The sequence below is a fragment of the Sphingobacterium bambusae genome (genome assembly GCF_033955345.1).
Lineage (GTDB): Bacteria > Bacteroidota > Bacteroidia > Sphingobacteriales > Sphingobacteriaceae > Sphingobacterium > Sphingobacterium bambusae.
In genome coordinates, this window is sequence record NZ_CP138332.1 from 2,940,200 (window position 1) to 2,997,870 (window position 57,671).

The 57,671-nt window shown below is 43.4% G+C and carries 51 protein-coding genes and 2 rRNA genes (2 of these 53 running past the window's edge); 24 read left to right on the forward strand and 29 right to left on the reverse strand.

What is annotated here, in order from left to right; all coding sequences use genetic code 11:
• Both SCB77_RS12290 and rrf read left to right on the forward strand, forming a co-directional pair.
• Positions 1 to 235: ribosomal RNA gene (locus SCB77_RS12290) — 23S ribosomal RNA — on the forward strand (it extends 2,649 nt beyond the left edge of the window).
• Positions 236 to 374: 139 nt separating this feature from the next.
• Positions 375 to 486 (forward strand): 5S ribosomal RNA (gene rrf, locus SCB77_RS12295).
• Between the two features lie 377 nt (positions 487 to 863).
• Here rrf and SCB77_RS12300 read toward each other — a convergent pair.
• Complete coding sequence (locus SCB77_RS12300) at positions 864 to 1,097, reverse strand: hypothetical protein (protein ID WP_320182301.1); 234 nt, start codon at positions 1,095 to 1,097, stop codon at positions 864 to 866.
• Between the two features lie 265 nt (positions 1,098 to 1,362).
• Between SCB77_RS12300 and SCB77_RS12305 the strand changes: the two genes are divergently transcribed.
• On the forward strand, positions 1,363 to 1,548 hold the full coding sequence (locus tag SCB77_RS12305; protein WP_320182302.1) for a hypothetical protein: 186 nt from the start codon (positions 1,363 to 1,365) through the stop codon (positions 1,546 to 1,548).
• A gap of 88 nt (positions 1,549 to 1,636) precedes the next feature.
• Here SCB77_RS12305 and SCB77_RS12310 read toward each other — a convergent pair whose 3' ends face one another.
• Positions 1,637 to 2,020 (reverse strand): SRPBCC domain-containing protein, encoded by a 384-nt coding sequence (locus SCB77_RS12310; protein WP_320182303.1) that lies wholly within the window; start codon positions 2,018 to 2,020, stop codon positions 1,637 to 1,639.
• A gap of 64 nt (positions 2,021 to 2,084) precedes the next feature.
• Between SCB77_RS12310 and SCB77_RS12315 the strand changes: the two genes are divergently transcribed.
• Positions 2,085 to 3,452 (forward strand): methyltransferase RsmF C-terminal domain-like protein, encoded by a 1,368-nt coding sequence (locus SCB77_RS12315; protein WP_320182304.1) that lies wholly within the window; start codon positions 2,085 to 2,087, stop codon positions 3,450 to 3,452.
• On the opposite strand, the gene coaBC is transcribed toward SCB77_RS12315, so the two are convergent.
• From coaBC to SCB77_RS12330, 3 genes are read right to left on the reverse strand one after another with little or no spacing between them, the layout of a single operon-like run.
• Entirely contained in the window at positions 3,424 to 4,650 is a 1,227-nt protein-coding gene (coaBC, locus tag SCB77_RS12320) for a bifunctional phosphopantothenoylcysteine decarboxylase/phosphopantothenate--cysteine ligase CoaBC (RefSeq protein ID WP_320182305.1), read from the reverse strand. The two genes, SCB77_RS12315 and coaBC, sit on opposite strands and share 29 nt — an antisense overlap.
• Positions 4,651 to 4,655: 5 nt before the next feature.
• Complete coding sequence (locus SCB77_RS12325) at positions 4,656 to 4,985, reverse strand: DNA-directed RNA polymerase subunit omega (protein ID WP_320182306.1); 330 nt, start codon at positions 4,983 to 4,985, stop codon at positions 4,656 to 4,658.
• Between the two features lie 26 nt (positions 4,986 to 5,011).
• On the reverse strand, positions 5,012 to 5,959 hold the full coding sequence (locus SCB77_RS12330) for an outer membrane protein assembly factor BamD (protein WP_380935562.1): 948 nt from the start codon (positions 5,957 to 5,959) through the stop codon (positions 5,012 to 5,014).
• Positions 5,960 to 6,169: 210 nt separating this feature from the next.
• Here SCB77_RS12330 and SCB77_RS12335 point away from each other — a divergent pair, with 210 nt between their 5' ends.
• Positions 6,170 to 6,445 (forward strand): NifU family protein, encoded by a 276-nt coding sequence (locus SCB77_RS12335; protein WP_320182308.1) that lies wholly within the window; start codon positions 6,170 to 6,172, stop codon positions 6,443 to 6,445.
• A 52-nt stretch (positions 6,446 to 6,497) separates the two neighbouring features.
• Positions 6,498 to 7,145: a hypothetical protein gene (locus SCB77_RS12340; protein ID WP_320182309.1), complete on the forward strand. Its 648-nt coding sequence runs from the start codon at positions 6,498 to 6,500 to the stop codon at positions 7,143 to 7,145.
• Positions 7,146 to 7,147: 2 nt separating this feature from the next.
• Here the strand turns inward: SCB77_RS12340 and SCB77_RS12345 are convergent, their stop codons facing one another.
• From SCB77_RS12345 to polA, 12 genes are all read right to left on the reverse strand, one after another.
• Positions 7,148 to 8,386, reverse strand: a complete 1,239-nt coding sequence (locus SCB77_RS12345) for an FtsX-like permease family protein (protein ID WP_320182310.1) — start codon at positions 8,384 to 8,386, stop codon at positions 7,148 to 7,150.
• A gap of 2 nt (positions 8,387 to 8,388) precedes the next feature.
• Positions 8,389 to 9,030: an MBL fold metallo-hydrolase gene (locus SCB77_RS12350; protein ID WP_320182311.1), complete on the reverse strand. Its 642-nt coding sequence runs from the start codon at positions 9,028 to 9,030 to the stop codon at positions 8,389 to 8,391.
• Between the two features lie 16 nt (positions 9,031 to 9,046).
• Positions 9,047 to 9,625, reverse strand: a complete 579-nt coding sequence (gldD, locus tag SCB77_RS12355) for a gliding motility lipoprotein GldD (protein ID WP_320182312.1) — start codon at positions 9,623 to 9,625, stop codon at positions 9,047 to 9,049.
• Positions 9,612 to 10,361, reverse strand: a complete 750-nt coding sequence (locus tag SCB77_RS12360) for a shikimate dehydrogenase family protein (protein ID WP_320182313.1) — start codon at positions 10,359 to 10,361, stop codon at positions 9,612 to 9,614. The genes gldD and SCB77_RS12360 overlap by 14 nt, the downstream gene beginning before the upstream one ends.
• Entirely contained in the window at positions 10,358 to 11,767 is a 1,410-nt protein-coding gene (locus tag SCB77_RS12365) for a tetratricopeptide repeat protein (protein WP_320182314.1), read from the reverse strand. Before SCB77_RS12365 ends, SCB77_RS12360 begins: the two co-directional genes overlap by 4 nt.
• Positions 11,768 to 11,969: 202 nt before the next feature.
• Entirely contained in the window at positions 11,970 to 13,361 is a 1,392-nt protein-coding gene (locus SCB77_RS12370; RefSeq protein WP_320186621.1) for an OmpA family protein, read from the reverse strand.
• A gap of 243 nt (positions 13,362 to 13,604) precedes the next feature.
• A complete protein-coding gene (locus SCB77_RS12375; RefSeq protein WP_320182315.1) occupies positions 13,605 to 14,618 on the reverse strand; it encodes an inorganic phosphate transporter in 1,014 nt (337 codons plus the stop codon).
• Positions 14,619 to 14,645: 27 nt separating this feature from the next.
• The gene (locus tag SCB77_RS12380) at positions 14,646 to 15,293 is read right to left on the reverse strand and encodes a DUF47 domain-containing protein (RefSeq protein ID WP_320182316.1); all 648 of its coding nucleotides are present in this window, start codon (positions 15,291 to 15,293) and stop codon (positions 14,646 to 14,648) included.
• An 83-nt stretch (positions 15,294 to 15,376) separates the two neighbouring features.
• Positions 15,377 to 16,411 (reverse strand): sensor histidine kinase, encoded by a 1,035-nt coding sequence (locus SCB77_RS12385; protein ID WP_320182317.1) that lies wholly within the window; start codon positions 16,409 to 16,411, stop codon positions 15,377 to 15,379.
• 54 nt (positions 16,412 to 16,465) lie between these two features.
• The gene (locus tag SCB77_RS12390; protein ID WP_320182318.1) at positions 16,466 to 17,119 is read right to left on the reverse strand and encodes a phosphatidylserine decarboxylase family protein; all 654 of its coding nucleotides are present in this window, start codon (positions 17,117 to 17,119) and stop codon (positions 16,466 to 16,468) included.
• 42 nt (positions 17,120 to 17,161) lie between these two features.
• On the reverse strand, positions 17,162 to 18,277 hold the full coding sequence (locus tag SCB77_RS12395; RefSeq protein ID WP_320182319.1) for a toxin-antitoxin system YwqK family antitoxin: 1,116 nt from the start codon (positions 18,275 to 18,277) through the stop codon (positions 17,162 to 17,164).
• A gap of 8 nt (positions 18,278 to 18,285) precedes the next feature.
• Positions 18,286 to 21,081, reverse strand: coding sequence for a DNA polymerase I (gene polA / locus SCB77_RS12400; RefSeq protein ID WP_320182320.1), 2,796 nt, complete (start codon positions 21,079 to 21,081; stop codon positions 18,286 to 18,288).
• Between the two features lie 185 nt (positions 21,082 to 21,266).
• Here polA and rsgA point away from each other — a divergent pair, with 185 nt between their 5' ends.
• The 5 genes from rsgA to SCB77_RS12425 all read left to right on the forward strand — a co-directional run bounded on the left by rsgA (position 21,267) and on the right by SCB77_RS12425 (position 29,342).
• Positions 21,267 to 22,187 (forward strand): ribosome small subunit-dependent GTPase A, encoded by a 921-nt coding sequence (rsgA, locus tag SCB77_RS12405; RefSeq protein ID WP_320182321.1) that lies wholly within the window; start codon positions 21,267 to 21,269, stop codon positions 22,185 to 22,187.
• 180 nt (positions 22,188 to 22,367) lie between these two features.
• The gene (locus SCB77_RS12410; RefSeq protein WP_320182322.1) at positions 22,368 to 24,155 is read left to right on the forward strand and encodes an AsmA family protein; all 1,788 of its coding nucleotides are present in this window, start codon (positions 22,368 to 22,370) and stop codon (positions 24,153 to 24,155) included.
• Positions 24,156 to 24,212: 57 nt separating this feature from the next.
• Entirely contained in the window at positions 24,213 to 25,991 is a 1,779-nt protein-coding gene (locus tag SCB77_RS12415) for a TrkH family potassium uptake protein (protein ID WP_320182323.1), read from the forward strand.
• 2 nt (positions 25,992 to 25,993) lie between these two features.
• A complete protein-coding gene (locus tag SCB77_RS12420) occupies positions 25,994 to 26,680 on the forward strand; it encodes a potassium channel family protein (protein WP_320182324.1) in 687 nt (228 codons plus the stop codon).
• Positions 26,681 to 26,867: 187 nt separating this feature from the next.
• Positions 26,868 to 29,342, forward strand: a complete 2,475-nt coding sequence (locus SCB77_RS12425; protein ID WP_320182325.1) for a YfhO family protein — start codon at positions 26,868 to 26,870, stop codon at positions 29,340 to 29,342.
• A 98-nt stretch (positions 29,343 to 29,440) separates the two neighbouring features.
• On the opposite strand, the gene SCB77_RS12430 is transcribed toward SCB77_RS12425, so the two are convergent.
• Positions 29,441 to 30,037 carry a ribonuclease HII gene (locus SCB77_RS12430; protein ID WP_320182326.1) on the reverse strand — a complete coding sequence of 199 codons (597 nt, stop codon included), beginning with the start codon at positions 30,035 to 30,037 and terminating at the stop codon, positions 29,441 to 29,443.
• A 217-nt stretch (positions 30,038 to 30,254) separates the two neighbouring features.
• Between SCB77_RS12430 and SCB77_RS12435 the strand changes: the two genes are divergently transcribed.
• From SCB77_RS12435 to SCB77_RS12455, 5 genes are all read left to right on the forward strand, one after another.
• Positions 30,255 to 30,977 carry a hypothetical protein gene (locus SCB77_RS12435; protein WP_320182327.1) on the forward strand — a complete coding sequence of 241 codons (723 nt, stop codon included), beginning with the start codon at positions 30,255 to 30,257 and terminating at the stop codon, positions 30,975 to 30,977.
• An 11-nt stretch (positions 30,978 to 30,988) separates the two neighbouring features.
• Entirely contained in the window at positions 30,989 to 33,790 is a 2,802-nt protein-coding gene (locus tag SCB77_RS12440) for an outer membrane beta-barrel protein (RefSeq protein WP_320182328.1), read from the forward strand.
• A 213-nt stretch (positions 33,791 to 34,003) separates the two neighbouring features.
• Positions 34,004 to 35,242: a M16 family metallopeptidase gene (locus SCB77_RS12445; RefSeq protein WP_380935771.1), complete on the forward strand. Its 1,239-nt coding sequence runs from the start codon at positions 34,004 to 34,006 to the stop codon at positions 35,240 to 35,242.
• Between the two features lie 91 nt (positions 35,243 to 35,333).
• Positions 35,334 to 36,221 carry an ACP S-malonyltransferase gene (fabD, locus tag SCB77_RS12450; RefSeq protein ID WP_320182330.1) on the forward strand — a complete coding sequence of 296 codons (888 nt, stop codon included), beginning with the start codon at positions 35,334 to 35,336 and terminating at the stop codon, positions 36,219 to 36,221.
• A gap of 51 nt (positions 36,222 to 36,272) precedes the next feature.
• Positions 36,273 to 37,694: a M20/M25/M40 family metallo-hydrolase gene (locus tag SCB77_RS12455; protein WP_320182331.1), complete on the forward strand. Its 1,422-nt coding sequence runs from the start codon at positions 36,273 to 36,275 to the stop codon at positions 37,692 to 37,694.
• Positions 37,695 to 37,743: 49 nt separating this feature from the next.
• On the opposite strand, the gene trhO is transcribed toward SCB77_RS12455, so the two are convergent.
• The 3 genes from trhO to SCB77_RS12470 all read right to left on the reverse strand — a co-directional run bounded on the left by trhO (position 37,744) and on the right by SCB77_RS12470 (position 39,791).
• Positions 37,744 to 38,724: an oxygen-dependent tRNA uridine(34) hydroxylase TrhO gene (gene trhO / locus SCB77_RS12460; protein WP_320182332.1), complete on the reverse strand. Its 981-nt coding sequence runs from the start codon at positions 38,722 to 38,724 to the stop codon at positions 37,744 to 37,746.
• A 91-nt stretch (positions 38,725 to 38,815) separates the two neighbouring features.
• Positions 38,816 to 39,052 (reverse strand): DUF3820 family protein, encoded by a 237-nt coding sequence (locus tag SCB77_RS12465; RefSeq protein ID WP_320182333.1) that lies wholly within the window; start codon positions 39,050 to 39,052, stop codon positions 38,816 to 38,818.
• Positions 39,033 to 39,791: a glycosyltransferase family 2 protein gene (locus tag SCB77_RS12470; protein ID WP_320182334.1), complete on the reverse strand. Its 759-nt coding sequence runs from the start codon at positions 39,789 to 39,791 to the stop codon at positions 39,033 to 39,035. Before SCB77_RS12470 ends, SCB77_RS12465 begins: the two co-directional genes overlap by 20 nt.
• Positions 39,792 to 39,955: 164 nt before the next feature.
• Between SCB77_RS12470 and SCB77_RS12475 the strand changes: the two genes are divergently transcribed.
• Positions 39,956 to 40,648, forward strand: a complete 693-nt coding sequence (locus SCB77_RS12475; protein ID WP_320182335.1) for an FkbM family methyltransferase — start codon at positions 39,956 to 39,958, stop codon at positions 40,646 to 40,648.
• On the opposite strand, the gene SCB77_RS12480 is transcribed toward SCB77_RS12475, so the two are convergent.
• Positions 40,645 to 41,559, reverse strand: coding sequence for a glycosyltransferase (locus tag SCB77_RS12480; protein ID WP_320182336.1), 915 nt, complete (start codon positions 41,557 to 41,559; stop codon positions 40,645 to 40,647). The two genes, SCB77_RS12475 and SCB77_RS12480, sit on opposite strands and share 4 nt — an antisense overlap.
• A 121-nt stretch (positions 41,560 to 41,680) precedes the next feature.
• On the opposite strand from SCB77_RS12480, the gene SCB77_RS12485 reads away from it, so the two are divergent.
• The 3 genes from SCB77_RS12485 to SCB77_RS12495 are packed head-to-tail and all read left to right on the forward strand — an operon-like array spanning position 41,681 to position 45,585.
• Positions 41,681 to 43,132 (forward strand): lipopolysaccharide biosynthesis protein, encoded by a 1,452-nt coding sequence (locus tag SCB77_RS12485; RefSeq protein WP_320182337.1) that lies wholly within the window; start codon positions 41,681 to 41,683, stop codon positions 43,130 to 43,132.
• Position 43,133: 1 nt separating this feature from the next.
• Positions 43,134 to 44,495, forward strand: coding sequence for an asparagine synthase-related protein (locus SCB77_RS12490; protein ID WP_320182338.1), 1,362 nt, complete (start codon positions 43,134 to 43,136; stop codon positions 44,493 to 44,495).
• Complete coding sequence (locus SCB77_RS12495; protein WP_320182339.1) at positions 44,485 to 45,585, forward strand: CapA family protein; 1,101 nt, start codon at positions 44,485 to 44,487, stop codon at positions 45,583 to 45,585. The genes SCB77_RS12490 and SCB77_RS12495 overlap by 11 nt, the downstream gene beginning before the upstream one ends.
• Here SCB77_RS12495 and SCB77_RS12500 read toward each other — a convergent pair whose 3' ends face one another.
• The 5 genes from SCB77_RS12500 to SCB77_RS12520 form a co-directional block, all read right to left on the reverse strand.
• Entirely contained in the window at positions 45,586 to 46,329 is a 744-nt protein-coding gene (locus SCB77_RS12500) for a DeoR/GlpR family DNA-binding transcription regulator (RefSeq protein ID WP_320182340.1), read from the reverse strand.
• A 36-nt stretch (positions 46,330 to 46,365) separates the two neighbouring features.
• Positions 46,366 to 47,388, reverse strand: coding sequence for a hypothetical protein (locus tag SCB77_RS12505; RefSeq protein WP_320182341.1), 1,023 nt, complete (start codon positions 47,386 to 47,388; stop codon positions 46,366 to 46,368).
• 160 nt (positions 47,389 to 47,548) lie between these two features.
• Positions 47,549 to 48,274: a YebC/PmpR family DNA-binding transcriptional regulator gene (locus tag SCB77_RS12510; RefSeq protein ID WP_320182342.1), complete on the reverse strand. Its 726-nt coding sequence runs from the start codon at positions 48,272 to 48,274 to the stop codon at positions 47,549 to 47,551.
• 3 nt (positions 48,275 to 48,277) lie between these two features.
• Positions 48,278 to 49,225 (reverse strand): NAD-dependent epimerase/dehydratase family protein, encoded by a 948-nt coding sequence (locus SCB77_RS12515; RefSeq protein ID WP_320182343.1) that lies wholly within the window; start codon positions 49,223 to 49,225, stop codon positions 48,278 to 48,280.
• A gap of 39 nt (positions 49,226 to 49,264) precedes the next feature.
• Positions 49,265 to 50,926 (reverse strand): lamin tail domain-containing protein, encoded by a 1,662-nt coding sequence (locus SCB77_RS12520; RefSeq protein WP_320182344.1) that lies wholly within the window; start codon positions 50,924 to 50,926, stop codon positions 49,265 to 49,267.
• 152 nt (positions 50,927 to 51,078) lie between these two features.
• On the opposite strand from SCB77_RS12520, the gene SCB77_RS12525 reads away from it, so the two are divergent.
• Positions 51,079 to 52,068, forward strand: coding sequence for an aspartate-semialdehyde dehydrogenase (locus SCB77_RS12525; protein ID WP_320182345.1), 990 nt, complete (start codon positions 51,079 to 51,081; stop codon positions 52,066 to 52,068).
• Positions 52,069 to 52,416: 348 nt separating this feature from the next.
• On the opposite strand, the gene SCB77_RS12530 is transcribed toward SCB77_RS12525, so the two are convergent.
• The gene (locus tag SCB77_RS12530) at positions 52,417 to 53,415 is read right to left on the reverse strand and encodes a Kelch repeat-containing protein (protein WP_320182346.1); all 999 of its coding nucleotides are present in this window, start codon (positions 53,413 to 53,415) and stop codon (positions 52,417 to 52,419) included.
• Between the two features lie 3 nt (positions 53,416 to 53,418).
• Positions 53,419 to 54,801 carry a DUF4270 family protein gene (locus SCB77_RS12535; RefSeq protein ID WP_320182347.1) on the reverse strand — a complete coding sequence of 461 codons (1,383 nt, stop codon included), beginning with the start codon at positions 54,799 to 54,801 and terminating at the stop codon, positions 53,419 to 53,421.
• 223 nt (positions 54,802 to 55,024) lie between these two features.
• Here SCB77_RS12535 and SCB77_RS12540 point away from each other — a divergent pair, with 223 nt between their 5' ends.
• The 3 genes in view from SCB77_RS12540 to pncA are tightly spaced (at most 9 nt apart) and all read left to right on the forward strand, a layout consistent with a single transcriptional unit that may run on beyond the window.
• Complete coding sequence (locus SCB77_RS12540) at positions 55,025 to 56,455, forward strand: sensor histidine kinase (protein ID WP_320182348.1); 1,431 nt, start codon at positions 55,025 to 55,027, stop codon at positions 56,453 to 56,455.
• A complete protein-coding gene (locus SCB77_RS12545) occupies positions 56,455 to 57,129 on the forward strand; it encodes a response regulator transcription factor (RefSeq protein WP_320182349.1) in 675 nt (224 codons plus the stop codon). The genes SCB77_RS12540 and SCB77_RS12545 overlap by 1 nt, the downstream gene beginning before the upstream one ends.
• Before the next feature lie 9 nt (positions 57,130 to 57,138).
• A protein-coding gene (gene pncA, locus SCB77_RS12550; protein WP_320182350.1) for a bifunctional nicotinamidase/pyrazinamidase crosses the window boundary here: on the forward strand, positions 57,139 to 57,671 show its 5' portion. The gene runs 58 nt beyond the window's last position; only the first 533 of its 591 coding nucleotides appear in the window; the start codon lies at positions 57,139 to 57,141; the stop codon falls past the right edge of the window.

Here is a 57,671-nt window from a genome sequence, read left to right on the forward strand (position 1 = left end):
CTTAGTACGAGAGGACCGGGTTGGACGGACCGCTGGTGAACCTGTTATGCCGCCAGGTGTACGGCAGGGTAGCTACGTCCGGAATAGATAAGCGCTGAAAGCATCTAAGTGCGAAACTAGCCACGAGATGAGACTTCCTTATAGGGTCGTTGTAGATGACAACGTTGATAGGTCATAGGTGTAAAGGTTGAGAGACCAAAGCCGAGTGATACTAATAGCCCGAAGCTTTCCACGCCGGTAGAACGTTGTTGTCTTCCTTCTTTTTCTTTCTTTCAATGCATGTCATCATGCAATTAAAAATTAAAAGATAAAAATTAAAAAAGGCTGTAAGGTTTATTAGTTTTGAATTTTGACTTTTTACTTTGCAAAGATATTCAGGTGCCTATATCGGCGGTGTCTACCTCTTCCCATTCCGAACAGAGAAGTCAAGCCCGCCAGAGCCGATGGTATTGCCGTAACAGGTGGGAGAGTAGGTCGGCGCCTAATTTTAAACGAGGCCCCTTCAGGAAACTGGAGGGGCCTTTTGTTTTTGTGTTTTATACGCCACCTAATTCGCATTACTCAATACGCATTACGCACTACCAAGATATTGTCCGCCAGCTGGCGGATGGGAGAGTAGGTCGGCTACTGACGGATAATGTTAAACGAGGCTCCTGTCTAAAAAGATAATTGATCACAACATGCGTCATTGAGAGGAAGTATGACGAACGAGGGAGGCAGCTCCGTAGGAAACCAATCTGCATTTTATTTTCTAAGATTGCTTCGCAGTCGTTCCTCCTCCTCGCAATCACGAAAGGTAGTTACTTTTTGGACAACCTCTTCTCTTTTCTTGCCAGCTCGAAACACGCTGTAAGCACTACCCTCTACGTACTACTTTCGATTAGCAAAACGGCCTTCAGGGAGCCTGCAATCCACTTTTTGGCGTTTTCCAAGCTGCGAATGCTACGTAGCATTCGTTTATCGGCAAGCAGATACTTTCCTTTGATGGGCTTCAGAAACTCTTCTTCACCTGTTTTCTTCCTGTTGTAAGATGTTCGGTTCTCTTCCGCACGTGTTTTTTCCGTATCGGAGAACGACGGAATCTGCTTGCGCAACATCAGGTTTTGTTTGACGGATGTCTCTATTACACCTACATAGGCTTCAGTTATTCATTTGTGCATCAAATAGACAACGACCGGCTTCAAGATCGGGGGAACAGACTGCTGTGTGCCGTTGGCATTCTTCAGCATCTCTTAGGAATGTTACAAAATGTTTGTGACAACCTTTTGTTTAATGAAGATAGGTGTTTTTATAGTTAATTGCATTGTCGGCTAGCGAATGCTACGTAGCATTCGCTAGCTGATCTGTGACGCATCGACCTTGATGTCCAACCACTGTTTGTTGATTTCTGGGGATGCAACAGTGATGTTCTACAAAGGGATACTGATTTCCTACGATGCAACACTGATGTTTGGTAACGAGACCTTGATGCCTGTTGACCACGTATTGATGGATGAGGATAGGCTTTTGACACTCACCGATTGGATGTTGAGATTGTTGAAACCTTAGCTGATGCTACGCTTTGCTTTACCATTGCAGGCAAATCGAACTCCGTAGGCTGAATAGTTTTACAGTATGTTGACGTACCCTTTCGGTATCATTCTTCCTCATAAAACTCGATTAAGGATGCCATGTAGGTATTATTCCATCCATCTACAATATCATCAAAAGCTTCGTCAGGGATATTGCTATGGTTTACCTCAAACGAGCTTCCTTTTTTATGTTCATGTAATTTAATGGTCACTATAGAGTTTTCTTCTTGCTCTCCAAAATACCATTGTTGAACAATCTTTGCGTATGGCTCTAGACTAATGAACTTTCCTGTGATCGCACCATCCCACATGGAAAATTCACCTCCCTCAGTTGGGTCGATCTCAACGATATCGCCTGTCCATAGGCGTATCGTAATCTCTGTTGTTAAGGCTTTGTAGATGTCTTCAGGACTTGCGGCAACGATATAGTATTTTTTGAAATCTTTCATGTTGATGGGTTTTGTTATTCCTTCCTTATTGTGGTAAATTTACACAGAATAAAACGATAAAGTGATGAGTAACTTTCTCCCAAATGAACTTATTGATAGATTACGTAAAGAACAGGATTTTGATCATGAGGCTTTCGTTGATACACATGAAAAAGGAGATCGTATTACTTCTATTCGCTTAAACCCTAGAAAGCATGCGCTGTTGGATATAGCATTGCTAGATCCAGTACCTTGGTGTTCAAAGGCCTACTATCTTGGTGAACGTCCGGTATTTACGTTGGATCCGCTGTATCATGCCGGATGTTATTACGTGCAGGAGGCCTCATCCATGTTTTTGGGTCATATTATTCGCACATTGGGCTTAGAGAACGCTGCTATAAGAGCACTTGACTTGTGTGCCGCTCCAGGGGGAAAATCCACGTTGATAAACGCTTATTTGGGGGATAAAAGCCTTTTGGTAAGCAATGAAGTTATTAAAACCAGAGTAGGGATTCTGGAGGATAACATGAATCGTTGGGGCATGCATAATGTGGTGGTTACCAATAATGATCCCTCGTCTTTCTCGCGTCTTCCCGGATATTTTGATCTGATGGTAGTGGATGCCCCTTGCTCGGGATCCGGTATGTTCAGGAAAGATCCTGATGCTATTGATGAGTGGTCGCTAGCGAATGTTAAGCTCTGTAGCGATCGACAGAAGCGCATATTGGCCGAGTCAATCAGTACGTTGGTTACTGGGGGATACCTAATTTATTCTACTTGTTCCTATTCGACGGAGGAAAATGAGGATATTTTGGACTGGATTGCGCATGAGTATGGCTTTAGTAGTGTAGAACTGCCATTGGATGACAGTTGGGGTATTCAGCCAACCCAGTCTTCGGAAATGAGCGCACATGGATATCGATTTTATCCACATCAGCTGCAGGGAGAAGGATTTTTTGTGGGCGTGATGAAGAAAACGGAGGCACAAGAGACCTTTAGTAGAAAGAAAGCAAAGCCAGAGAAGAGTGCTGTTCCAAAACAGGCATTGGCAGATTGGCTGCTTCCTAATGCTGCGCTTTATGCCTTTATGCACGGAGATGATGTCCATATCTTCCCAAAGCGGTATGAGGAGGATCTGAAGTGGTTGCAGCGTGTGCTATACATTCGTAATGCAGGCACAAACATCGGTAAATGGATAGGTCGTGAATTGCTGCCCTCGCACGAATTGGCATTGAGCGTCTTCGTCAAAAGTGATCTTAAATCGCAGGAAGTGCCGCTATCTGTTGCTCAGGAGTTTCTCCGTAAAGACAACCTTGATCGTGATATATTCGTTGATGTTGGCAACGGATGGTGTTTGGTGCGTTACTATGGAGTTAATTTGGGCTGGGTAAAGGTATTGGCGAATAGAGTTAACAACTATTATCCTAAGGAGTCTCGGATTGTACATCTGTAGGCGATTGATGCGCAACGATAAGATGAACGATATCGTCGGCGACCTCTCGCTTACTCTTTAACGCGAATGCTATTTGCGTACCGTCCTTACTTAATACGGTCACTTTATTCGTGTCGCCGGCGAAACCTGCTCCTTGATCCTGCATGGAGTTTAATACGATAAAGTCCAAGTTTTTACGAGAAAGCTTCCCTTTCGCATTTTCGATTTCGTCGTTCGTTTCCAAAGCGAATCCAACCAAGGTCTGCTGTGCTTTTTTTCGTTTTCCCAATGTTGCTAGGATATCCGTCGTTTTCTGCAAAGCTATCTGAAAAGTATCGTCCTTTTTTTTGATCTTTTGATTGGCTACTGTTACTGGCGTATAGTCAGCTACGGCGGCACTCATAACAATAATGTCTGCTTGATCAAAGTAACCATCAGTGGCATTTAGCATCTCTTTTGCACTGGTTACATCTATCCTCTTGACCGATGCGGGTGTTGGCAGGTGCGTGGGACCGCTAATCAAGGTAACCTCAGCGCCGAGGGACGTCAGCGATTCCGCAATGGCAAAGCCCATCTTTCCACTGGAGTGGTTGCCGATAAAACGAACAGGATCGATTGCTTCGTGCGTTGGTCCAGCAGTAACCAAGGCTTTTTTCCCTTTCAGAGATTGATGTTTTTCAAAAAAAGTATAGATAGCAGCATACATGTCATCCGGCTCTGCGAGACGCCCCTCTCCCACAAGACCACTTGCAAGTTCGCCTGTTCCGGGCGCTATCATGGTATTGCCAAATTGTTCAAGACGTTGAATATTTGTTTGCGTAGCGGGATGCTTCCACATATCCAGATCCATCGCCGGAGCAAACATTACTGGGCATTTCGCAGATAGATAGGTGGCTAAAAGCAAATTGTCGCAGGCAGCATTCGCCATTTTGCTCAGTGTATTGGCCGTTGCAGGTGCTATGAGCAACAGGTCTGCCTTTAATGCAATATCGACATGATTATGCCAGACACCGCTCTTCGGGTCGAAATACTCGGAATAGACTGGATTTTTAGATAGCGTGGCAAATGTCAGTGGGGTGACGAAGTTGTGGGCGTCAGGTGTCATAATAACCTGCACTCGAGCGCCCTCTTTGACAAGCAATCTTACAAGAGATGTAATTTTATATGCGGCTATACCGCCGCATATACCAATTACAATATTTTTGTCTTTCAAAGACATCTAGCTTATTCTTGCTCTTTAGATGGATTTCTAAAGTAAACTTTATCATTCAAAAATTCGTCAACAGCTACAAGGGAAGCCTTTGGTAGACGCTCGTAATGCTTCGAAATCTCGATTTGCTCGCGGTTTTCAAAAACTTCTTCTAAGTTGTCATTGTTGCTAGCAAATTCAGATAGCTTTCCGTTTAACTCTTCTTTGACGTCTACGGCAATCTGATTAGCACGTTTAGCGATAACAACGATAGATTCATAGATGTTTTCCGTTCCTTTGTCCAATTGTCTCAAATCGCGTGTTACTGTTGAACTTGGGATAGAAGTGTTTTTATTTTGACTCATTGTGTAATGTATTATGAATTTCCAATTTATTTTGAAGAAGAATTAGCTTCGCTAACTTCTTTAGCTTCAGCTTCTTCTTTCGTTATTCCTAATTCTTTCTGCTGTTGCTCGCGCATTTTGTTGATCTGATCCATGCGTTTCACAACAAAGGCAATTTCTTTTTCTGCACTGGAACGCAGTTGATCCGCGTCATGTTTGAATTTACTTTCTGGGTAATGTTCAACGAATGCTTGGTAGTAATCAATTGCCTCATTATAGCGGGCTTCTTGCCGATAAGGCATACTATTTTGTGCGAACAGGTATTGTGCTTTAACGATAAGAAACTCGATCTCTTCTGCATACCTTGTGTCAGGATACTCACGAAGCATGCTCTCAAATGCTATCACAGCAGCGCGGTAATCATCGGGCTGCCCCATATCGAAGTATAACTTCGCATTGGCGTACGCTTTTTGCTCGAGTTTATCACGAAGCTTTTGAATATAGTCGCCGGCTTCCTTAGCCTTTTCACCATCGGGATATAAGTTGATGAAAAGCTGAAGTTCGTCGATGGCCTTTCGTGTATTTTCCTGGTCGAGTGAAAATCGGGGAGAGTCTTGATAGAAACAGTAAGCAGACATAAACCTACATTCTTCCGCGCGAGGGCTATTCGGGTAGGTTGTCGCAAAGTTTTTAAAATGGTACCTCGCCGACGTATAGTCGCGGAGACGATAATTGGTGTACGCGGTATAGTAGTACAAATCCTCAGCCTCTGACTGTCCACGATACTTGCTCATTAAATCGTCAAAAAGAACCAATGCCTTGGAATACTTCTTCTTTTCATAGTACTTGACTGCTTCCTGATATTTCATGGCAATGTTGTTACTGGCTCGTAATTTTTCGAACTTGCTTTTACAACCTGCCGCAACCAAAATTAACATGGCGCAAGCAACTAAGGATACTATACGTCTATTTAAAAACATTTTACAAAGATACATCAAAATCAAATAAGATTCAATTAAAATTTAGCGGCGCAATATACCGCTAATTGTAGCTTAAGTCTACTTATTTAAAGCTGTTTAACATTCTTTAACCTGAGCGGTCGGCAGATGTCAACGAAATGTTGAATTCGGGCTTCCTTTGTTTTGATATGCGGAATAATTTTAATAATTTGATTATCTTTACCTCACAAAAATTTTAATACAAAAATGACATTACTAGAGCGAGTAGAACAAGCATTAGACACCATTCGTCCCTACTTGGAAACGGACGGTGGCAACGTGAGCATAGAAGAGATCACGCCTGATAATGTGGTTAAATTGAAATTGTTAGGAACCTGCGCGAGTTGTTCCATGAGTATCATGACATTCAAGGCGGGCTTAGAACAGGCGATTCGTAAATCTGTACCGGAAATAACGGGCGTTGAAGCAATCAATTTGACTGACATGAACGACCCGAATGCAATTACGCCTAATCAGCTGTAGGGTTAACACAATTTAACAGGCTTCTTCTGAGAAGATTGTATAAATTTGGAACATGACAGGAAGGATTTTTTATGTGTTGATCGTTTTTTTCTTTTTTGTGCTGACATCTGTTCATGCACAAGAAAAGAAAATTATTCAATTCAGCGGACTGATTAGTTCGGTTGGGGGAGAGCTTCCTGTGCCTTTTGTAACCGTAACAAATAAAAGCTACGGAAACCAAGCCTTTGCGGCAGATAATGAAGGTTATTTTTCATTTGTCGCGCACGTGGGTGATACCATTGCTTTTACGTCGGTAGGCTTCGATCCTGTTAGCTACGTTATCCCCAACACGCCTACCGATAAATTTACAGCGAGAATAAATATGAAGAGCTTAGTCATTGAACTCCCAGCGGTTATGCCCTTTCCTTGGGCAAGTATCGAGGAGTTTAACATGGCTTTTTTGGCGTTGGATGTAAATAATGATGATGCCTCTCGTATTCGAAGAAGCTTATCTCCGGAGGCTTTGGCAGCCTTGTCTCAGGTGACACCGCGCAGTGCGGAAGAAATTCAGACCTTCAATTCCATGCAGCGACATATCAATATGAATAACAAAGCCATTAATCAGCGCTTTGCGAATCCGCTGTTTAGCCCCTTGGCGTGGGGATCATTGATTAATTCGATCGTCAAGGGAGATTACAGCAGAAAGCGACTGCAATATTAAGCTCATTCGCCACTGCGAATCGCGTCGCTACGGATCTCGCGTACGCTTAGCGATGAAGCTAAGTAGGAAATAAGGACGGCCACCAGCATTACGGTAGCGAAAACAAGTAGGAAGTCCATTGGGCGGATGTCCACGGGGTAGATATCCATAATGGCATTTGCGCCATCGCCAGTACGAATAATTCCATATTCCTGTTGTAATACACAAAAAGCCAATCCTGCTCCAATTCCTATAATTCCTCCGATAAAAGCAATCATAACGCCTTCATAAAAGAAAATTCGCTGTATAAGCCAGTTGTTTGCGCCCAAGCTCTTCAGCACGCTCATATCCTGTTTTTTGTCGATTACCAACATGGTGAGCGACCCAATAATATTGAAAATAGCGATAATTCCAATTACAGTGAGAATGAAAAAGACAATCCATTTTTCTGAACGAACGGTTTTGTAGAGCAATGGATTTTGTTGCTCTCTACTCTTCACAATATATTCGTCGCCCAATAATGCTTGTGTTTCTTCTTGGAGTTTAGCTGTTTGTAAAGGATCTTTGGCGTAGATCTCAATGGCCGAGATTTTATCGTACTCGTTTAGTAGATCTCGTGCAAAGTCTATCGGCGTGATGATTAGATTATCAAACCCTTGCTGATACTGTAGCAGTCCACAAGGTGATATCATGCGGATGTTGATGTCGTCCATGGGGTTGACACTATTTCCAGAGCTTCCCTTTCTTGGTGAAAACAGTTGCATGAAGTTATCGACGCCCTGTAGTGGTATACGTAGATTTGCTTGCACCTGGGCGCCGACAAGGGCAAAATTGGTGCTATCCTGGAAGATGTGCAGATTCCCCGCATAGAGCATTTCCTGATGATCTGCTTCCATCAGGCTTTTCGGTTCGACACCTTTGACCTGTGCAATAAACTGTTGGTTGTTGTATTGTATCAATACCTTATCTTCTAAGACTTCTGAGTAGCTCTTAATAGCTTGATTCTGACGTAACTTTAGAAAGACCTCCTCTTTGGCGTTGAATACCTTTCCTTTTGTCGGTTCGATCCGTAATTCTGGCGCGAAGGTGCTGTACAGCGAGAGGATTAGATTTTCCATGCCGTTGTAGAAAGAGAGCACGATAACCAATGCCGCACTACTGACCAATACGCCCACGACACTAATCGTGGAGATAATATTAATGGCGTTAACCGATTTTTTGGAAAACAGGTAGCGTTTGGCGAAGAACAGCGGTAGTTTCATGTTTATCCTCTTATATAAGGGTTGCTGGTTTTCTCAAAACCTACGGTTGTATGTGGCCCGTGCCCAGGATAGACGACGGTGTCGTCAGGTAAACTATATATTTTCTCTTTGATGTTATCCAGTAACTGCTGATGATTTCCTCCAGGCAAATCCGTGCGGCCGATGCTATTGCGGAAAAGTACGTCTCCACCAATGAGAAATTTCTGATCGGGCTGATAGAAGCAAAGGTGAGCTGGAGAATGGCCGGGCACCAGTAGGATGTGTAGTGGGTGTTTGCCGATTTGAATGATCTGCCCTTCCTGCAAAAAGGTCTCTGGAATAGGAGATAGTTCGTAGCGGACGCCAAACATGGGCGCGCGATGTTCTACATCTACTAAAACAGGAATTTCGCCTTCATGCATTTGAGGCATTAGATTGTACTGTTCATACATCATCCTGTTACCGAGTACATGGTCAATATGGCAATGGGTATTATACAGAGCAATAGGCTTAAGCTTATTTTCTTCGATGAAGGTAACGATCTTTTGTTCTTCTGCTGCATCGGACATCCCCGGATCAAATATCGCGCAATTTCCTAACTCGTCGTAAACGATATAGGTGTTTTCCTGAAAAGGGTTAAATACAAAGGAATGAATGTTTAACATAGCCCAAAAATAGGAATTATTTCCAAGTAAAGGTACGGATCAGTTGCTCAATATCCTGCTGTATAAAGTCCAACACCGGTTGTATCGAGTCTAGATTTGGTTTTTCATTGAAGTAGAGTGCTCCACGGAGGTAGTGCTTGCTGCTGTCCGAAACGAAAAATTGTAGGTTGGAAGCTGTGTTGCCGTGAATCAAGTAAGTGACGCCGTATAGCTTCTGTGAAGGGCGGTGTATTTTGACTTGATCGATGGAAGTTGCTTTCGCGGTATGTTTAAAAGCAAAGGTGCGCGCATCTTCGGTAAGTTGTGCCAAAGGAGCTTTACTATTGATTGCAAAGTAGCTCATATGCAGGCGAGCATTGAACTGCGGAAAATCTAAATTTTTCCAACAGGGGTGCGCATCGTCTGACAGATCCGTGTTTAACGTGGTATAAGTCGGTTGTTCGAAAAGAAATGGACAGCCCGTCGTCGCTTGTTTATAGTCTTTTTCTGGTAAGTCTATGCGATAAAATCCTCTCGGCTTTGGCGTATAATCTGCAGAATGGCACGCAAACAGTAGAAAAACTAAAGAAAAGAAAATAATGTTAACGGACCTCATTCCAGATTTCCCAATTCCTTTCTGCTTGTAATACCAACATCTCGTAGCCATTTTTTATTGTAGCGCCGCTTTCCTTTCCTTTTCTTAAGAATAGCGTTTCCTCGGGGTTGTAGATAAGGTCATATAACAAATGATGCGCTGTGATGGCCTCGTAAGGAATATCTGGACATTCATCCACATTTGGAAAAGTGCCTACTGGAGAGCAATTTATCAATAATTTGTGCTCATTTACAATGTCTGCTGTTAAATCGCTGTAGGTCAAGTCACCGTTTGCTCTGCTACGGCTGACGATTTTATAGGGAATATTCAGCTTTTTCAATGAATAGTATACAGCCTGTGCTGCACCACCATTGCCAAATACTAACGCTTTTTTGTGCTCGGGAGTCAGTAATGGTTTTAAAGACTGCTCAAAACCGAAGGCGTCGGTATTGAATCCTTTTAAAAATGCCTTGCCATCGCGACGTTCAATCCGCACACAATTTACCGCTTTTATCTCTTCAGCCTCCGGCGATAGCTCGTGTAGAAAAGCCATCACATTTCTTTTGTGTGGAATGGTTACATTGAAGCCGTAAAAATCGGAATCATCGCTGTAGATGGCCTGAAAATTTTCTAGCTCCTCTGTCGGATAAAGATCATAGTTGACACCTGTGATCTGTTCATTCTCAAATTTATCTAGATAAAATTTTTTGGAAAAGGAGTGTCCTAACGGATAACCTACGAGACCTAATTTTTTCATGAATTGCCGGTGTATTTACGGATGATGTCGACGATGATTTTGTTGCCTTGTAGCTGTGGAAGATAATCGAACAAAATATAGAATTTCTCGGGGTTGGTCGCCAAACCCAGTTCCAAGAAGTTCAGCGCCTCGTTATACTGACCATTCGCAAAGAGATAGGCCACTACACGATAATACAGTTCCGATGCTTCTGGATTCTGTTTGATAGCATCTGCCATCACATCAATGGCTTCGATATATTTTCCCTGTTCGAAGTAAATCGAAGAAAAATCTAACCAGGCCTCTATATCCGTTGGATTGAGTTCAACGACTTTGGTGTAGGCAAATTCAGATTCCTCGAACTGGTTGAGCTTGTATCGCGCGTCGGCTATCGCGAACCAATAGTCTGGATTGCTATCGTCGAGTTCTAGGGCTTTTTTATAAAAATGTAGGGATTCAAACGGACGATCATCGAAATCTAATGTTACGCCAATGCCAAACCAACCATCCGCAAGTTGAGGATCTAGTTTTACCGCTTTCTTATAGTTTTCACGAGCCTCTTCCATCAACTCTAGTTTTTCGTAACATTCCCCAATAGCACAGTATACATCGGCGGTAGGTGTTTCGTATTCAAAACTTTGTTTGTACACGTCGATAGCTTCGGTGTATTTCTGTGTGCTGACCAGCACGTTTCCTTTGTTGAAATATGCTGGAACAAAAGATTCATTGATCAGCATGGCGTAATCGTAGGAATCGATCGCTTCTTCAAATCGTTCTAGCTTTTCGTAGACCATGCCTAGGTTAAACCATGCGGCGTAGGAATAAGGATCTTTGTCGATATATTGTTTGTAGAAGTCAATGCTCTCTTCAGGCTTCTCTAGTATTTCGTAGCAGAAAGCCAATGCATTTAAGGCATCGTCGTTCTCCATGTTTATCTCTAGCGACTTTTTGAGGTATTCGATTGCTTTTTCATAATCGCCCTTTACCTGAAAGAGCTCTGCGGTCTGCAGATAAGCTTCTGCAGTATCTTCGCCCATTTCTATGGCTTTCAGAAAAAGAACCTCCGCCTGTTCAATATCGCCCTGCAAAAGGCAGATGTTGCCTTTCAAGAGATATACCTCGCCACTGTTGGGCTCTAGCGCTGTAGCCTTGTCAAGTTGGCGTAAAGCATCGTCAAACTGGTTTATCCTTCCATAGATTTGTGCCTTCTTAAGGAGGAACAAGGTTTCGTAGGGATGTTGGCTGGTTGCATATTCGGCGACTTGCAAGGCCTTAATGGGATCGTTTTTCTCGATGTAAAATTCGATTATGCTTTCAAAAGCCTTGGCATCAAAAAAATATTGATCTTGGTTACGAAGCATTTCTTCGTAGCGATCAACAGACAGTTTTTGTTCCTCGGGCGAGCCAAATTCGAAATCTTCTTCCATATCACTCCTTTCATTTTAATTTTAAAATCGCTTGAATCCTCACTGTAGAAGAAATTTATAAAGAAAATGTGGTTTCTTGTCGTTTTTGTTTTCCACATATCCACATACGGCTATACAAAGATAGCTTAAATATTTGATTTTAAACAGAAAAGCCGATCCTCACGGATCGGCTTTCTTATCGTTTTATAATTCTTAGAAAGAATTATTTTTTGATTTCTACACGACGGTTTTGTACGCGGCCTTCTTCAGTTGAGTTAGATGCAACTGGATTAGCTTCGCCATATCCGTTAGCAGAGATGCTTGATGCAGAAACGCCAGCGTTAACCAAGTATTGTTTAACAGCGTTTGCACGGTCTTTAGACAAGTTCATGTTGTAGTCTTCAGAACCTTCTGCAGAAGCATAACCATCTAAAGTAACTGATGAGTTAGCTGAACGTAATTCTTGAGCTAATTTATCCAAAGTAGCGTAAGATTCAGTTTTCAATACAGAGCTATCGAATTCGAATTGAATAGGAGCGAAGTAAGCACCAGCAGTAGCTTCTTTAACTACAGGCTCTGGGAATTTGATAGGACATCCTGAACCATCTACTGCAGTACCTGCAGGTGTTCCTGGACATTTGTCAAATTTATCAGATACACCGTCACCATCAGAATCTTTGCTCAATTGATCAACAGTACCTTCTAAAGTAGATACGCGTTGTTTCAAAGCTTCAACTTCGTTACGCAATGAAGGATCTTTCAACTCATCGTATAATGTTGCAACAGGGTTAGCAAAAGTTAAGTTTTCTTTGTCACGTGAACCTAAAGTGAACTCTAGACCACCGTAAACATTAGAGAATTTACCTTTAACATCTGAACGACCTGGACCGTACAACAAGTTGTCGTCTGTGAAGTTCATCGTGTAACCTAAGTTCAAGGCAACAACTTCAGATAATTTGAATTTCACACCTACACCTACTGGTACGTAAGCTGCTAATTTGTAATCGCGGTCACCAGTATTTTCTCTGTCTCCAAAGATTTCAGATCCCCATCTTTGTCCCTCTGGGTTGCTTTGTACGTTGTAAACTTCGTTACCTGTGAAATCGTTGTTTGCATATTGAACAGGGTTGTTCGCGAATACACCCAAACCTACTTTAGCGTAGAAGTTAACTGCATTTTCTCTTCTTAGGAAGTCGATAGTACCTAATTGGAAAACACCATTTAAGCTAGCTGCCCAGTTTACATCAGTTTCTGCTGATCTTGCACCCAAAGAGTTTTCTGGAGTTGTTACTAGATCGCTGTTGAAAGTTTTGATACGACCACGGTTACCTTCCAATTCCAAACCGAATAGGTGAGAGAATTGTTTGCGTACAGTTAAACCATAGTACTCACCAACTTTGTTTTGGAAGTAACCAACTTTTTGACCGAAGTTGTTGGATCCACCTACCAATACGTTTGGAGTGGTGATACCGCCTTGAATACCGATCGACCAAGTTCTGTATTGTGATCTTCCACCAAATACAGTTGGAGTTTGTGCTTGAGCGCTCTCAGCAAAACCTAAAGCGGCGACTAAAGAAGCTGCAACAGCTGTTTTTTTAATTGTAGAATAGTTCATACTCTTGTTTTTAAGGTTATTAAAATTTTTAATTGTTTTCACGTTTTCAATTTTAACATAACTTAACAATAACGGTGCCAAAAAATATCCCCCTCACAAAAAGTTTTGTTAAAGACCAAATTTACTGACAATCAGCAAAAATGTTCGCGTAAAAGTATGTATATAATTTAAAAGCGCAAAATTTTTTGAGTTTTTTTGCCCGAAAGTCAATAAAAACCGATCTCATGTAGTTAATAAACTACGCTAAAGAATAAAATGTATAACGGCAAGCGATAGTCCGCCAAGTACAGCGCTGACCGGAATAGTGAGGATCCAAGCCCACAATAAACTGATCGTGACACCCCATCGTACCGCCGATACCCGTTTAACGACACCTACACCGATAATCGAACCGGTAATGGTGTGGGTGGTGGACGCCGGAATACCGAAATGTTCTGTAACACCTAGAGTTACCGCACCTGCCGTTTCAGCGGCAACACCTTCCAACGGGGTCACCTTCGTGATTTTTGTTCCCATTGTTTTCACGATCTTCCAACCACCGCTCATTGTTCCAGCGGCGATGGCGATATAACAGGATAAAGGTACCCAAGCCGGCATTGCCTCAAAGTTGGGAATGACCTGTTCTGCGATTAAGGCTGTTGCAATAATACCCATGACCTTCTGCGCATCATTTCCACCATGGGCGAAGCTTAGCGCGGCAGAGGAAATTAATTGACAGATCTTAAACCACTTTTCTGCTACTGCTGGTCTAGCATGTCTTGCGAGATTCATGATGATCAAGGTAATGATAACGGAAATAAACATCCCGAGAATCGGAGCTAAGACAATAAAAGACACTGTTTTTAAAATGGCACTTTGATTTACGGCAGTTAGTGGGTTTGCTCCACTTATCCAAGCGTAGGCCATTCCAGATCCGGCAAAGCCACCAATCAAGGTGTGTGAAGAGCTTGACGGAATACCGTAGTACCAAGTAAAAAGGTTCCAAGAGATTGCCGCCACGAGGCCGGCAAAGATAACCTCCAAAGTGATATATTCTTCCAGTACGGTCTTGGCAATGGTATTGGCTACTTTGTGGTCGGTAAAGTAAAAGTATGCTGCAAAGTTAAAAAGTGCAGCCCAAAGCACGGCCATAAAGGGCGTGAGTACTTTGGTTGAAACCACGGTAGCGATAGAATTGGCCGCATCATGGAATCCATTGATATAGTCGAATGCGATCGCAAGGATCACCACGACGATCAATAATGTTGAAGTTTCCATATATGTTATGATTACTGAATGCTGGGGTTAAGCATTCTTCACTAAAATACTTTCTAATACGTTGGCCACATCCTCACATTTATCTGTAGCATCTTCCATGGCAGAGAGTACTTCTTTTGTCTTGATCAATGTAATAGCGTCTTTTTCGAATTCAAAAAGTTCGCCCACGGCTTTATCGAAAATATAATCAGCTTTGTTTTCCACACTGTTGATGCGTACACATGAATCTGTAATGTTGCGGATGTTTTTAAGATCCCGTAGTTCATTGACAGCAGTTGCCACGTGCTCTGTTGCTTCCACGATAAGATCCGTGATCTCTTTCATGGCTTGGCTTGGGGTGTGCACCTTGTAAAGTTCCATGCGGTTGGATGCTCCATGGATAAAGTCGGCTACGTCATCCAAAGAACTTGCTAAGGCATGGATATCTTCCCTGTCAAAAGGGGTGATAAAATTCTTTCCTAGTTCCAAGTGGATTTGGTGTGTGATATTATCGCCTCTGTGTTCAAGGTCTTCTAATTTTTTATTCAGATCGGCGCGTTTGGCCAAATCTGTGGAATAAACCGTTTCCTGCAGTAGTTTGGCCATTTCGATAAGGTTGGAACCTGCCTGTTCAAACAAAGGAAAGAACTTCTTGTCCTTTGGAACGAAATACTGAAAAATGCTATTTAAAGACATATTGATTGAATTTCTGCAAAATTATGAATGATATGTTAAGTTAATGTTAAGTTTTCCATTAAGGATGTAACACTAATCTCATATTAATTGTTTTTGGCGGGTTCTAATGTGAAGCCAAATGTTGTGCCGATGCCCTCTGTACTTCTGACGTTTACATTCTGTTCATGTGCTTCAACGATATGTTTGACGATGGCCAAACCAAGACCTGATCCTCCAATTTCACGGGAACGGCTCTTATCTGTTCTGTAGAATCGCTCGAAGACTCTTGGTAGATTTTTTTCTTCTATACCAAGTCCGTCGTCGGTAACTTCTACAAGAATCTGCTCAAACAGCGGAAATATGGAGATCGAGGTTCGCCCGTTCTTCTTTCCATATTTGATGGAATTATCGATCAGGTTTATAAGCACCTGTTGGATACGCTTTCTATCGGCCTTCACCAATATCGGATGATTTGGCTTGCCCTTGTAACGAATTTGTATATTGCTTCCGGCAGCCTTAGCCTCCAAGTCTTCCATACACTCCTTGATCAAGGTAACGATATCAAACTTTTCGATCGTCAGCGAGATAGTTCCTGTTTCCAATTTAGAGATCTCGTCCAGATCATGGATAAGATAACTCAGCCGGTCTAGGTTTCTCGCTGCTTTATCGAGGAAATTCTTTGCAATATCCGGATCGTCGTCTATAAGCCCGTCTTGTAGTGTCTCCACGTATCCTTGTGTGGCGAAAAGCGGTGTCTTGAACTCGTGCGAGATATTGGATAAAAATTCTTTTCGAAATTGCGCCTGTTCCTTCAACTTATTTATCTCGGAAGCCTTTTGTTTTGCCCAATCTCTAACTTCCTTCTCTGCGTTTGCGATGGGATCGTCCGCGATATGCTCTCCGAGGGCATCCTTAAGATCTTTGCCTAGCTTCAGGTTGTGGATGAGCTTATAGACATTGCGAATGCGTTTATATACAAAACGCTCGAAAAGATTTAGCAGCACAACGAAGCTTAAAATGCTTATTGCAAGAAAAATGAGGGCAGCTACAGATAGACTTCCTCGATGAAAATAGTCTGTTGCAGCGACAAGCAGAGCAAAACTGCAGGAAATAAGAAGGACAAAGACTCTAAAATTCATAAAAAAAGCTTCGTTAAACGAAGCCTAAATTACAAATACTGTATTAAAATAATGTTAAAATGTAGCAATTACCGTTTTTCCGCCTACTACTTTGTCGCCGATCTGCACATTGACTTTGGTGCCTAGGGGAAGGAAAAGGTCTACTCGAGAACCAAATTTGATGAATCCAAATTCTTCGCCTTGCTTCACCACATCATTTTCACCAACATACCAAACAATTCGTCTGGCCATGGCGCCAGCGATCTGGCGGAATAATACTTCCACGTTGGATTGGTTTTTGACCACAACGGTTGTGCGCTCGTTGTCGGTCGATGATTTTGGATGCCAAGCGACAAGAAACTTGCCGGGATGGTATTTAAAATAAGACACTATTCCGCTGATTGGGTTTCTGTTGACATGCACATTAATGGGCGACATGAAAATAGACACCTGAATGCGGCGATCTTGGAAGTATTCGCTTTCTACCGTTTCTTCAATTACCACCACTTTGCCATCTGCAGGGCATAGCACGATGCCATCGTTTATACTAATTTTTTTGTTTGGGCTTCGAAAAAATTGCAGGATAACGATCAGTAGGAATGCCGAGAGCAGATATAGAAACCATTTTACGTAAGGCGACGCATCATAATAATCTGCCAGCGCATTGCTTACAAATGCAAATAGAACAACGATTGCCAAGCTTGTATATCCTTCTTTGTGGAATTTCATGTCTCAATTTTTTTGCAAATATATGATATTCGTCGCATTCGGCTAAGGTTGTTTTTCTCTTTCGACCGTTAAGCTGTTAAAATTAAATACGCCGGCCTCGCTAATACTAAGTTTGCCTGATATTGTCAACGTGTCCGCGATGGGTTGCCCCTGTTCATCTATAGAGGGGAAATAGTAGGGAATATCCTTGATGACCATTTCCAAATATTTGTTTAGCGCGGTGGTCTTCAAGGGTTGACTAAGGGTTATCATTTCCGGATCACCTTCGTTGCTCAATGACACCCTGTAGGCGAATTCTTCTTCCATATTTTGAAAACTTGGATTTGCAGCAAATGCACCATTCAATTTGTCGGAAAGGTAAGCGTTGAATCCGCTATAATCATCAAAATTACACTGTTTGAACAGCATACGTTCTCCAATGATAAAAGACTGCGAGGGGATGATTGTCAACGGCACACGGTATCCCCGGTCCTGAAACAGATTGAACCCTTCCGTTAGTACGCCATTTTTGTCATACACTTCTTCAGTAAACAGCACTTTTTTGTTCTTATCGTCTACCATGTTTGTTGTCCAGTATCCCGAAGGTAGTCCGTTTTTGATTTTCCCTTTTCTCTCGAAAAAAGGGAAACCATACTCGTTATAGAATTCGAAAGGCATTTTAAATTCATAGTTTCCTTCTCCCGCAACCACACGCTGCCGTCCTAGCCGATCCCAATAGTCTGAAATTGTTCCTCCACCGTTGTCAAAGTTAACGGTGAGCATGGGCTTTCCATCCGGATAGTAATATTTCCAATCGCCAATGGGGCGATTCTCTTTAAATGTAGCTTCCCATTTTAGCGCTCCATTGGGGTGGTAGGCCTTGAAAGCCCCCTCTTTAACGCCTTCATTGTAGTAACCTGTTAAGACTACCGTTCCATTCCTATTGAAATCCTTAAATTCCCCATGGAATGCATTTTTGGCAACAATGAATTGCGAAAGGCGCTCAATAGATTTGAACTGACAATCTTTGTCTACAAGATAGTAATGGTCATCATAATAAAAACGAACGAGCCCTTCGGGAGCTTTCTCAAAAAGGGTATCTTTCTTGACCACTTCCGTTTGCCCAAAAGAAGACAGTGCGGTCAACCATATCCATAAAAACAATTTAAGCTTTTTCATAAATTCATTTAGTGTGCTTCCAACCAATTATTGCCCTGCCCAACTTCAACTTCTAGAGGTACTTCAAGCGCTATCGCCCCTTGCATTCGATCTTTGATGATGTCGGAAAATTTTTCTACTTCGTCGCTTGGGACATCAAATACAAGCTCATCGTGCACCTGCATTATCATCTTGCCCCGAAGTCCTGATTCGTCGATATCCTGTTGAATATTGATCATCGCAACCTTGATAAGATCTGCCGCAGATCCTTGTATTGGCGCATTGATCGCATTTCGTTCCGCAAATCCACGTACAGTCATGTTGGCCGAATTGATATCTCTTAAATAACGCCTCCTTTTGAGGATAGTTTCTACGTATCCCTTTTCTTTGGCGAATTCTACGGCCTTGGACATGTACTGCCTAATTCCAGCGTACTGGGTAAAATATTGATCAATCATGGCTCCGGCTTCTTTTCTAGGGATACCCAGGCTTTGGGATAACCCGAAAGCAGATTGCCCGTAAATAATGCCAAAGTTAACAGCCTTCGCATTTCTTCGTTGGTCAGCACTTACCTCGTCGAGTGATATACCGTATACACGGGCTGCCGTAGCGCGGTGAATGTCGTGTCCTTCGCGAAAAGCCTCCAACATACCTTGGTCTTTACTTAGTGCAGCAATCAGCCGCAGTTCGATCTGTGAATAATCGGCAGATAGCAACACATGGGAAGCATCGCGCGCGATAAATGCTTTACGTACTTCGCGTCCTTTCTCCGTGCGGATAGGGATGTTCTGTAGGTTAGGATTTGTCGAACTCAGCCGGCCGGTAGCGGCAACGGCTTGGTTGTATGAGGTGTGTATGAGTCCAGTTTCGGCGTTTATAAGTCCGGGGAGCGCATCTACATAGGTAGATTTTAGTTTTTGTAGCTGCCTGAAATCCAAAATGTCCTGTACAATATCGGATTTATGCGCCAGCGTCAATAGCACATCTTCACCGGTTTTGTACTGACCGGTTTTTGTTTTCTTTGCTTTGGGATCGAGTTGTAACTTGTCAAAAAGAATTTCGCCCAACTGCTTCGGCGATGCGATATTGAAATGTACCCCTGCTTTCTCATAGATAGTGTTTTCCAATCGCTGGATATCTTCTTGCAAAAGGCCAGAGAACGAGCGAAGCGTGCCCACGTCTACCTTAACCCCATTTTTTTCTATTTCAGCCAAGACGTAGATAAGTGGGAATTCTACGGTTTGCGCCAGTTCCAATGTTTTGGTTTCCACAAGTAGCGGTTTCAATACTTCATGTAGTTGCCAAGTGATGTCAGCATCTTCGGCGGCATATTCCTTTACCTTTTCGACATCTACATCGCGCATGCTCAACTGGTTCTTGCCTTTTGGGCCGATCAGTTCCGTAATAGATACCGGCGTATATCCGAGGTAATTTTCGGCGAGGATATCCATGTTGTGGCGGGTGTCCGGATCGATAAGATAGTGCGCAATCATCGTGTCGAAAAGCGGGCCTTGAACCTTGATACCATAGCGCGACAGCAACAACATGTCGTACTTAAGGTTCTGTCCTACTTTTTCGATAAGCGGATTTTCCAGAATTGCTTTAAAGATGTCTACTGTCGCTTGTGCCGATATAGGGTCAGCGGCAGTGGGAACATAGTAAGCTTTTCCTTTTTCAAAAGAAAATGATATGCCGACGATTTCGGCGGTAAGAGCGTCTAGCGACGTAGTCTCCGTATCAAAGCAGAAGCTTTTTTGCTTGGATAGCTCTTCTGCTAAGGCCTGTTGCGCGGCCGTTTCGTCGACCAAGATGTAGTTGTGATCTGTGTTGTGGATGTTTAGCGTAGGCGTAAGCGGTTCCTGCGGCGCTGCTATCGCGGTCACTTCGACCGTTGCTGGAGCAAATAAATCCATCTGTCCCGTAGAAACGCTATTGTTCGCTTCCCCGATACTGAAGTCGTCTCCAAAAACGCGCTTTCCGAGTGTACGGAATTCCAGTTCGGCGAAAAGAGGCTCCAGCAGGGCTCGGTTCGGGTCTTCTAGCTCGAGGCTTTTCTCATCCAGCTCGATAGGCACATCCAGTAAAATGGTTGCGAGCTTTTTAGAGATTCGTCCCTGCTCGGCGAAGTTTTCCACGTTCTCCTTGAGCTTGCCCTTTAGTTTGTCGCTATTTTCAATGATGCCTTCCACCGATCCAAATTCTTGAATTAGTTTTTTTGCCGTCTTCTCTCCAATTCCGGGTATTCCGGGGATATTATCGACGGCGTCGCCCCAAAGGCCTAAGATGTCGATGACTTGAGACACGTCCGTAATTTCCCATTTGGAGAGAATTTCGGGTACGCCCAAGGTTTCGGCTCCATTGCCCATTCTCGCCGGCTTATAAATAAAGATGTTTTCGGACACCAGTTGTCCAAAATCTTTGTCTGGCGTCATGCAGTATACCGTAAAGCCTTCCTTCTCCGCCTTTTTAGCGAGCGTTCCAATGATATCATCCGCTTCAAAGCCATCCTGTGTGATGATGGGAATGTTAAAACCTTCTATAAGGCGAAAAATATAGGGGATGGAGGCCGCCAAGTCTTCGGGCATTTTCTCGCGGTGAGCTTTATATGCTTCAAACTCGATATGGCGACTGGTGGGCGCTTCTGTATCAAATACAACGGCAATATGGCTGGGTTGCTGGTTCTTGAGCAATTCCAATAGCGTATTAGTAAATCCCATAATTGCTCCTGTATTGAGTCCATAAGAGGTCAATCGGGGAACCTTACTCAACGCAAAATAAGCTCTGTAGATAAGAGCCATACCGTCCAAAAGAAAGAGTTTTTTCACCGCCATAAAATTTAATCGTCTATCACAAATGTAGGAAAATATAGAAAGCGAACCTTCGGATACAACGTAAAATATACGTGCATGTTTTCCGTATTTGCTAAAAATAATTGATTAACACCATCTTTCTAACGTTTAATTTACGATTTTTGTTGGATGAATGTCGGTAATCAAAATACGAACGGTGGATGCGCGGATTAGTTACTAAATCGACCGGGAGTTGGTACCTGGTGCAGGGAGAAGATGGTATGCGTGTGGAATGCAGGATCAAAGGAAAATTCCGGACGAAAGGAATCAAAACCACCAACCCCATTGCTGTTGGCGATTGGGTGCACTATGAGCTGGAGCCCGATCAGGAGAGTGCTATTATTACCGAGTTGGAGCCGCGAAAGAACTATATTATCCGCAGATCGGTCAACCTATCCAAGCAAACACAGATTATCGGCGCTAACCTTGATCAAGCTATGCTGGTCGTGACATTGGCGTCACCGCCAACTTCCCTTGGTTTCATCGACCGGTTTTTGGTAACGGCAGAGGCGTATGGCATCCCGGCAATGTTGATTTTCAATAAATTGGATCTTTTTTCGGAAGAAGGCCTAGAAATTTTGGACGATTACATGGCTATTTATGAGCAGATCGGTTACCCCTGCCTAGCCGTTTCAGCACAGGAAGGCACGCATGTAGACGAGATTCGCAAAACATTGAAAGATAAGATCACCTTGGTGTCTGGACATTCGGGAGTAGGAAAGTCCACCTTGATCAATAGCATTGAGCCTGCTGTGGCGCTACGGACGGGGAAAATATCCGATTGGTCGGATAAGGGCAAGCATACCACCACCTTTGCGGAGATGATCGACCTTTCTTTTGGTGGCAAGCTGATCGACACGCCCGGTATACGGGAATTGGGTATTGTGGATATCGAAAAGAATGAGCTATCACATTTTTTTCCAGAAATGCGCGCGCGATTGAACCAATGTCGTTTTCACAACTGCAGACACATCAACGAGCCCGGCTGTGTGATATTGGAAGCCGTCGAAGATGGTGAAATAGAGACCTCCCGATACGAGAGTTATTTGAGCATTTACCACAACCAAGATACGCGCAACTAACTTATTCTAAACTGCTGAAAACTTTACAGAAACAACTTTGTTGTTAGAAAGAAGAAATGGTATGGATGCTTGATGATATGCGGCCTCGTTAACCTGTTTTTCGGCATATTTTAGTGTATTATTTTGTTCGTGTTTTATCGGTTTTTGGGATTTTCACCAACTATAAATTAACGTATTCGTATGAAACCAATTTGGAAATGGATCATCGGCATTTTTATCCTGCTCGTGGTAGCTCTTTCGGGGGCTATATGGTATTTCTCTAGAAACTGGAAGCCTATTGTGGAAGAGAAGTTGCAAGAGGTCATCAAAAATTCAACGGATAGCTTGTACAAACTTAGTTACGACAAGCTGGATCTTAACCTTGCTATAGGCAATGTGACCTTGGAGAATGCAATGCTAGTTCCCGATTCAGCCGTTTATGCTCAAATGGAGGCTGTGCAAAAGGCTCCTGACAACTTGTATGATATTCGGTTGAAAGCCTTAAAGATTAGACGTTTTGGTATTATCGATATACTGACCAATAGAAAGTTAACGATAAAATCCATCAGTTTAGAAGATCCTGCCATCCATTTGACGAATAAGTACCACGCATATAATGACACCGTCGTTTCTGAGTCGAAAAAGACCTTGTACGAGAGTGTAAAGGATGTGCTGCAGTCGGTAAACGTACGGGATATCATGATGGAGAACGTTTCTTTCAAATATTCTAAATTAAGCGAAGGCAAAAGTTCTGATTTCGCAGTGAAGGATATCAAGATCTCGGTACACGATGTTTTGATTGATGAAACTTCATTGGCAGACACTTCTCGGTTGATGTACACGAAAATGGTGGAGATCGTCGTTCCCGGTTTTACGTATAATTTTGCAGATGGATTCTACCAAGCAAAGTTTGATGAGCTGAAGATCAATACCCGCGAACAGAATATTTTGCTGACTAATGTAGATTACAAGCCCGTGATGAACAAAGCGGCCTACTTTAAGAAGAAAGGTAAGAATGTGACGATGGCCGATTTGCATTTTGATACTTTACGCATGGAGCAGTTGAATTTCCGTGCACTTATGGATAATCAGCAGACCATTGCTAAGAAAGTGCAGATCAAGAATGGCCATGCCAAGTTGTACAATGATAAGCGCTATCCGAAAAGTCCGAAAAACCAAATCGGGCAGGCTCCGCATCAAAAGCTTCTACGCGTCAAGCAGCTGATTGACTTGGACAGCGTATTTGTAGAAAATGTGGATGTGTTATACGGCGAGATGAGCGGAAAATATCATCGTGAAGGGCAGATTTCCTTCGACGGTGCTACAGGAATTTTAACACATGTGACCAACGATTCGGTGAAGCTTGCGAAGAATAAATTCATGAAAGCTGATCTCCGGGCAAAAGTGATGAACAGCGGAAGTCTGCATGCAACCTTTTCCTTTGACATGCTCAGTAAAAATGGCGCCTACAGCTATGCTGGTAGTCTGAAGCCCATGCAGGCTCCTGCGTTTAACAGGATCCTGACACCATTACTGAATGTAGAAATTGGTTCGGGTAATATACGCAGCGTACGTTTTACGATGGAAGGAAACGATTATAGGAGCTGGGGTGACTTTCGCTTCGATTATGATAACTTGAAGATTAACTTGCTCAATGAAGAGGGAGAAAAGAAAAAGAAAAAGATACTTTCTTTTTTGGTTAACCAGCTGGTGATCGATGATAGTAATCCTGATGCCAATGAGGTTTATCATATCGGTAAGGTTAACCACAAGCGTGTGCCGGAGCATACTTTCTTCAAAAATCTTTGGCAGAGTTTGTTGGATGGGATCAAACAGACCGCAGGCATCAGCCCAGAAAGGGAGCAGCGTTTAATCGGATCAGCGCAATCGGCTAAAAAGGCCGTAGAACAAACCAAAGGTTCGGTGAAGAAAACCAAAGGCTTTTTAAATAGATTGTTTAAGAAGGACGAGGAGAAACAACAAGAATAAATTCATGAACAGGCATTTATTGTATGCCTTCCTTGATTATTCTTAAGTTTGCAACCTATGGGAAGTATTGTCAGTTTTTTTAAATACCTGATCAAATATAGAACCAGGCTCGTTGATCAAGTGATGTTTTATGTCAGCATGGTCTGCGCGTTGGTAGCGATTACTCACCTTGGCTATATCACGGATAGGGAGATTGCGGCATTCTCTGAAAAAACGGTGATCGGGCTGTTCTATTTTCTGTTTCTTGTAGGAGCTCTTCGAACTGCCGCGGCAATTCTCGCTCAAAAGAAGCTCAATGTGTCCCATATCGCAGGTATTGTATTGACAACCTATTGTTTGTTCATTGTCTTTGCTCGTCTTAATAATGTGTACTTTTTCGCCAAGCTCGAATGGATATACTTGGGAATCGCCATCACCTTTCTTTCGGAGCTGTCTAGAAACAGCCTCTTTTTTGATAATTTCTACTTTAATCCGACGATCTTATTCATTATTAGTTTTATTGCGCTTATCCTTCTAGGAACAGTGCTATTGATGTTGCCTAGAACGACCCTTGTGGCACCACTTAGTTTTGTGGATGCACTATTTATGGCAACCAGTGCAGTTTGTATAACAGGGCTCACGGTAACCGATATCTCGACAAACTTTTCTTTGTTCGGCCAAACGGTGATCATGATTTTGATTCAGGTAGGAGGGCTTGGCATTATGACATTTACGGGCTTCTTTGGATACTTCTTTTCTGGAGGCTTCTCCTATAAGAACCAATTGATGTTCGGCGAGATACTTGGCGAGAATAAATTGAATGCCGTGATATCCACATTATTGACCATTATCTTCATCACGCTATTTTTTGAGCTCATTGGCGGCGTGTTGATCTTTCTTTCGTTAGATCCGGCACAATTTGACTCCATTGGCGAGCGTACTTTTTTTGCTGCCTTTCATGCTATTTCTTCCTTTTGTAACTCCGGTTTTTCCATCCTTGAAGGAGGGATACATCATACCGCATACCGCTTTAACTACGCTTTTCAGGCTTGCTTAGCAGGAATCTTTATCTTGGGTGGATTGGGATTTGGAACGGTATTTAACTTTTACACCTTCGTAAAGCAGCTGTGGCAAAAAGCTGTACATCGCTTGGTGTTGCGCAGGCCTTTTGTGCATAAGCCACGTTCTTTCTCGTTCAATACCCGGTTTATTCTGCGATGCAATGCCGTGGTTGTCGTGCTCGCGACGCTGTTCTATTTCTTGTTGGAGCAACGACATACGCTTACCGAAGATGCTTCGCTCTTTGGCGAATGGATAACATCGTTCTTCATGGCCAATTCTGCACGTTCGGCAGGGTTTAATAGTGTGCATATGAATTTCCTAGCAAATCCTACTGTGATTATGGTGGTTATCCTGATGTGGGTGGGTGCTTCGCCGGGATCTACTGGCGGCGGCGTGAAAGTTACTACGGTAGCTTTGGCATTGTTGAATATCTTTGCTTTAGCGCGCGGGAAAGAATCCATTGAACTCTACAAGCGTCGAATAGCGGCGGAATCCGTCAATAAAGCATTTGCGATTATTTTATTATCGGCCGTTACGATCATGTTCAGCTTTGTACTGCTGAATTTTTCTGATCGCGACAAATCGCTGAAAGCACTGTTGTTTGAAACGGTGTCCGCCTACACGACCTGCGGGCTGAGCTTAGGGATAACCGCTTCACTGTCGGCAACCAGCAAAATGATTGTGGTATTTACCATGTTTGTAGGCCGTGTTGGGACGTTGACCCTGCTTGTGGCGTTCATCAAGAATACAAAGAACAAGAGCTATATTTATCCGACAGAAAAGATTTTATTTTAACCATGAAATATATTGTTTTAGGACTTGGGCATTTTGGGCGTTCACTTGCCATACATCTAACCGAACAGGGACATGAGGTAATTGCCGTCGATAAAAGTCTTACGATTGTCGAACAACTCAAGGATAAGATTACCCATACTGTATGTATGGATACTACGGATCGCGAAGCGATGACCTCCTTGCCCTTGAAAGATTCTGATGCGGTTATTGTGGCGATTGGCGAGGATGAAGGAGCTTCCCTGCTCACCACAGCACTGTTGAAACAGCTATCCGTTCGGCGGATAATAGGACGCGTGGTGTCTGAACTCCAGAAGACGGTATTGCAGGCCATGCAGATCGACGAATACATCATGCCCGAAGAGGAGGCTGCAGAGCGTCTCGCGATGCGTCTCGATAACGTGGATATCATCGACTCCTTCAAGGTGTCCGACCGTTATAGTATTGTTGAAACGCGTGTTCCAGAAAAATATGTAGGTATGACCTTGAAGGAGGCCAACCTGACAAATACGTTTAAGGTGATCGTGCTAACCACGGTGAAATCTTACGAGAAGGAAGTGAAGGGCAAGAAGGTTCCTTATAAGGAAGCGTCAGGGATTGCTAGTTCGGATACTGTGCTATCGGAGCAGGATTTGCTTGTGCTTTTTGGCGAACTTTCCGACATTCAGCGCTTGATTCAGAAAAGTGATTAATAGCTTTACCTTCTGATCTCGTTGGATTGCGATATTTATACTGGTAATTTCAATTCATTTCTATATTTTTGGCAGGTAGCAAAACTAATCTTTTGATTAATCCTGTGCTTGGGCAAGTGCGTTGGTCGTCATATCATCACTTGACTATTTCACATGAGCCAAAAAAAGCAAACGAGATAAAACGTATATGAAACAGTGGTTTAAGGACAACTCAACACACCTTGCAATAATTGCCATCTTTATTGTATTGGTGTTTTTTTATTTTTCACCGATTTTCGGCGGTAAAACGCTTGTTCAAAGCGATGTGATGCAGGCGGAAGGAAGCCAGAAGGAGCTTTTTGATTACCGTGCAAAGGACGGACATGCGCCGTTGTGGACAAATTCTATGTTTGGCGGTATGCCGACCTATCAAATTTGGTATGAACATGCGAGCAATGTAGCCAGTTACATAAACAAAGGCATCCGCGCTGTTTTCCCAGTTCCTGCAGATATTGTGCTGCTGTACCTTTTTGGTGGTTACTTTCTGTTTTCGGTATTGCGTTTAAAACCTTGGCTTGCTGCTGTGGGCGCTATTGCACTGGCCTTCACATCCTACAACTTTATCTATATCGAAGCTGGGCATGTGAATAAAGCATATGCCATCGCTTATTTGGCGCCGATTATTGCTTCGGTACTGCTCTGTTTCCGAGGTAGTCGTTTGTGGGGACCTATCTTATTGTGTTTATTCCTCACCATGGAGATTCGGACCAATCACGTACAGATCACCTATTATCTCTTTATCGCATTATTGGTGTACGTATTTATTGAGTTGTTTTATGCGATTCGGGATAAGAAAATAAAAGGCTTTGCCCAGGCATCTGCACTGCAGGTGATTGCAGCTGCCGTCGCCATATTGGTAAACGCTTCGGTACTGTTTCCAACCTATGAATATAGTAAGTTGACTATACGTGGAAAAGCGAATATCCAAAAGGTAGAACAAGGAGCGAGCGATAGCGGACTAGATCGCGAGTATGCGTACCAATGGAGCCAAGGTGTAGGGGAGAATATCACGTTTTTAATTCCGAATGCCTATGGTGGTCGTACCGGCGGTACATTGGATAAGAATTCTGAGGTGGTGAAATTTTTCACCAAGATAGGTGCTCCAGAGAACCAAGCATTACAATATGCCGAACGTATTCCTACATATTGGGGAGAGAAGATGTTCACTTCGGGGCCTTGGTATTTCGGAGCAGGTGTTTTCTTCCTGTTTATTTTAGGTTTGTTTATTGTCAAGGGACGCGTGAAATGGTGGGTGTTGAGTGCTACAGCGCTCTGTATGCTGTTGGCTTTCGGTAGACATTTCCCTTTGGTGTCCGATCTGTTTTTTGACTATTTCCCGATGTACAACAAGTTTCGTGCGGTAGAGTCTATATTGGTTATCCCGGCGATACTGATCCCGCTTTTAGGCATGTTGGCCGTTAACGAACTATTTAATAGAGCTTCGGAAATCCCTAAACTTGATAAAACGGTATTGTATACGTTTATTGCGATGGGCGGGTTTTGTTTGTTGGTGGGGCTAATGCCTAGCTTGTTCCTCGACTTTAAAAATTCAGGACACCAAGATTACATTAATAACATAGGTCAACAATTGGGTGGGCAGAGTGCTGGGGCAGAATTCTCGAACGCATTGATCAAGGATCGTTCATCCTTGGCAAGTAAAGATGCTTACCGTTCCTTTTTTATCATTGCCATTACCTTCGGATTGGTTTGGTTTTATATCAAAAAGAAGCTCAGCATGCCAGTTTTTGTTGTTGTGTTAGGCATTGTGACGCTTGCCGACCTATGGGCCGTGGATAAGCGTTACTTGAATAATGATTCTTTTATTGAAGAGAAAGCAAAAACACATATCGTTGAACGGGAGGTGGATCAGCTGATCCGTTTGGATAAAGACCCAAGCTATCGGGTGATGGACTTGACGACAAATCCTTTTTCGGATGCAAGGGCTTCCTATTTCCATAAGAATATTGGTGGTTACCATGCCGCCAAATTGATGCGTTTTCAGGAAGTATTGGAGCATCAGTTCAACGGAGCGATCAATGAAGATGTGTTGGATATGTTCAACGTACGCTATCTGATCACGCAGAACCCACAAAATGGTGCAGAACAGATTCAACGTCGTAGCACAGCTGCAGGGAATGCATGGTTTGTAAACAAGGTAACCTTCGTCAAAGATAATGCGCAAGAAATGCAGGCCATCAGCAGCTTCGATCCAACGAAAGAGGCCTTCGTTCATGAATCGTTCAAAAACCAGTTGAACACTTCTAAGTTGGGTCTTCCATCCAACGCAGAGATTCGTTTGGTGTCTTATCATCCCGATACCTTGAAGTACGAATCGACGTCGCCAAATGATGCGTTCGCGGTTTTCTCTGAGGTGTACTATGAAAAAGGTTGGAAAGCATATATTGACGGCAATGAAGTGCCGATTATCCGAGCCGATTATTTACTGAGAGCGCTGCAAGTGCCGGGCGGGAATCATAACATCGAGTTTATCTTCGCGCCAGATTCCATTCGCATTAGCAACCTGATATCGCTTGTCGCGTCCATCGTGCTCGTATTGGGACTTGCTGTTGCAGTCTTTTTCAGCTTTCGAAAGAAAGATGGAAAAGTCGTAGGCGCTAAATAGGAAAGCTAAAAGGTAAAATAAATATAACAAAGCCGCTAGGAAAGATACTTTTCTAGCGGCTTTGTTATGTTAATACCCTTTTGAGATAGCCTATTGTATTAAAAAAGCTTAAGTTGGGGATCAGAAATGCGGAAGGTTTTTCGGTGATGTGGCGTAAGTCCGAGCTCCAAGACGGCATTTCGATGCTTGATAGTTGGATATCCTTTGTTCGCAAGCCAGTCATATTGCGGAAAGTCCAATGCAAGTTTATCCATGTATTCGTCACGATAGGTTTTCGCTAAGATAGATGCTGCCGCAATAGACAGGTATTTCCCATCACCCTTTACAATACATTCATGTGGGATATTGTTGTAAGGTTTAAACCTGTTGCCATCTACAATAATGTAGGCCGCTGGCGTCTTAAGCATGTCTAGTGCACGGTGCATGGCCAAATAAGAAGCATTCAAAATGTTGATGCTGTCAATTTCTTCTGCAGAAACACTGGCCACGGCAAAGGCTAAAGCTTCCTGTTCGATAATTGGCCTTAATGCCATTCTTTTCTTCTCAGAGAGCTGCTTGGAGTCGTTGAGTAGCGGATTGCAATAGTCCGCAGGAAAGATTACTGCGGCCGCGAACACTGGCCCGGCAAGACAGCCTCTTCCAGCTTCGTCGCAACCTGCTTCGATAAACTGCTGTTGATAGGTGGAAATTAACATAGGACGAAAATACAAAAAATATAGTCGTTCAAGGGAATTGCAGAACAAGCCCTTGCTGGATTTTGGCTCGCCGTTCACGCGCAAATAAGCGCTTCCACATGTAACTTCTCTGTGATGCAGCGTCGTTTACACTATTTTACATTTCTTATTTTTTCCTTTGTAAGGTGATAAAAGAGCAATTTGTAGAACAGGTTTTCCTGATGAAGAAGCATATCTCATGAGGCTGTATTTAATATCGATCGTTACATTTTTCATCACCTCTGCTGCCTTTGCACAGAAGGTGCAAAAAGTGACGCTAGAAACATTGGATGGCGTAGACATCGATGGCAACCTTGATGAATGGCCAGCGTTGGTCGATGTCGGAGGCGAAGGTCTTTGGTCCTATCAGCTTGTCAAGAGTGGGGATGATATTCATCTCGCCGTTCGTGTGTCGGATCCTTTGTTGCAGCAAATGGCAGCGCGGAACGGTATTGTGTTCAGCGTCGTTTCTCAAAAGAAAAGCAAAGGCGATGCACAGTTGATATTTCCATTTCCTGATGGAGAAGTAAAACGTGCGATGCGAAATGAGGATGTTGACCCTAATCGAGACAACAAAGAAGCATTAATTGAACGATCAAGGGGATATTATGTCCAAGGGTTTTTACATGTTCCCAATGGACTTCTTTCCCTGCAGAATAATTATGGTGTGCAAGTCAAAGCAAAGGTGTTGGCTGATGGCCTAACATACGAAGCACGTATTCCTAAAAGAGCTCTGGAAGAAAACGAAAAGCCTTTGGTTTTGAAGATTGGTATCAATGACGGCTTTTCTTTTTTGCCCGTGGCAAAAAATCGTCCGATGCCAGCACGATCCAATTATGGATATGGCTACGCGAGGCCTGCCGCTACAAAATCAAAAAACAAGCAAACATTAGTGGTACTGCTTGAAACAACAATCCATTAGAAGAAGAGATCATGAATAATATGAAACAAATGTTGATAATGTGCTGCACATTTATTTTGCTGTGTGCAGGACAAAACGTCACTGCGCAGACAGGAAAAACGGTGCAGGGAATGTTAAGGGATAAGGAATCCCGAATAGTTGCGGGAGCATCCGTACAATTGATTGCCGGCGCTGATACCATGGGGACAAGTTCCTCGCAGGCGGGGATCTTTACTTTTTCGCCGGTGAAGGCAGAATCTTTTAAAATTAAGGTTTCCAGCTTGGGCTTTGAGCCCTTTGAAAGGGAATTTACCTTTCCTGCTGGTCAGGAAAAGATGATTATTCCTTCTTTTGAATTGCAGGGTATCGCCAATATGTTGGAGGAAGTCGTCGTGGATGGTGTTTTGACCGTTCAAGTAAAGGGAGACACATTGGAGTACACCACGAAAGACCTTAAGCTGCGTGACAATGCTTTGGTTGAAGATGCATTGAAACGTTTGCAAGGTGTGGAGGTGGATAAGGATGGTGCCGTTACCGCCCAGGGCGAACAAATTACAAGAGTGCGGATCAACGGTAAGGATTTTTTTGGTGGAGATGTCAAGACGGCGACACAAAATCTGCCGGCTGACATCATTAATAAGATTCAGGTGATCGATGATTATGGTGATATGGCCAACCTAACCGGAAATAAAACCGGCGATGCGCAGAAAATCCTGAATATCGAAATCGATCCCGAAAAAAATAAAGGTTATACGACGACACTCCGTGCAGGCTATGGAACGGATAATCGATATCAGGCGACAGCAAGTGCCATCCTGATGCGTGACAAAATGCAGTTCTCTGTATTGGGAAATCTGAATAATATCAACGCGCCGTTGTTTGATTTCAATACGCAAGGGGGAGGTGCACGACGTCGTATCGGTGGTGGTGGCGGTCCGGGGGGCGGTGGCAATTTTGGTGGATCAAATGGTATCACTAATACAGGGTCGATAGGTTTAAACTACCGTCAGGATTTTAGTGATAAAGTCACCGTGTACGGTAGCTACAGCTTTGGTCATGATGATAATGTTGCTTTGTCGTCTAGTTTGAACAGATATCTATATCCAGATTCTACATTGGACAGAAATACGGAGTCTGATATCAATACTATTGGCAATGCGCATCGGTTTGAGGCCAATCTCGAATGGAAACCTTCCGAAAAAGACTTTATAAAGGTGACGCCGCAAGTGAGTTACAGGCAAACGAAGACCAATAGTTTTAGTTTTAGTGATAACTTGATAAACGGCACGTCCTTCAATACAGAAGATAACCGTTTAGATGGCGTGTCCACGTCGCCGAACGTGGGCATAAGCGCCTTGTACAACCGCCGTTTGAATGATAAGGGTAGGAATATCTTTTTCAATATGAATATTTCTTCCTCGGGAACGAAAGACGACCAAGACCGTATTATTCAAACTTTGGTTGGCGACCCAAACAATAGCAACATGGATGTTGATAGTCTTTACCGACGCACATTGGCCGAGTTGGACAACAAAAGTTGGAATGGTGGTGCCACGCTATCTTACCTAGAGCCGGTAAGCCAGTATGGCAAGATCGAACTGTCTTACGACTACAACATCAATACCTATGACAATAATCGCAAGCAGGATGCGTTTAACGCAGACGGTAGCGCCTTAGATGATCCTCGCTATGTGTTTAATCGCATGTACGATTATTCGTTTAGTACCCATCAATTTGGAGCAAACTATAACTTCAACAACGATAAGATTAAGTATGCTATCGGTTTGGCTGTGCAACCTACCCTTTTGGATGGAGATGCATCTATAGATGGTACATCCATTGCCATCAATCGCAGTGGATTTAATGTGGTGCCAATTGCTCGATTTGAGTATAAATTCAGTAGACAGAAAAATTTGCAGCTTAATTATTCGGGTCGTGCAAACGAACCTTCGATCACGCAGATTCAACCGTTTACCGATAACTCCAATCCCACGAACATCGTCACGGGAAATCCTGACTTAGCTGCAGAATTTCAACATAACCTACGCCTTCGCTACAATAGCGGCGATTTTCAAAAAGGAAGAACCTTCTTTATGGTGCTTAACGGAACCTTGACAGACAATAAAATTGTGTCGAACAATCTCCGTCAAACGGATCCGGCCTTGGGAATTGTGCAAGAGACCAGTTACTTGAATGAAGATGGTGCCTTTAACATGCGAGGCTTTTATCATTATGGCCAATCGTTTAAGAATAAAGTATATAGTTTGAATTTCATGGGTAGCGTGACCTACAACAACAACCCATCCTACACGGAAGGTAGCCTAAACAAGGCACAGAACTGGGTTTTAATGCAGGGTATGATGTTCCGCTATCTTCCATCGGAAAATTTGGAGATTAACCCTGGCGTGCGTTACAGCTGGAACCATACCTATAATACGTTAAATGCACGTTCGGTGATTATGCAATCTTGGGCACCTACTTTGGTTGGTTCGGTTAACATAACGCCTACAATCGTATTTGGAGCCGATCTTTCCAAAACATTCTATCAGGGTAATGCTTTTAGCGAAAATCCATTCATCATCAACACCTATGTGGAGAAGAGAATGCTTAAAGGGAACCGTGGAGCACTACGCTTGCAGGCCTTTGACTTGCTGAATGAGCAGACTAACATTTCTAGAACGGCAACGGATATCTTGGTTTCGGATAGTCGTGTAAACCGCTTGGGAAGATATTTCATGGTTATGTTTACCTATAAGCTTTCCAAATTTGCGGGAGGCATGAACCCGTTCCAAGAAGATAAGGGGCCGGGAGGAATGGGCCGCCCACGGATGTAATATGGAATAAATAAAGAGTTGTGTTCTATGAGCGGCTGTAGTTTGGAAGAACTGCAGCCGTTTCGTTTATTATTGCTTACCTTTGTTCCTTGGTTTTTAGTCGCATGCGGATTTAGAGAAGAAGATCTTTATCTCTTCATCTGTACTTTAGTGAAGGTTTGGATGTCCGTAGATAAGGTACCGGCATGTCGAGGCTTTAATTTAAAATTTAATTTGAAGAATATAGAATATGAAATAATCCGCTTGGATAATGGTATCCGGGCTGTGTTTCACCGTCAGTCGTCACCGATTACGCACACCTGCTTGGTGGTCAATGCGGGTTCAAGAGACGAGTCTGAAGGTAAATTTGGAATGGCGCACTTTATCGAACATCTGCTCTTCAAAGAAACAGCGCGGCGGTCTATGCAGCAGATTTTGAACCATCTGGAAGCTGTTGGTGGCGACCTAAATGCGTACACCACAAAAGAGTATACCTGCATTCATGCGTCCATATTAAAGCCACACCTCAGTAAAGCCCTAGATCTTTTTGAAGATATCATTTTTCACTCTACCTTTCCGGAGGACGAAATGGCAAAGGAGAAAGGGGTGATTGCCGACGAAATGGCGTCCTATCTCGATAGTCCAGAAGAATCTATTATTGATGACTATGAGGATATTATTTACAAAGGTTCTGGATTGGGACATAATATACTCGGACTAGAGAAAGATCTGCAAAGTTTTTCATTATCTGATGTCGTCGATTTCTTAAAACAGAACTACAACACCGAAGATATCGTTATCGGGATTACTGGAGATTACGACCTGAAAACCGTAGAAAAAATGGTGCGTCGCTATTTTGAACCGGTTCCGAGTAACATTCCGGAACGCAAGCGCATAGTGACGGCATCGGTGGAGGCAACGCATTTAGAAATACCAAAGCCGATCAACCAAGTGCATTACATGGTGGGTGCGCCCGCATATGGTATGTTCGACGAACGGAAGACGGGTTTGCTATTGCTTAATAACATGTTGGGTGGCTTTGGGATGAGCTCGATCCTTAATTTATCTATCCGCGAAAAGCACGGTATTGCTTATACTATTGAGTCCAACTATACCGTTTTTTCCGACGCGGGATTGTTTACAATTTATTTCGGAACAGACGAAGAGAAAGTAAAACGAGCAAAAAAATTGGTTTTCCGAGAATTGGATAAGTTGAGGGAGAAGGGCGTTACCGAGGGACAGTTGCGGAAGGCTAAGCATAAATTTAAGGGACAGATTGCCCTTGCAGAAGAGGGACGCATGAGTATGATAATTGCCGTAACCAAAAATGTAATGGACTATGATCGTGTTATTTCCTTACAAGAAGTATTCGAAAAAATTGATGAAGTGTCTACGGCAGATTTACTGAACATTTCGCAGGATATCTTCGACCCGAGCGGCTTAACATCGTTGGCCTTTGTTCCGGAAGACTGATTGTTGTAGCATGTTCTTTTAAGATTTTAATTGTTTAATTTTGATTTTTAATTAGAGCCTAGCGGCTCATCGTACACCATAATTATTTTTAATGAAAACAGCTTATATTTTTCCTGGCCAAGGAGCTCAATTTGTTGGAATGGGGCAAGACTTGTATAATCTAAATGAAGCGTCGAAAGCGTTGTTTGAACAAGCGAACGATATTTTAGGTTTTCGCATCACGGATATTATGTTTGCCGGTACTGATGAAGATCTCAAACAGACTAAGGTAACGCAGCCAGCGATATTTCTGCATTCGGTGATCTTGGCAAAGGCCTTGGGCGAAAGCTTCCAGCCAGCCATGGTGGCGGGACATTCTTTAGGTGAATTTTCGGCCTTGGTTTCTGCTGGTGCGCTCTCTTTTGAAGATGGTCTTAAGTTAGTTGCGCAACGTGCAAATGCTATGCAGAAAGCCTGTGAAGCACAGCCTTCGACGATGGCAGCCATCCTAGGTTTGGATGATGAAACTGTTGAAAAGATATGTGCACAAATCGAAGATGTGGTGGTGGCCGCAAATTACAATTGTCCGGGGCAATTGGTGATTTCAGGTAGTATCGAAGGTGTGGACAAGGCATGTGCACTATTGACAGAAGCAGGAGCTAAGCGCGCGCTAAAGCTAAATGTTGGTGGAGCATTTCACTCACCCTTGATGGAACCCGCAAAATTGGAGCTACAGGCGGCTATTGAAGCTACAGAGATCAAAGCTCCTGTATGTCCTATCTACCAAAATGTCGATGCAAAAGCCTATACGGAACCTGCAGACATTAAAGCAAATCTTATCGCACAATTAACTGGAGCCGTCCGTTGGACACAAACGGTACAGCATATGCTGGCAGATGGTGCTGAAGCATTTGTCGAAGTTGGTCCAGGAAACGTGTTGCAAGGTCTCGTGAAAAAAGTAGACCGTTCGGCACAAACTTCCGCCGCAACGATCGCATAAATATTACCTAAGAGCCTCGAATTTATCGAGGCTTTTTTATAGCTTGTCTGTATGAAAATTTCATTAATAGTTTTACTTCTTATATTTAGTATGCAAGGTTTTGCACAGGAACAGTTTGGAAGTGTATACACCAAAATCATCACCGAAGTGAATGCACACTCGCAGGCCTATTCTAATTTAAAACAAGCGACGGAAGAGCTAGGGCACCGCCTGACAGGGTCGGAACATGGGAAAAGAGCTGAGCAGTTTGCTTTTGACCTCTTGAAATCCTACGGATACGATGTACGCTTCCAACCTTTCGAGATGGTGTCATGGAGCAGGAAGTCGCTGGCCATCGATATCGGCGGGCAAACGATTAAATCTGTCGCGTTAGCGCATTCTCCAATTGCTGCACACAGCAAATCGCCTTTGATCGATCTAGGTAACGGACTAGAAGAAGATTATGTTGGTAAAGATGTGAACGGCAAGACGGTGTTGGTTTATTTACATATTTTACCGGGATCGCCAGAAGGAACAAAGAATCTTCATCGTTCTGAGAAGACTGCCATCGCTATGCAGCATGGTGCTGATGGTATCATTTTTATTAACTCGGTGCCCCAAGGCGTGCTTTTAACCGGAACGGCTTCCATTACAGGAGATCTGATCAAAATTCCTGCCGCATGTATCGGTTACGAGGATGGGATGGCCATCAAACAACAGCTGGAAAAAGGCGAACGCCCCATTGCGACCATAGATATGGAAAATGAATCCTCGCGCGTTAGCGCCCGTAATGTGATTGCTACCTTAAAAGGCAAGAGTAAAGAAAAAATTGTCGTTGGTGGGCATTTAGATTCGTGGGACTTGGCTACCGGAGCCATTGATAATGGTATAGGTTCCTTTGCGGTGATCGATATGGCGAGAACGTTAAAACGTCTTCGTATAAAACCTAAGCGGACTGTCGAGTTTGTCCTGTTTATGGGTGAAGAACAAGGTCTCTTAGGCTCGAAGGCCTATGTTGCAGCAGCAGAAGCAACTGGTAGTATAGACGAAGTGGCTTTTATGTTGAACTTCGATATGACCAATGCGCCGACGGCCTTTCACAGCTCTCGCGAAGAGATGCAAAATCTGTATCGCGACTGGTTGGTTCAATTGCAGTCTGCCGACAGTACATTTAAGGGCAAGAATAATATCGGCGCAGGGCTACATAGCGATCATCAGCCTTTTATGCTAGCGGGTATTCCATATGGTGGCGGTGCTGGCGGGATCCTTCCTAATAATGCCGGCGCTTATTATCATTCCGACAATGATGTCTTCAGTTTAGTGGATAAGGCGGGTCTGGAGCAAACGGTGAAGCTCGGCACCGCGCTGGCCTATAGCTTGGCGCAAACGGCTCATATCCCAGCATTACGACTGAAAGACCAAGAAGTTCCTGCTTATTTGGAACGATATGGACTAAAGGTGCCGCTTACGGTATCTGGCGAGTGGCGCTGGTAGTATAAAATAAAGGGCGATGAATAATAAAACATCGCCCTTTTTCTATTTTTTACACCGTTTCCTTCGGTGGGAAATTTTTGTGTTTCCTTTTGCTAATCTTCTCGTAGTTGACCGGCTGCGGTACTTTGATGTAATAGCCTGTTCCGTCATACTCCCTTTTACGAGGGTGCTCCATACAGGTCGTTGAACAACATCCAGACAGTTCCCATCCACATTCATCACACTGGGTGAAGTGTTCGTTACAATCAGGGTTTGCGCAGTTGATCATTTTTGGGGTTACTTTGCCGCAATTTTTGCAGGTTGAAACCACCGTAGGGTTGACAGCATTTACATCGACCGTAACGCGGTTGTCGAAAACGTAGCACTTCCCGTCAAAATCTTTACCACCAGCCTCTTTTCCGTATTTAATGATACCTCCATGGAGCTGGTAAACATCTTCAAAACCTTCTTTTAAGAGTAGCGCGGAAGCTTTTTCGCATTTAATGCCCCCTGTGCAATAGGTGAGGATCTTTTTACCTTTATACTGTTCTAGTTCCTTTACTTTCTCCGGAAATTCTCTGAAATTATCAATGTCCAAGGTTACTGCGTTCTTGAAACGACCCACACTATGTTCATAGTTGGAGCGGACGTCTAGGATGACGACATCTTCCTGATCTTTCATTTCCATGAACTCGGTGGGCTCCAGATGTTTCCCCGTTTGTATGTTGGGATCGATGATCTCCGGATTCCGCAGACCTGAATGTACGATTTCTGGCTTGTAACGACAGTGCATCTTTATGAAAGAGGGCTCCTCAACATCGTCTATCTTAAATTCAGTCTTCGCAAAACGTGCATCAGCATGAACCGTATCCATATACTGCTTACAAGCTTCCGCTGTGCCTGATACGGTGCCGTTCAAGCCTTCTTCGGCGACGATAATCCGGCCTACAAGGCCTAGGGACTGACAAAATTCCAAGTGTTTGGCCGCGAAATCTTCGGCATGCTCGATAGGGCTGTAACAATAGTACAGCAGTGTTTGATAATTACTCATATGCATTGATACCGCTGCAAACGGCGTTTAATGTGTTTAAAATTTATTGGTGCAAAGTTACGGAAAAAAAGCAGTTCTCATTTGATGCTCGTCACTTTTTGATCAATGGTGTCAAAAGATAGGTCAACCCATTCATTTTGATTTCATATAGTGTTGCTAACTGCATACCTAACTTCCCCTTGGGAAATCCCTTTTGTCTATACCAAACAAGATAAGGTTCGGGGAGTCGACACAACAGCCAACCTTCATATTTGCCAAATGGCATCTTTGTATTTGCGAGCTCGACCAGTAAGCTCGGATCTAGTGGATTAATCTCTTGTTTTTCCATGCTTTAGACGGTGTAGCAATAAGCGGAGTGCGATGACCCCGTGATTGATTATATTCGGTAGCGTGCCGTAGTATTTTTTTAGTATGGCATAGCGTTCCTGCAAGCTCTGCCGATGCCGTTTTTGCGAGGTTCCCCCAACGAGGTATTTTGCTACATATCGCTCGACGTTGACGGTTTTATTTGCCTTTTTTGCAGCCTTTATGATCCAATCGATGTCCGAACTGAGTTGGTATTGTGTGTCATAAGGTGCGGCCAAGCTCCGCTTGATATAAATGGCTTGATGGCATACGTTCATGCCGTATCGGAAAGACTTCCAATTGAACGTGGCGGGCACTTTATGCCGGCGATCGCCGATGATAAGACGGTCTTCGTCAACCAATTTTGTCTCCCCATAGAAAATGTCTGCATCGATACCCAAGGAAAAGATGTCTTCCAAGGTTTGGCTGTCGTAGAGCTCATCCCCAGAATTAAGAAACAGAACATAGTCGCCACTTGCTTTTTTTAGCCCTTTGTTCATAGCATCATAAATGCCCTTGTCCCTTTCCGAAACGAGCACATCGATATGTGTGCGATAACGGTCGATCAGATCCAAAGTGCCATCTGTAGATCCACCGTCGATCACGATATATTCCACCTGCTTGTAGGTTTGTGTAGCGACCGATTGAAGCGTGAACTCTAGGTCGCGTACATTGTTGTATACGATGGTGATGATCGATATCGTGGGCTTAAATGTTGTCATTTAAATGTGATTGTTTACAAAAATACGAATAAGCAAACAAGGATAGTAATAGGATGCATTAATTCTGTAAAGCGTTAAAAATGTGTGAAATCAATGCGGATTTGTTGGTGTATATCAAAAAATAGTACTAATTTGATGTCCAATTTAACTTGATAACCAACGCTATGGTTTCGCTGAAAAAGACGATACTTAAATATATTCCGATCGATAAATTTTTTCATTCGCGCTCGTATTCGCAAGATGGTGAGGACATGATTATTCGTAGTTTCTATGAAAATGTGAAGCGCTATAAGGGCTACTATGTGGACGTAGGTGCGCATCATCCTTACCGTTTTTCTAATACTAAGTATTTTTATAACCAAGGTTGGCGCGGCATAAACATTGAACCTTCGCCGCAGGTTTTGGGTCTATTCCGTTTTTTTCGACGTCGGGATGTCAATTTAAATATCGGTATCAGTGATAGTCCGCAGGAGCTCACCTATTATTGCTTTAACGAGCCTGCCTTGAATGGTTTCTCAAAAGAATTGTCGGAAGCGCGAGACCACACGCATGCGCGGTATCATTTGCTTAAGACCATCCCGGTGAAAACGTTGCCTCTTTCCGAAGTGTTGGATACCCATCTTCCGAAGGGGCAGAAGATAGATTTCTTGACTATTGATGCAGAAGGTTTTGATCTCATTGTGCTACAGTCTAACGACTGGAAGCGGTATCGGCCGAAATTTGTATTGGTAGAAGATGCCGTTGATTTGTTACAGCTTGACGATTCCGAGATCTATCGATTTATGGTCGATGCCGGTTATCGGTTGATCGCCAAAACGATACGCACGATGGTGTTCGAAGATCTGCAGCGCGCTTAGTTCTTGCCAAATCGCTTCTGCCAATGCTTGTGGATGTAACGGAGCAATCTTTCGGGTAAGGATCCTTTTCGGGTTGCATAAAACTGCTTGATGGCCTCGTAAGCTTTCTTGTTTTCTTCTATTTCTGCCGGAAAATACTTGATTTTGCTCTGGGCAAGCTGTACCTGATAGACGTTGTCTAGGTCAGAGTGTGTGCCCGAACCGTCGGTGCCAATATTTTGCACCATAGATTCACGCGAGTAAAGGACAAGTCCTTCGGCGCGAAAAACAGAGAGGTACCATCGGATTGCCCAAGAGTTTATCGTACCAGCTTTAAAAGCCTTCACCTGTTTCCAAAAATTTTCGCTACCATCTATGCTGAATCGCTTGATGTCCGATCGGCTAAAGTCTTTGGTAAGTTGATTTATGTCTGGATTGAATTTATCCCAAGCGCGTTTCCAGGTTGCCCAGCCCCAACTATTGGCAACCCGGAAGAAGAATGATTTTGGCAGTCGTTTCGGGTGTTGTACCGGGTACATATAGCCGCTGATTTCCATCACACGTTCTTCATCTTGGTAGCGCGTAAGCGCATCATTGAAATAGTTCAGCGCGTAAGGAGATGTTTCTAGGTCATCTTCCAATACAATGATCTGTCCATGTTCATCGATGATCTTTGTTACGCCATCGATTACGTTATCTGCCAACCCCCAGTTGCGGCTGCGCTCCATGATGGTAATATGTTTGAAATTCCAAGGTTCTCGGATAATGGAACGTACTTCGTTGACCGCCTCTACGGCATCAGCATTCTTAGGGGCATCCGCAATAATGTAAAGAAGGGATTGCGCCGCCAAGAGGTTCTTCTCCAACGCGACCAGCGTTTTTCTGGTGTGTTTGGGCCGGTTGTAGACAAATAAGACAATAGGTGCTAGCATCGCATTACAATCATTCCTAAAAATCAAAGATATAAAGTAATTCCAGTTTTGGTTCCTTTTTGCCTCTTTTTCTCTGTTTCCCTTGGATATGTTTGCTAACTTTGTTGTTTTAAAAGGTTTCATGAGCGAAAATGCCAAACAAAATACGCTGAAGGGATTATTCTGGAACACGATCGATCGCTTTGGTTTTCAGTTGGTGGCCACTATTGTGGGCATTATAACGGCGAGAGCGCTCAGTCCTGACGATTTCGGCGTGATGACAGCTTTAGCCATTTTTACGACTATAGCTACCACGTTTGTAGATAGCGGATTGGCGACCTCGTTGGTTCGCTCTCCAGAAGTAGATGAAAGAGACTATTCCAGCATGTTCGTGTTCAATTTGGTGGTGAGTATATCGCTATATGGTATCCTTTTTTTTACGGCTCCTTACATCGAGCGTTTTAATGGTATTGAAGGATTGACGATTTATGCCCGGGTTTTGTTTCTTCAGCTCATCATACATTCCATGGGAATCGTGCAGTATGTTAAGCTGTTGAAAAAGTTCGCGTTTAAAGAAACTGCACGAATCAATGTCCTCGCAGTAGTTTTTTCCGGATCTTCGGTCATTGTATTGGCGATGACTGGATTTGGTGTTTGGGCAATCTTGTTGCAATCGTTGCTGTATTCGTCTTTTCGAACAATTATGTTATGGATATGGGGCGATTGGCGATTGGATCTGTCTTTTTCTAGAAAAGTTTTGCGAAGACACCTGCAGTTTTCGCTGTCCTTCATGGCGGGAAGCATGTTGAGGAAAGTGTTTTCCGATAGTTATTACGCTTTTATCGTGAAGCACTTCCCCCTTCGGCAAGCAGGCTTTTACTTTCAGGCGAATAAGTGGGGAGAAACGTCTAATTTGATGATATCTTCCATTATTCAGGGAACAACCTTGTCCACCTTGGCGCCGATCCAAAATGACTACCCCCGCTTCTTAAATGCCTGCCGAAAGTCAATGAAAACGTTGGGATTTATTTTGTTCCCCGTTAGTCTATTGGCGGTTGCCGTTGCTCGACCGGCTTTCGTCTTCTTCCTGACGGACACTTGGGAAAACTCTATACCGTATTTCCAACTGCTTTGTTTTGGTGGGATTTTTATTTCCCTGACCGATCTCAACGTCAATTTTTTGAATATTAAAGGCAAATCCACGTACACCTTATGGTTGGAATTAATTAAGATTATTTTAGCCGTGGGACTTTTAATTGCGACCTATAAACAGGGAATCTTAGCGATTATATATGGGCAGATAGCAGTGCGGCTGATTTTCTTTGTCGTTAGTGCGATCTTGAGCGGTAAAATATATGGTTACTCCTTTATGCTGCAGATGAAAGATCTGTCGGGTACTTTTTTAAGCAGTCTGTTAGCTTTTGTTGGAGCTTTCTTTTTTGCTTACTACTTTGTGGACTTGCCAGAGCTACTATTGCTTGCCCTACAAACAATCTTGTTTGCTGGGATATACCTTCTATGTAGCCAACTGAGCAAAAACGAAATATGGATTGAATTGTTACAGATGTTAAAGAGTAAATTAGCGAAACAATAAGATGGAAGTTGCAAGAGGCCATTGGGTAGGTTACGAGACTATTTTTTACAATCTAAAAAATAATAGATATAGCACGTCGATAGATAAAGTTATCGATTACGGTAACTTGGAGATCGATATGGAAGGCCTATCGGCATATTTGGATTATGGATATAGTGTTTTTGGGCATACTCCCGTCAAGCATGTCCGTTATTTGCTTTCCAACGAAGTGCTCCATGAAGAAAATGGCAAGCTCTATATCCGAAAGGAAGACGATCGGGTTGCGAAAAGAATTGGCATCAGAAGTCATGAAGATGATGTTTTGGGTAAAATTTCTGGAGCGATCAATCACTGGGCTGCGGGCTTTTCCGAAGACGTGCTGATCCCAACAAGCGGTGGGTTTGATTCGCGCCTGATGAATGTGTTGTTGCAGGATAAACAAAGAATTCATGCATACACCTATGGCACTTCCTTTAATCAACATATGTCTCGTGAGACTGTCTACGCACAGACTCTTTCCGAGCGGTTGGGTGTATTTTGGGATCAGGTAGATCTTGGTACCTTCAACAGCTATATGAACGATTGGTATGGACTTTTCGGACCTTCCGTAGGAGCCTCGGGTACCTACCATATGGAGTTTTACGAGGTCATTGCAAAGCGGGAAAGCCATATGAAGCTGCACTTATTGAGCGGAATAATCGGAGATGCTTGGGCAGGAGCGGTGAATGTGCCTGCTGTGCCTGATGCCGATTCTTACCTGAAGCTGGGCTATACACATGGAATGAGTGCCGATGCGGCCTTAGCAACTGGTGTGGATTATCGTTCGTTGGTAGAACCAATCTTTGAAGAACAAAAAATAGCGCTTCAGCAACCGGAGTATCGTATTATTACGGCTATGCGAACGAAAATGATGCTCTTGCAGTACTTGATCAAAGTGCCAGCAGCATACGGTTTTCCGGGCTACTCGCCTTTCTTAGATGAAGATATCGCCTTGGCGATGCTGAATCTTCCGGCCGAAAGGAAAGCTGACCGGCAATGGCAACGGGATTTCTTTAGAAAGAACGGGGTACTTTTCGAAGAAGAGAAGCATAATTATACCTATCAAAATTCGTTAAACTATCATGCCTTGCTTCACCATCCTTTAGAACCGCTGGATATAAATATCTTACGCGAGGTGATTAAACCGGTCTATCTGGATTGGATCAACAGCAGAGTGGCGACGATTGGCGCTAAGGAAAAACTATTCCAAAGACTAATGCATACCCCTAAAGTGAAAGAGGTGTTGAAGAGGCTAGGGTTTAAAAATGGGCTCCTTCGTGCATATTTCGCATACATCACGTTGAAACCTATAGAAATCATGTTAAAGAAACGGAATGCGTCATAAATTACTTTTCGTGGGCGATGTCGTACTGCAATCGGCACCAATGTTTTCTGAGGAACTGCAAGCGTTGATAGAAGATCAAGATTTTTGCTGTTGTAACGTAGAGGCTCCTTTGGCTGGATTCGGTGCTGCGGTAAAAAAGACTGGTCCTTTGGTGAATCAGCGTGCTGACGCGGCTCCTTTGTTACGTAATTTGGGGTTCGATCTGTTTGCGATGGCCAATAATCATATTCTGGATTATGGAGATATGGCTTTACAACATACGATGCAGGCTTTTGGTGCGGATGTATTTGGCGTGGGGACAGAAGAAGAGGCTTACGGTATGTTGGTAAAGGAATTGGATGGCATTCGTTATGGATTTGTTGCCTATGGCGAGAACGGTTTTGGTGCACTTAACGGCGATCGGGAATACGGGCATGCTTGGGTCAACAGTCCGCGAGTAGATCGAGATCTTGCTACTTATAAAATGCAGGTCGATACCTTGATCGTGCAAGTGCATGCTGGCGTAGAAATGGTCGATGTGCCGATTCCCGAATGGCGGGAACGTTATCGGCAGCTGATCGATCAAGGGGCGGATGTCGTTATTGCACATCACCCACATGTGGTGCAGGGGCGAGAGGTCTATAAGGGTAAATCTATTTTTTATAGCCTTGGCAATTTTTACTTCGATGGTATTTCGGACTCGGAAATGTGGAATACTGGAGGAGTCCTGCAGCTGGTAGTCGATAATGGGGAGATACAAATTGCAGATTTACTGCTCGTATCGAAACAGGGAAATATGTTGTCGATCAAGCCAAAAGCGGAGATACAGCAATGGTTGGAACAGCTGGACAGGAAATTAATGGATGCAGAAGCTTATCAAAAGTATGTAGATCGTGTTGCAATAGATCAGTGGGAACAGCATCATAAAAACTACTATGCGAAGCCATTTAATGGGCTTGCTCGTTATTCATTGAAAGCGCTGGCCAAGCACGTAAAGCGACTGTTTTTTAATCGAGAGGTCGATTATAGTCTTCTGTGGCACAATATGGAGATTGAAAGCAACTTTTGGATCGTTCGACGGGCGATCCAAAAGTTGCATAAAAGCAAATAGTTAGATGACCTCTATCTGCTTGGCAAATTCTCTTAATTTCGGATGTGTAGGATCAAGGTCCGTTACCAGATAAGACACGTCGCGCAATGGCGCAACCCGCATTTTTTGGTTGGAATTTAGCTTCTCTGTGATGCTCAAAATCGCTAAGTTCTTAGAACATTTGATCATCGCGCGCTTTATTTGTACAACTTCCCAGTCCGAATCGGTAATACCTTCATCCAGTGAAAGACTGTTGGTGCCCAATAGACAAAGGTCTACGCGCAAGTCAGATAGTTCATTGATGACCTGTGCACCGGTGACAATGTTGGTGTTTCTTGATAATTTTCCGCCAACTAATATGACATCGATGTTTTCTTTTTCTGCGAGCTCAAGAGCAACCAAAGGGCTGATCGTGAAGAATGTACATTGTATGTCGTTGGGTACGAGCCGTGCCAACTCAATCATTGTCGTTCCGCCGCCAACCAAAACTGTCATCCCATTTTTTATCAATGAAATAGCTTTTTTCGCGATATCTTTCTTCGACTCTTTAGCATAAACGTTTCCTTCCTGAAAAGGAAATTGAAAGGATTTGGACAAGGCTCCGCCATATACCTTCAATACTTGCCCATTTTCAGCTAATTCATTGAGGTCTCTTCTTATAGTATCTTCCGATACGTTGAGCTGCACGCTCAAGTCAGATGATAATACCTTGTTATGTAAGTTTATCTGGTGGATGATATAGGCTTGTCTTTCTTCCTTTAACATAATTCAATCGATTAATTGTTGATAGCTATTTCCATATTATTCTGACTGATTTTCATCAGTTGGTTTATTTTTCGTTACGCCTGCTTTGAAACGCGGCTTAAAGCCAGCAGGTTTGTTTGCTTGTGGCTGTTCAGGTCCTGTCTCGGCCTTTGCTTGTTCCGCTGGGGCTTCTTCCTGCGCGGCTTGTTCGGTAGTTGCAGGTTTTGTTACACCTGCTTTAAAACGCGGCTTAAAGCCAGCAGGTTTGTTTGCTTGTGGCTGTTCAGGTTCTGTCTCGGCCTTTGGTTGTTCCGTTGGCGCTTCTTCCTGTACGGATTGTTCGGTAGTTGCAGGCTTTGTTACGCCTGCTTTGAAACGCGGCTTGAAGCCAGCAGGTTTGTTTGCTTGTGGCTGTTCAGGTTCTGTCTCGGCCTTTGGTTGTTCCGTTGGTGCTTCTTCCTGTGCGGATTGTTCGGTAGCTGCAGGCTTTGTTACGCCTGCTTTGAAACGCGGCTTGAAGCCAGCAGGTTTGTTTGCTTGTGGCTGTTCAGGTTCTGTCTCGGCCTTTGGTTGTTCCGTTGGTGCTTCTTCCTGTGCGGCTTGTTCGGTAGCTGCAGGTTTTGTTACACCTGCTTTAAAACGTGGCTTAAAGCCACTTGGTTTAGCTGCCTGAGCGTCTTCCGTTTCTGCTTTAGGTGCTTCAGAGGTACTGCTCTGTGTCGCAGGAACGATTTCCGGAGCATTGCCAGCCTGTTCTTCCACATTCGTGGATGGTGCGACCGTTGTTTTAAAACGAGGTTTAAAACCGGCGGGCTTTTTCGATATTTCTGTTGGAGGTGAAGCAGGCTGTACCGTTTCTTTGGCAGAAATAGTCGTTGCTGCTTGTTTTTCCACTTCAACATCTACCAAAAGGTACTTTTTGCGTAGTTTATTAAACCAAAATTTCTTGGTATGATCGAAGCTTTTTTCACCCATTTGGGCATAGTGAACCCTGAACTCTTCATATAAAGAGTGTTCCTCGTTTCTCAAAAGCGAAATGTCAATTTTCTTTTTCGCGAAAAAATCCTCAAATGTCGTCATCTCCAAGCGCTAAATTTAATAAATATTACCAAAATCCCATATGTATTTTATAGGGTAATAGCGATAAAGGTAAGATTGAAGGGGCACTGAAATAAATTGCTTCCTATACAAGAAAAGGGCTTACGCCCTCTTCCTCTTATTTTGTCCCGTAGCAGGGGCGCTAATCCATATTGTGGTAAACGGCCTGTACATCGTCATCTTCTTCGATTTTATCGATCATTTTCAAGACCTCAGCAGCCTGCTCCTCATTGATGCTGGTATTCGATAAAGCAATACGCTCTAGCTTTGCCGATTTCACTTCAATGCCTTTTTCCTCAAGTAGGTTTTGCATATTCCCGAAATCTTCAAAAGATGTTTGGACGACAACAACATCATTGCCTTCTTCATCTGCCTCCACATAAAGCTCTTCCAATCCTCCATCAATCAGCTCCAATTCTAGTTCTTCTACATCTGTCTCTTCGGACGCGTTAAAGCGAAAGACAGATTTTCGTTGGAAAATAAAATCTAATGAACCGGTTTTGCCAAGGGAACCTCCAGCTTTCGTGAAGTAGCTTCTGATGTTAGCAACAGTACGATTCGTGTTGTCCGTTGCTGTTTCAATCAACACGGGAACCCCATGCGGGCCGTATCCTTCATATACATATTCTTCATAACCTTTGGCGTCTTTCTCGGAAGCGCGTTTGATGGCTGCTTCGACACGGTCTTTCGGCATGTTCACCGCCTTCGCATTCTGTACAGCTGTACGTAGACGTGAATTGTTCTCGGGGTGAGGGCCGCCCTCTTTTACGGCCATCGCGATTTCTTTTCCTAAACGTGTAAACTGTACGGCCATTTTGGCCCAGCGTTTAAATTTTCTTTCTTTTCTGAATTCAAAGGCTCTACCCATGTTTTATAATGCTCTTTTGAGGTTTTCAATCATGTCTTTTGTCATGGCTGCCAGATCAAAATCTGGTTTCCATCCCCAATCGTTACGTGCGTAAGCGTCATCGATACTGGCTGGCCAAGAGTTGGCGATAGCTTGCCGGGGATCATTTTCGACATAGGACATCTCAAAATTAGGAAGAATTTTTTTAATTTCTTCCGCAATTTGAGCCGGTGTAAAAGATAGACCAGCCAAATTATAACTGGAGCGTATGCTGATCTGCTCAGCTGGCGCATCCATCAAGGCGATTGTGCCACGAACGGCGTCTTCCATGTATAGCATGGGTAATTCTGTTTCTGCTGAGAGGAAAGACGCATATTTACCCTGTTTTAAAGCTTCGAAAAAGATGTGTACAGCATAGTCCGTGGTGCCTCCCCCAGGGGCTGTTTTCCAAGAGATGATGCCCGGATAACGGATGCTACGGATGTCAAGGCCATATCGGTTGTGGTAATATTCACATAGGCGCTCTCCAGCTAATTTACTGATACCATAGATACTTGTCGGATCCATGATGCAGTATTGATCCGTATCTTTCTTGGGTGAATGGGGACCGAAAACGGCAATGGAGCTTGGCCAAAATATCTTGTTAATGCCTAGTTCCAAAGCCAGATCCAAGACGTGTAAGAGGCCATTCATGTTTAAATCCCATGCTTTTTGAGGATACTGCTCACCAGTGGCCGATAACATGGCAGCAAGCAGATAGATCTGTGTGGGTTTATATTTTTCAAACAGGGCTTTTAGGGCTTCCTTGTCCAATACATTAATTGTTTCGAAAATCTCACCTTCTTTGCGATTGTTAGGCTCCCTAATATCAGAAGTGATGACATTTTCGTTGCCAAATTTTTGGCGGAGGGCAGCAGCCAATTCTGATCCGATTTGACCATTTGCCCCAATCATAATAATACGCTCTTTCATTGCTGCAAAGATAGGTCATTTTTTGCGCAACTGCACATACTATTTCCCTGCGTTGATTAATACAAAGCTGCCTTTAAACTGTTGATAATGACCTTCTGATGTGTGTATTTCGGATTGATAGATATAGATGCCAGAGGGGCATAGCGCTCCCTGTTCATTCCGCCCATCCCAGATGACTTCGCCAGCCAAACCTGCACTTTTGTTGCGAATCAATCGGTTGACTACTCTTCCATTGCTATCGTAAATTGTCAGGTTTAACATCGGATTACGTTCCGAAAATGCGTAATTAAAAACAAGTATGCTTTCCGATCCATTACCACTTGGAGTAAAGGTTTTTCGATCGAGCCACCACGAATTTTTTTCCACTTTTTTTTCCACATCGGTCGAATTTCGATATCCGGGCGTTGCGCCTCCCACCAAAGTGGATGCTGAACTGAAATTTCCTTTGCTGTTGGTGTCTTCTTCACTGGATTGTCTTTCCAAAGAGATGCCTTTGACATCCGCCAAAAAAGGTTGATGCATACTGCTTTGATAGAAGAGGCTATCGATTAGCCGTTGTTGATCGTATAATAAGACTATACCACGTTCATTGGGGTACGCTGGTAAGCTTTGCATGGCGATAAAGTTTTCGCTTACCGCATTTGGATAATCTTCCTGCACGCGTTGCGGTGAGCTGCTTAGCACTCGATAGTCGTCAGGTTCCATAAGCAGGTCTTCCGTACTGATTACCCGGTTTCCAATCCGCCATCCGCGAAGGTTGATGGTTTTGTTTGACCGATTGTAGAGCTCGACAAAATCTACACCGTTGACTTTCGGATTGAAGAGAACTTCGTTTATGACGAGATCGTTGTAAAGGCTCGTAGACGAGCGGAAGAGCGAGATCGATACCGTTTGAGATTGTCCGCAATAGCGGATGTCGCGAAAGTGTATAGCGATAGGTGTGTCCCATGTCAACGCTGCGGATGTGTACAAGGTGAGGCTTTCTGTGCCGAGCTCGTAACGGGCTATGGAAAGGTCGACGGTTTCGACCGTAATTTCGCTATGTTGACCGAAGGAAACGTCTGCGACGGAAGGAAAGACACCAAATACAATGCTTTCGTCGTTGATCTCTTGAACAGTAAGCCTAATAGTAGGCACGTAACGCTCGTCCCAAATAGAATTTTGTTGCGCGGGCGTGCCACCGTTTGCTGCTTCGGAAGCCCTCCAGGTGTTGCCGTTGTTACACGGAAGATTGGGATTAATGCGTTCAAGGCTCCATCCACCATTTCTTTTTTGCGGGTTTCCATACCAGTTGTTGCTATACGAGACGTGGTCGACGACCATTTGCTCCTTATTCAATAAACTAACGGTTCCGTTGATGTTGTTCAATATGCGCCAAGTTTGTATGGGCATGACATTACCGTATCGTTCGAAATGCGGTGCGGCGCTGGCTGCCACCAGTAGGATATATTGTCGAGGCGCCAAGTAGTAGTTCCCAAGTCGAATGGAGGTGTTGGCGACCTGTAGCGTGTAATCTTCAAGTGCAATAACCTGCGTACCATTATTATAAAGTTCTATGTACTCATTTGTAAACACAGCATTACTTAGGGGGTGAACCATCAGTTCCGATACAACTAAGCCTGTTTGTGCGTATCCATCCAATATTGATAATATTGAAAAAATTAACAAACATTTTTGTTTGATTTTTATTGAATTGAGCATGTTTTTATAGAATTTAAAAAAGTTCGGGCGAAGCTTTTGATAAATTTTACATAATAAATTATAAAAGGAGCAGCTTATTTCGTATGTTTGGTTCCTTGAAATAAATTTACAAAAAATTTAATCATTCACATACAAACAAAACAAATTTAACTATGAAAGTTGCAGTAGTAGGCGCAACAGGCCTTGTTGGGTCAGAGATCTTGACCGTTTTAGCAGAACGTAATTTCCCGGTAACAGAATTGATTCCTGTAGCATCTGAGAAGAGCAAGGGTAAGGAAATCGAGTTTAAGGGAAAGAAGTATAAGGTCGTGACACCAGCCGAAGCTATTGCACTAAAACCACAAGTGGCTTTGTTTTCTGCTGGAGGCGGCACATCTACTGAATTTGCCCCCCTTTATGCAGAGGCAGGAATTACCGTGGTAGATAATTCATCTGCTTGGCGGATGGATCCAACAAAGAAGCTTGTTGTGCCAGAAGTTAACGGTGATGTGTTGACGGCTGACGACAAGATTATTGCCAATCCGAATTGTTCGACCATACAAATGGTGGTCGTACTAAAACCTTTGCACGAAAAGTATAAGATTAAGCGTGTTGTTGTTTCAACATACCAATCCGTTACGGGGACAGGTGTGAAGGCTGTTACACAATTAATGGATGAGCGCGCTGGAAAAGAAGGCGAAAAGGCATACCCTTATCAAATCGATTTAAATGTCATTCCGCATATCGATGTATTCCAAGAAAATGGTTATACAAAAGAGGAAATGAAGATGATCAAGGAAACGAATAAGATTATGGGCGATGATAGCATTCGCGTCACGGCAACAACCGTTCGTATCCCTGTGATGGGTGGTCACTCGGAATCGGTCAATATCGAATTTGAGAACGATTTTGATCTAGATACCGTACGTGCTCTTTTATCAGAACAAGAAGGGGTAATTGTTGTAGATGATCCGGCGAATCTTAAATACCCGATGCCGAAGGATGCGCATGGTAAAGATGAAGTTCTTGTTGGTCGTATCCGTCGGGACGAGTCTCAAGATAATACCTTGAATCTTTGGGTTGTTGCAGATAACCTTCGTAAAGGTGCTGCTACCAATGCTGTTCAAATCGCAGAATTGTTAGACAAAAAGGGATTGATCTAGTTTTCAATCTATCCAGTTAATACTACGGAAGGCTACACTATAACACGTGTAGCCTTTTTTGATGCTTATTTTTTCTAGCTTGTTACCTGTTGTTCGGATCGATACGTGCTTAGCCGTGGGATAACGATTTTTAGCGAAGTATATGTGTAGTACATTCATTCTCTTTCATGAAATGGGCTGGCGGTAATGGTTCTGCTTTTGATAATTGGAAGATTGTTTTGCTTAGTTAGCGAGATCGAAATCCTTAAAGCGCTGGAGTTCTTCTCCTATCTTCTATACGTTAGGTAAAGGCACAAAAAAAGCGGACTTTCGTCCGCTTTTTTTGTGGTATGATAAATCGTTGAACGATTAACGTACTTGTGTAAATTCCCAGGTGTTATCAAAGATGAATGCACCATTCAATCCAGTTGTGATATATCCTTTTCCGTTTAAGGCGAATCCTACTGCTTTTTCACGAGCGTCTGCAGGAAGTGCTTGATGCTTGTCTGTCCAAGAGTCAGATGCAGGCTCATATTTCCATACTGTACTGGTGATGCTAGATCCGCTGCGACCGCTAACCACATAACCTGCATTGCCTACAACAAATGCACTAGCATTGTATTTTCTTGCATCGTATGTATAGGTATCGTCATTACGGTTCAAATCAGCAAGAGCTGTCCAGTTTGTTCCATCAAAGGAGTAGAAATCTTCAGGTAAGCTGGAGCTGTTTGCATATCCACCGCCTACGTAAGCTCTGTCGCCAATAACGAACGCAAAGGCAAACGCTTTCTTGTATTTAAAAGGAACAGAGATTTCTGACCATGTGTTCGTCGCAGGATCGTAGCGGTAAAAATCGCTAAACTTAGCATCTGTGCGAGTTGATCCTAACCCAACATAAGCAAAGTTACCTAAAGTGAAGGCTACAGCGCCATAGCGAGCTCGGCCTGGGAAAGGAGCGATAGCAGTCCATACCTTGGTTGCTGGATCGTAACTATAGAAGTCATCAAGATCTTCGGAACCTGTAGATCCTGTACCAACATAACCTTTTCCGTTGATCGAAAATCCTACGGCCATTTGGCGGGCTTCGCCAGGGAAATCAGTAATGTCAGTCCATGTCGAACCATTAAAACTGGAACCATCATTAACGACACCTTCATTTCTGACAAATCCACCTACCACGTAAGCTTCGTTGCCAATAGTGAAAGAAGCTGCCCCATTTCTAGGATCGTTTTTGAAAACAATCGATCTTACCCATTCCGTTGGTCCCGTATCGGTAGTATCCTCATCATTATCCTTCTTGCACGAGTTGAACGATGTAAAAGCAATAGTGCAGGCTAAGATTAACAATAGCCAATTTTTCTTATTCATAAATTATCTAAATTTAGTGTACAATATATTCAATTTTATTTTGGGTCTTGCATTTTCGACGGCGATAAATGCAGTATTAAATGTGCTGAAGGTGCTAGCCGTGCCAGGAAACACCGAGCTCAGGTAGAGCGAAGTGTTATCGTAGGTGCCGGTAGACTTGAGATTCTTCATATACAAAATCATGTTGAAGGTATACCTTCCATTTCTTCCTGCTTGATTGCCTCCTGCAAAAGCCGCCTGCTGAACGGTTCCTGTGCCAAACGGTGTTGGTATGAATGATGTGGGAACCCCCTCGTGGTTCGCAACAAATAGCATCAGGCTACCTGGAATAGGATACATCGTGTTGGCCGGCGAACTGGTCTCGATAACCAATTCAGCCTTGTTGATCGATATATTTTCATCCTGTAAAAATTCTTTTAACGAAGGAAAGTCTAACTTCGCTACAACACCAGTTCCCGATTGTACATAGGTAAGGCCAGATGTGGTACTCGTTTGCATCTCGCGGTTGACTGCCGTCAAGGGTTCGAATACAGTTCCTTCACGGTCATATGCAATATGGTTAAACTGCAAGCTGCGGTCAACAAGACTCAATATTTTTGATCCTGATCTTCTAAAACCGTCCGTACCGGTGTAGCTATAGTTGATCTTTACTTGTACGGTATCATTAAAGGCAAGTACCGCCGTATTTTCTTCGTCAGGCACCAACACTAAGCCTTTAAAATAATCGCGAAAGTTTTCGTTGGATGACACGCGTAGATCATTCGCTTTGATAAGGTCGAAAAAATTCTGCCCTATGGACGCGTCTAGACGAATATTTAGGGAATCCAACGCCCGCACACGCGGAGCAAAGCTCGCAGCGCCTATACTTACGGGATTGTAGTCGAAGGTTTGGTCATTGAAAATAGATGCTCCGGTTACATAAATTGGCAAGGCAGTATTTTGGATTCCTCCGGTAAGCGTTTTGGATTCCAATACTTGATCCAGTTGGTGAACGCTGATGCGTTGCACTTTTGTCGTGTCTCCGAAATAATAACGATTTGTTGTCGGTCTTAATACCAAATTCAAGGAATCGAATACCGCTGCTTCGGGAATGTCGTTGGCTATACTGGAGAAACCTATCCTGAAGTAAGAGGTCGATTTAACTTCGCCAAAGCGACTGTCGGCGGCTTTTCCTACCAATACACTGCCCGTACCTGCAGATGGCATATTGTTCAGTTGAACCGTAGAAGTATTAACCGTAAAGGAGTCGATAAAAGATACGCCCACATTGTTCGTGGCGGTATTATCCAACATCACGCTCATATCTTTGTCGCACGCTCCCGCTATGATTAGTATAAAAACTGGTAGTGCAAAAAAGGTAATACTTCTCTTTAAAAATTGATTCATACTTATTATTTGACTAGCAAAAGTAATCAAATGAAACAGTTAACGAGTGTTATATTTTGTTAAAATACCCTTTGACTTAACGCTTGCGAAATGGCGTTTCTAGGGATTTATGATGTATTCTTCTCGTTTTCGTTCCAGCGAACTGTTAATCAGTGTTATATTTTGTTAAAACTAGCCGATTACTTGTGCGTTGCAAATCTACTAATTTAAATTTGTATTAATAATGTTAAAAAAGTATAAAATCCTGCTTGCACTGATCGTCTTAACGGCTACTGGAATGGCCATGGTGTTGTTGTTTTGGCTGGTTGGGAGCTATAAAAGTGAACGCGAACTATTTCTTGGAACGGCAGAACGTTCCTTGTTCAATGTGCTACAAAAGTATTACCAAAATGAGTTTGCGGAGTCCCCGAAACGAGCGCGTACCGATAGTTTAGAGAGCCAACGCCGACATAAAGGAATGCTCAATTTGTTAAAACATGTCTATCCAGATTTGGATGTCGCCCCTATGCGTACTTATCTAGATACCGCTGATTTCCGACGCGGCAGAAATCGACGAGGGCGGGATGACGAGCATGCTAAAGAAACACCGAACGAACTATTGCCGCTGTACTTACTGGAAAAGATGGACTTTAACGCGCAATTGGTAGACACCTTGGAAGCACGTTTGGCGAAAGCTTTGGCTCGAAACGGCATTCAGGCCAAATTTCAGCTTTCTACGGAAATTATTCCGCGTGAACGTTTTGATCAACATGTCCGAGATAGGAAGAAACAGGCCTACTTATTTACTCGTCCCATCTTAATCAACCCCGAGAACGAACAATTCCTTTTGGCGAGATTCGATAACCCTTGGCCATATTTGGCTGTTAAGTTGGGTGGACAATTTGTTTTCTCCTTGCTCTTGCTCACGGCGTTGATAGGTACCTTTATTTATCTATTGAAAACCATTCGAAAGCAGAATCAATCAGCCATTCTAAGGAAGGCATTTGTTAATAATATGACGCATGAGTTGAAAACACCGGTGTCTACCGTAATGGCGGCCGTCGAAGCTATACAACGTTTTGTGGCCAAAGACGATAAAGTACGGATGCATAAGTACTTGGATATTTCGAAGGCAGAGCTAGAGCATTTGAATGATATGATTGAACGGGTGCTTGCGCTTGATGTGGACGAGACACATCGGGTGCGTTTGACCAAAAGTACGTTTGATTTGGTACCTTTTGTCCGAAGCTGTCTAGAAGTGGCTACTATTGCTACACAAAAGCAGGTGAAGGTGATTTTTAATCCCGATGTGGAACGCTTAGATTTACTTGCGGACGAGGCACATTTAAAGAATGTTCTTGGTAATTTGTTGGACAATGCAATAAAGTACTCCGATGATCCCGTGCAGATAACGGTGACCTTAAAAGACCGCACAAATGATGTGGTATTGTCCATCGCTGATAAAGGGAAGGGGATTCCTGCTGAGCATCTACCTAGGGTTTTTGATATGTTTTTCCGTGTCCCAGCCGGGACAGTACATGAGGTCAAGGGATTCGGCTTAGGTCTCGCCTACGTCAAACATGTGCTTGAGCAGCATGCTGGCCGCATTCGGGTGCAAAGTGAAATTGGAAAAGGTAGTATATTTACAATCAATATTCCTAAAAACCAGCTATAATGGTAGACGTATTATATGTAGAAGACGAAACAAGCTTAGCTCTAATCGTTTCGGATAGTTTGGAAGCGCACGGTTTTCAGGTCGTTCATAAGCAAAATGGACGTGATGCGGTTATCGCCTTCAAACATAAGAAGCCCGATATTGTTGTTTTGGATATCATGATGCCGATGATGGATGGATTTTCCGTAGCGCAAGAAATTCGAAAAGTCGATTTGCATACACCGATTATCTTTCTGACCGCCATGACGCAGACCGAAGATGTGGTTAAAGGATTCCACCTTGGAGCCAACGACTATGTGCGTAAGCCTTTTAAGATCGAAGAGCTTATCGTGCGTATTGAGGCGCTTACGAAAAAGGCAAACATTGTACAGGCACAAAAGCAGTATCAAATTGGTCATTTTACCTTAGACACGATTAAATCAACCTTAAGCTTGGGCAACGAGCAGGAGAAATTGTCTTTCCGCGAAGTGGAGCTACTGCGAAGGCTGTACGAGCATAAAGACGAGGTGGTGCCGCGGGAAGAGATTATCCGTGCCTACTGGAACGATGATACCTATTTTACCGGACGAAGCCTAGATGTTTTTATCAGTCGCATACGAAAATACCTCTCTAAAGACGAAAGGATCAAGATAACCAATATCCGTAGCATTGGATATATGTTGACGATTGACTAAATTGTGCTGATGAAAGCACTTGTTATCGTTGACATGCAATATGACTTTTTGCCCGGTGGACGCTTGGCAGTCCCTAATGGCGAAGAGATTATTGACGTTATTAATACTATTCAAAAGGACTATGATCTTGTTGTTGCTACGCAAGACTGGCACCCTGCCGACCATTATAGTTTTATCTCCCAACATCTTGGGCAAAATGTTTACGATACGATCATGCTGCAGGGACTCGAGCAAACACTCTGGCCAGATCACTGCGTACAAGGGTCACCTGGTGCCGATTTTGTCGCTGAATTGGATACGCTTAAGGTAGCGGCTATTTTTCGAAAAGGAATGGACAGACATATCGATAGTTACTCTGGTTTTTTCGATAATGGACATCTTCAGGCCACCGGTTTGGCGGGCTATCTTCACGCCAAAGGTGTGAATGAGGTGCACGTCTGTGGCCTCGCTGCTGACTACTGCGTTTTTTTTACGGCTATGGATAGTTTGCAAATGGGCTTTGAAACCAGCATCCTGCTTGACGCGACTCGAGCAATCGACCC

What these genes read in the sequence shown, in the direction of transcription:
- SCB77_RS12300 (WP_320182301.1), bottom strand. Translation starts at nt 1,097, where the DNA reads ATGTTGCGCAAGCAGATTCCGTCGTTCTCCGATACGGAAAAAACACGT.
- SCB77_RS12305 (WP_320182302.1), top strand. Translation starts at nt 1,363, where the DNA reads ATGTCCAACCACTGTTTGTTGATTTCTGGGGATGCAACAGTGATGTTC.
- SCB77_RS12310 (WP_320182303.1), bottom strand. Translation starts at nt 2,020, where the DNA reads ATGAAAGATTTCAAAAAATACTATATCGTTGCCGCAAGTCCTGAAGAC.
- SCB77_RS12315 (WP_320182304.1), top strand. Translation starts at nt 2,085, where the DNA reads ATGAGTAACTTTCTCCCAAATGAACTTATTGATAGATTACGTAAAGAA.
- coaBC (WP_320182305.1), bottom strand. Translation starts at nt 4,650, where the DNA reads ATGTCTTTGAAAGACAAAAATATTGTAATTGGTATATGCGGCGGTATA.
- SCB77_RS12325 (WP_320182306.1), bottom strand. Translation starts at nt 4,985, where the DNA reads ATGAGTCAAAATAAAAACACTTCTATCCCAAGTTCAACAGTAACACGC.
- SCB77_RS12330 (WP_380935562.1), bottom strand. Translation starts at nt 5,959, where the DNA reads ATGTATCTTTGTAAAATGTTTTTAAATAGACGTATAGTATCCTTAGTT.
- SCB77_RS12335 (WP_320182308.1), top strand. Translation starts at nt 6,170, where the DNA reads ATGACATTACTAGAGCGAGTAGAACAAGCATTAGACACCATTCGTCCC.
- SCB77_RS12340 (WP_320182309.1), top strand. Translation starts at nt 6,498, where the DNA reads ATGACAGGAAGGATTTTTTATGTGTTGATCGTTTTTTTCTTTTTTGTG.
- SCB77_RS12345 (WP_320182310.1), bottom strand. Translation starts at nt 8,386, where the DNA reads ATGAAACTACCGCTGTTCTTCGCCAAACGCTACCTGTTTTCCAAAAAA.
- SCB77_RS12350 (WP_320182311.1), bottom strand. Translation starts at nt 9,030, where the DNA reads ATGTTAAACATTCATTCCTTTGTATTTAACCCTTTTCAGGAAAACACC.
- gldD (WP_320182312.1), bottom strand. Translation starts at nt 9,625, where the DNA reads ATGAGGTCCGTTAACATTATTTTCTTTTCTTTAGTTTTTCTACTGTTT.
- SCB77_RS12360 (WP_320182313.1), bottom strand. Translation starts at nt 10,361, where the DNA reads ATGAAAAAATTAGGTCTCGTAGGTTATCCGTTAGGACACTCCTTTTCC.
- SCB77_RS12365 (WP_320182314.1), bottom strand. Translation starts at nt 11,767, where the DNA reads ATGGAAGAAGATTTCGAATTTGGCTCGCCCGAGGAACAAAAACTGTCT.
- SCB77_RS12370 (WP_320186621.1), bottom strand. Translation starts at nt 13,361, where the DNA reads ATGAACTATTCTACAATTAAAAAAACAGCTGTTGCAGCTTCTTTAGTC.
- SCB77_RS12375 (WP_320182315.1), bottom strand. Translation starts at nt 14,618, where the DNA reads ATGGAAACTTCAACATTATTGATCGTCGTGGTGATCCTTGCGATCGCA.
- SCB77_RS12380 (WP_320182316.1), bottom strand. Translation starts at nt 15,293, where the DNA reads ATGTCTTTAAATAGCATTTTTCAGTATTTCGTTCCAAAGGACAAGAAG.
- SCB77_RS12385 (WP_320182317.1), bottom strand. Translation starts at nt 16,411, where the DNA reads ATGAATTTTAGAGTCTTTGTCCTTCTTATTTCCTGCAGTTTTGCTCTG.
- SCB77_RS12390 (WP_320182318.1), bottom strand. Translation starts at nt 17,119, where the DNA reads ATGAAATTCCACAAAGAAGGATATACAAGCTTGGCAATCGTTGTTCTA.
- SCB77_RS12395 (WP_320182319.1), bottom strand. Translation starts at nt 18,277, where the DNA reads ATGAAAAAGCTTAAATTGTTTTTATGGATATGGTTGACCGCACTGTCT.
- rsgA (WP_320182321.1), top strand. Translation starts at nt 21,267, where the DNA reads ATGCGCGGATTAGTTACTAAATCGACCGGGAGTTGGTACCTGGTGCAG.
- SCB77_RS12410 (WP_320182322.1), top strand. Translation starts at nt 22,368, where the DNA reads ATGAAACCAATTTGGAAATGGATCATCGGCATTTTTATCCTGCTCGTG.
- SCB77_RS12415 (WP_320182323.1), top strand. Translation starts at nt 24,213, where the DNA reads ATGGGAAGTATTGTCAGTTTTTTTAAATACCTGATCAAATATAGAACC.
- SCB77_RS12420 (WP_320182324.1), top strand. Translation starts at nt 25,994, where the DNA reads ATGAAATATATTGTTTTAGGACTTGGGCATTTTGGGCGTTCACTTGCC.
- SCB77_RS12425 (WP_320182325.1), top strand. Translation starts at nt 26,868, where the DNA reads ATGAAACAGTGGTTTAAGGACAACTCAACACACCTTGCAATAATTGCC.
- SCB77_RS12430 (WP_320182326.1), bottom strand. Translation starts at nt 30,037, where the DNA reads ATGTTAATTTCCACCTATCAACAGCAGTTTATCGAAGCAGGTTGCGAC.
- SCB77_RS12435 (WP_320182327.1), top strand. Translation starts at nt 30,255, where the DNA reads ATGAGGCTGTATTTAATATCGATCGTTACATTTTTCATCACCTCTGCT.
- SCB77_RS12440 (WP_320182328.1), top strand. Translation starts at nt 30,989, where the DNA reads ATGAATAATATGAAACAAATGTTGATAATGTGCTGCACATTTATTTTG.
- fabD (WP_320182330.1), top strand. Translation starts at nt 35,334, where the DNA reads ATGAAAACAGCTTATATTTTTCCTGGCCAAGGAGCTCAATTTGTTGGA.
- SCB77_RS12455 (WP_320182331.1), top strand. Translation starts at nt 36,273, where the DNA reads ATGAAAATTTCATTAATAGTTTTACTTCTTATATTTAGTATGCAAGGT.
- trhO (WP_320182332.1), bottom strand. Translation starts at nt 38,724, where the DNA reads ATGAGTAATTATCAAACACTGCTGTACTATTGTTACAGCCCTATCGAG.
- SCB77_RS12465 (WP_320182333.1), bottom strand. Translation starts at nt 39,052, where the DNA reads ATGGAAAAACAAGAGATTAATCCACTAGATCCGAGCTTACTGGTCGAG.
- SCB77_RS12470 (WP_320182334.1), bottom strand. Translation starts at nt 39,791, where the DNA reads ATGACAACATTTAAGCCCACGATATCGATCATCACCATCGTATACAAC.
- SCB77_RS12475 (WP_320182335.1), top strand. Translation starts at nt 39,956, where the DNA reads ATGGTTTCGCTGAAAAAGACGATACTTAAATATATTCCGATCGATAAA.
- SCB77_RS12480 (WP_320182336.1), bottom strand. Translation starts at nt 41,559, where the DNA reads ATGCTAGCACCTATTGTCTTATTTGTCTACAACCGGCCCAAACACACC.
- SCB77_RS12485 (WP_320182337.1), top strand. Translation starts at nt 41,681, where the DNA reads ATGAGCGAAAATGCCAAACAAAATACGCTGAAGGGATTATTCTGGAAC.
- SCB77_RS12490 (WP_320182338.1), top strand. Translation starts at nt 43,134, where the DNA reads ATGGAAGTTGCAAGAGGCCATTGGGTAGGTTACGAGACTATTTTTTAC.
- SCB77_RS12495 (WP_320182339.1), top strand. Translation starts at nt 44,485, where the DNA reads ATGCGTCATAAATTACTTTTCGTGGGCGATGTCGTACTGCAATCGGCA.
- SCB77_RS12500 (WP_320182340.1), bottom strand. Translation starts at nt 46,329, where the DNA reads ATGTTAAAGGAAGAAAGACAAGCCTATATCATCCACCAGATAAACTTA.
- SCB77_RS12505 (WP_320182341.1), bottom strand. Translation starts at nt 47,388, where the DNA reads ATGACGACATTTGAGGATTTTTTCGCGAAAAAGAAAATTGACATTTCG.
- SCB77_RS12510 (WP_320182342.1), bottom strand. Translation starts at nt 48,274, where the DNA reads ATGGGTAGAGCCTTTGAATTCAGAAAAGAAAGAAAATTTAAACGCTGG.
- SCB77_RS12515 (WP_320182343.1), bottom strand. Translation starts at nt 49,225, where the DNA reads ATGAAAGAGCGTATTATTATGATTGGGGCAAATGGTCAAATCGGATCA.
- SCB77_RS12520 (WP_320182344.1), bottom strand. Translation starts at nt 50,926, where the DNA reads ATGCTCAATTCAATAAAAATCAAACAAAAATGTTTGTTAATTTTTTCA.
- SCB77_RS12525 (WP_320182345.1), top strand. Translation starts at nt 51,079, where the DNA reads ATGAAAGTTGCAGTAGTAGGCGCAACAGGCCTTGTTGGGTCAGAGATC.
- SCB77_RS12530 (WP_320182346.1), bottom strand. Translation starts at nt 53,415, where the DNA reads ATGAATAAGAAAAATTGGCTATTGTTAATCTTAGCCTGCACTATTGCT.
- SCB77_RS12535 (WP_320182347.1), bottom strand. Translation starts at nt 54,801, where the DNA reads ATGAATCAATTTTTAAAGAGAAGTATTACCTTTTTTGCACTACCAGTT.
- SCB77_RS12540 (WP_320182348.1), top strand. Translation starts at nt 55,025, where the DNA reads ATGTTAAAAAAGTATAAAATCCTGCTTGCACTGATCGTCTTAACGGCT.
- SCB77_RS12545 (WP_320182349.1), top strand. Translation starts at nt 56,455, where the DNA reads ATGGTAGACGTATTATATGTAGAAGACGAAACAAGCTTAGCTCTAATC.